Annotated in this window: 53 protein-coding genes and 1 tRNA gene (2 of these 54 running past the window's edge); 19 read left to right on the top strand and 35 right to left on the bottom strand. The window is 69.1% G+C overall.

Annotated features, from left to right (window positions below; translation table 11 throughout):
- The 3 genes from IEY33_RS12395 to IEY33_RS12385 form a co-directional block, all read right to left on the bottom strand.
- Positions 1 to 1,495, bottom strand: partial view of a xanthine dehydrogenase family protein molybdopterin-binding subunit gene (locus IEY33_RS12395; RefSeq protein WP_188963585.1) — the 5' portion only. The gene continues 917 nt to the left of window position 1, outside the view; the window shows 1,495 of its 2,412 coding nt (coding positions 1–1,495); it begins with the start codon at positions 1,493 to 1,495; the stop codon falls past the left edge of the window.
- 190 nt (positions 1,496 to 1,685) lie between these two features.
- A complete protein-coding gene (locus IEY33_RS12390; RefSeq protein WP_306415614.1) occupies positions 1,686 to 2,201 on the bottom strand; it encodes a (2Fe-2S)-binding protein in 516 nt (171 codons plus the stop codon).
- A 58-nt stretch (positions 2,202 to 2,259) separates the two neighbouring features.
- A complete protein-coding gene (locus IEY33_RS12385; protein ID WP_188963584.1) occupies positions 2,260 to 2,709 on the bottom strand; it encodes an SRPBCC family protein in 450 nt (149 codons plus the stop codon).
- Between the two features lie 270 nt (positions 2,710 to 2,979).
- Here IEY33_RS12385 and IEY33_RS12380 point away from each other — a divergent pair, with 270 nt between their 5' ends.
- Positions 2,980 to 3,294, top strand: a complete 315-nt coding sequence (locus tag IEY33_RS12380) for a hypothetical protein (protein ID WP_188963583.1) — start codon at positions 2,980 to 2,982, stop codon at positions 3,292 to 3,294.
- Positions 3,291 to 4,136: a metallophosphoesterase gene (locus IEY33_RS12375; RefSeq protein ID WP_229670985.1), complete on the top strand. Its 846-nt coding sequence runs from the start codon at positions 3,291 to 3,293 to the stop codon at positions 4,134 to 4,136. The genes IEY33_RS12380 and IEY33_RS12375 overlap by 4 nt, the downstream gene beginning before the upstream one ends.
- Positions 4,137 to 4,152: 16 nt before the next feature.
- Here the strand turns inward: IEY33_RS12375 and IEY33_RS12370 are convergent, their stop codons facing one another.
- From IEY33_RS12370 to IEY33_RS12360, 3 genes are all read right to left on the bottom strand, one after another.
- Complete coding sequence (locus IEY33_RS12370) at positions 4,153 to 4,635, bottom strand: nuclear transport factor 2 family protein (RefSeq protein ID WP_188963582.1); 483 nt, start codon at positions 4,633 to 4,635, stop codon at positions 4,153 to 4,155.
- Positions 4,636 to 4,701: 66 nt separating this feature from the next.
- Positions 4,702 to 4,908, bottom strand: coding sequence for a DUF2256 domain-containing protein (locus IEY33_RS12365; RefSeq protein ID WP_188963581.1), 207 nt, complete (start codon positions 4,906 to 4,908; stop codon positions 4,702 to 4,704).
- A 356-nt stretch (positions 4,909 to 5,264) separates the two neighbouring features.
- Positions 5,265 to 6,608: a Vgb family protein gene (locus tag IEY33_RS12360; RefSeq protein ID WP_188963580.1), complete on the bottom strand. Its 1,344-nt coding sequence runs from the start codon at positions 6,606 to 6,608 to the stop codon at positions 5,265 to 5,267.
- A gap of 146 nt (positions 6,609 to 6,754) precedes the next feature.
- On the opposite strand from IEY33_RS12360, the gene IEY33_RS12355 reads away from it, so the two are divergent.
- Both IEY33_RS12355 and IEY33_RS12350 read left to right on the top strand, forming a co-directional pair.
- Positions 6,755 to 6,831 (top strand) — tRNA-Met (locus IEY33_RS12355).
- A 105-nt stretch (positions 6,832 to 6,936) separates the two neighbouring features.
- A complete protein-coding gene (locus IEY33_RS12350) occupies positions 6,937 to 7,308 on the top strand; it encodes a hypothetical protein (protein WP_188963579.1) in 372 nt (123 codons plus the stop codon).
- A gap of 27 nt (positions 7,309 to 7,335) precedes the next feature.
- Here IEY33_RS12350 and IEY33_RS12345 read toward each other — a convergent pair whose 3' ends face one another.
- Positions 7,336 to 7,701 (bottom strand): hypothetical protein, encoded by a 366-nt coding sequence (locus IEY33_RS12345; RefSeq protein ID WP_188963578.1) that lies wholly within the window; start codon positions 7,699 to 7,701, stop codon positions 7,336 to 7,338.
- A 190-nt stretch (positions 7,702 to 7,891) separates the two neighbouring features.
- Here IEY33_RS12345 and IEY33_RS12340 point away from each other — a divergent pair, with 190 nt between their 5' ends.
- The gene (locus IEY33_RS12340) at positions 7,892 to 10,702 is read left to right on the top strand and encodes a M16 family metallopeptidase (protein WP_229670984.1); all 2,811 of its coding nucleotides are present in this window, start codon (positions 7,892 to 7,894) and stop codon (positions 10,700 to 10,702) included.
- Positions 10,703 to 10,873: 171 nt separating this feature from the next.
- Here IEY33_RS12340 and IEY33_RS12335 read toward each other — a convergent pair whose 3' ends face one another.
- Complete coding sequence (locus tag IEY33_RS12335) at positions 10,874 to 11,329, bottom strand: tellurite resistance TerB family protein (RefSeq protein ID WP_188963577.1); 456 nt, start codon at positions 11,327 to 11,329, stop codon at positions 10,874 to 10,876.
- Between the two features lie 175 nt (positions 11,330 to 11,504).
- Between IEY33_RS12335 and IEY33_RS12330 the strand changes: the two genes are divergently transcribed.
- Positions 11,505 to 12,608 (top strand): S1C family serine protease, encoded by a 1,104-nt coding sequence (locus IEY33_RS12330; protein ID WP_188963576.1) that lies wholly within the window; start codon positions 11,505 to 11,507, stop codon positions 12,606 to 12,608.
- A gap of 123 nt (positions 12,609 to 12,731) precedes the next feature.
- Here the strand turns inward: IEY33_RS12330 and IEY33_RS12325 are convergent, their stop codons facing one another.
- Positions 12,732 to 13,475 (bottom strand): chlorite dismutase family protein, encoded by a 744-nt coding sequence (locus tag IEY33_RS12325; protein ID WP_188963647.1) that lies wholly within the window; start codon positions 13,473 to 13,475, stop codon positions 12,732 to 12,734.
- A gap of 155 nt (positions 13,476 to 13,630) precedes the next feature.
- A complete protein-coding gene (locus IEY33_RS12320; RefSeq protein WP_188963575.1) occupies positions 13,631 to 14,647 on the bottom strand; it encodes an aldo/keto reductase in 1,017 nt (338 codons plus the stop codon).
- Between the two features lie 92 nt (positions 14,648 to 14,739).
- Between IEY33_RS12320 and IEY33_RS12315 the strand changes: the two genes are divergently transcribed.
- A complete protein-coding gene (locus IEY33_RS12315; RefSeq protein WP_188963574.1) occupies positions 14,740 to 15,129 on the top strand; it encodes a VOC family protein in 390 nt (129 codons plus the stop codon).
- Positions 15,130 to 15,382: 253 nt separating this feature from the next.
- On the opposite strand, the gene IEY33_RS12310 is transcribed toward IEY33_RS12315, so the two are convergent.
- The 17 genes from IEY33_RS12310 to IEY33_RS12225 form a co-directional block, all read right to left on the bottom strand.
- Positions 15,383 to 16,528: an AI-2E family transporter gene (locus IEY33_RS12310; protein ID WP_188963573.1), complete on the bottom strand. Its 1,146-nt coding sequence runs from the start codon at positions 16,526 to 16,528 to the stop codon at positions 15,383 to 15,385.
- 170 nt (positions 16,529 to 16,698) lie between these two features.
- A complete protein-coding gene (locus IEY33_RS12305) occupies positions 16,699 to 17,814 on the bottom strand; it encodes a RodZ domain-containing protein (RefSeq protein WP_188963572.1) in 1,116 nt (371 codons plus the stop codon).
- A 185-nt stretch (positions 17,815 to 17,999) separates the two neighbouring features.
- Positions 18,000 to 18,911: an ABC transporter permease gene (locus IEY33_RS12300; RefSeq protein ID WP_188963571.1), complete on the bottom strand. Its 912-nt coding sequence runs from the start codon at positions 18,909 to 18,911 to the stop codon at positions 18,000 to 18,002.
- A gap of 1 nt (position 18,912) precedes the next feature.
- Entirely contained in the window at positions 18,913 to 20,895 is a 1,983-nt protein-coding gene (locus IEY33_RS12295) for an ABC transporter permease (RefSeq protein WP_229670983.1), read from the bottom strand.
- A 157-nt stretch (positions 20,896 to 21,052) separates the two neighbouring features.
- The gene (gene carA / locus IEY33_RS12290; protein ID WP_188963570.1) at positions 21,053 to 22,237 is read right to left on the bottom strand and encodes a glutamine-hydrolyzing carbamoyl-phosphate synthase small subunit; all 1,185 of its coding nucleotides are present in this window, start codon (positions 22,235 to 22,237) and stop codon (positions 21,053 to 21,055) included.
- A 115-nt stretch (positions 22,238 to 22,352) separates the two neighbouring features.
- Positions 22,353 to 24,020, bottom strand: coding sequence for a hypothetical protein (locus IEY33_RS12285; protein ID WP_229670982.1), 1,668 nt, complete (start codon positions 24,018 to 24,020; stop codon positions 22,353 to 22,355).
- 146 nt (positions 24,021 to 24,166) lie between these two features.
- Positions 24,167 to 24,694 (bottom strand): N-acetyltransferase, encoded by a 528-nt coding sequence (locus tag IEY33_RS12280; protein ID WP_188963569.1) that lies wholly within the window; start codon positions 24,692 to 24,694, stop codon positions 24,167 to 24,169.
- A gap of 100 nt (positions 24,695 to 24,794) precedes the next feature.
- On the bottom strand, positions 24,795 to 25,247 hold the full coding sequence (locus tag IEY33_RS12275; RefSeq protein ID WP_188963568.1) for a GNAT family N-acetyltransferase: 453 nt from the start codon (positions 25,245 to 25,247) through the stop codon (positions 24,795 to 24,797).
- Positions 25,248 to 25,331: 84 nt separating this feature from the next.
- Positions 25,332 to 26,246 (bottom strand): GNAT family N-acetyltransferase, encoded by a 915-nt coding sequence (locus tag IEY33_RS19330; RefSeq protein ID WP_229670981.1) that lies wholly within the window; start codon positions 26,244 to 26,246, stop codon positions 25,332 to 25,334.
- The gene (gene argH / locus IEY33_RS12260) at positions 26,243 to 27,652 is read right to left on the bottom strand and encodes an argininosuccinate lyase (RefSeq protein WP_188963567.1); all 1,410 of its coding nucleotides are present in this window, start codon (positions 27,650 to 27,652) and stop codon (positions 26,243 to 26,245) included. Before argH ends, IEY33_RS19330 begins: the two co-directional genes overlap by 4 nt.
- 54 nt (positions 27,653 to 27,706) lie before the next feature.
- Entirely contained in the window at positions 27,707 to 28,108 is a 402-nt protein-coding gene (locus tag IEY33_RS12255; RefSeq protein ID WP_188963566.1) for a hypothetical protein, read from the bottom strand.
- Positions 28,105 to 28,572, bottom strand: coding sequence for a GNAT family N-acetyltransferase (locus tag IEY33_RS12250; RefSeq protein WP_229670980.1), 468 nt, complete (start codon positions 28,570 to 28,572; stop codon positions 28,105 to 28,107). The genes IEY33_RS12255 and IEY33_RS12250 overlap by 4 nt, the downstream gene beginning before the upstream one ends.
- Complete coding sequence (locus tag IEY33_RS12245; protein ID WP_188963565.1) at positions 28,569 to 29,036, bottom strand: GNAT family N-acetyltransferase; 468 nt, start codon at positions 29,034 to 29,036, stop codon at positions 28,569 to 28,571. The genes IEY33_RS12250 and IEY33_RS12245 overlap by 4 nt, the downstream gene beginning before the upstream one ends.
- Positions 29,033 to 29,473, bottom strand: coding sequence for a DinB family protein (locus tag IEY33_RS12240; protein ID WP_188963564.1), 441 nt, complete (start codon positions 29,471 to 29,473; stop codon positions 29,033 to 29,035). Before IEY33_RS12240 ends, IEY33_RS12245 begins: the two co-directional genes overlap by 4 nt.
- A 1-nt stretch (position 29,474) precedes the next feature.
- The gene (locus IEY33_RS12235) at positions 29,475 to 30,731 is read right to left on the bottom strand and encodes an argininosuccinate synthase (RefSeq protein ID WP_188963563.1); all 1,257 of its coding nucleotides are present in this window, start codon (positions 30,729 to 30,731) and stop codon (positions 29,475 to 29,477) included.
- Between the two features lie 254 nt (positions 30,732 to 30,985).
- Positions 30,986 to 32,104 carry a pyridoxal phosphate-dependent aminotransferase gene (locus IEY33_RS12230; protein ID WP_188963562.1) on the bottom strand — a complete coding sequence of 373 codons (1,119 nt, stop codon included), beginning with the start codon at positions 32,102 to 32,104 and terminating at the stop codon, positions 30,986 to 30,988.
- Positions 32,105 to 32,246: 142 nt separating this feature from the next.
- Positions 32,247 to 32,717, bottom strand: coding sequence for a hypothetical protein (locus tag IEY33_RS12225; RefSeq protein ID WP_188963561.1), 471 nt, complete (start codon positions 32,715 to 32,717; stop codon positions 32,247 to 32,249).
- A 585-nt stretch (positions 32,718 to 33,302) separates the two neighbouring features.
- Here IEY33_RS12225 and carB point away from each other — a divergent pair.
- The gene (gene carB / locus IEY33_RS12220; RefSeq protein WP_188963560.1) at positions 33,303 to 36,377 is read left to right on the top strand and encodes a carbamoyl-phosphate synthase large subunit; all 3,075 of its coding nucleotides are present in this window, start codon (positions 33,303 to 33,305) and stop codon (positions 36,375 to 36,377) included.
- A gap of 3 nt (positions 36,378 to 36,380) precedes the next feature.
- On the opposite strand, the gene IEY33_RS12215 is transcribed toward carB, so the two are convergent.
- Complete coding sequence (locus IEY33_RS12215) at positions 36,381 to 37,565, bottom strand: phospholipase D-like domain-containing protein (protein ID WP_188963559.1); 1,185 nt, start codon at positions 37,563 to 37,565, stop codon at positions 36,381 to 36,383.
- An 87-nt stretch (positions 37,566 to 37,652) separates the two neighbouring features.
- Here IEY33_RS12215 and IEY33_RS12210 point away from each other — a divergent pair, with 87 nt between their 5' ends.
- On the top strand, positions 37,653 to 39,257 hold the full coding sequence (locus IEY33_RS12210; RefSeq protein WP_188963558.1) for an Eco57I restriction-modification methylase domain-containing protein: 1,605 nt from the start codon (positions 37,653 to 37,655) through the stop codon (positions 39,255 to 39,257).
- 220 nt (positions 39,258 to 39,477) lie between these two features.
- Positions 39,478 to 39,873 (top strand): excalibur calcium-binding domain-containing protein, encoded by a 396-nt coding sequence (locus IEY33_RS12205; protein ID WP_188963557.1) that lies wholly within the window; start codon positions 39,478 to 39,480, stop codon positions 39,871 to 39,873.
- Between the two features lie 124 nt (positions 39,874 to 39,997).
- Here the strand turns inward: IEY33_RS12205 and pgi are convergent, their stop codons facing one another.
- Positions 39,998 to 41,638: a glucose-6-phosphate isomerase gene (gene pgi, locus IEY33_RS12200; RefSeq protein WP_188963556.1), complete on the bottom strand. Its 1,641-nt coding sequence runs from the start codon at positions 41,636 to 41,638 to the stop codon at positions 39,998 to 40,000.
- Positions 41,639 to 41,989: 351 nt separating this feature from the next.
- Between pgi and IEY33_RS12195 the strand changes: the two genes are divergently transcribed.
- Both IEY33_RS12195 and IEY33_RS12190 read left to right on the top strand, forming a co-directional pair.
- Positions 41,990 to 43,006, top strand: a complete 1,017-nt coding sequence (locus tag IEY33_RS12195) for an alpha/beta fold hydrolase (protein ID WP_229670979.1) — start codon at positions 41,990 to 41,992, stop codon at positions 43,004 to 43,006.
- A gap of 236 nt (positions 43,007 to 43,242) precedes the next feature.
- The gene (locus tag IEY33_RS12190; RefSeq protein ID WP_188963555.1) at positions 43,243 to 43,920 is read left to right on the top strand and encodes an SDR family oxidoreductase; all 678 of its coding nucleotides are present in this window, start codon (positions 43,243 to 43,245) and stop codon (positions 43,918 to 43,920) included.
- Between the two features lie 358 nt (positions 43,921 to 44,278).
- Here the strand turns inward: IEY33_RS12190 and IEY33_RS12185 are convergent, their stop codons facing one another.
- Complete coding sequence (locus tag IEY33_RS12185) at positions 44,279 to 45,331, bottom strand: TolC family protein (protein ID WP_188963554.1); 1,053 nt, start codon at positions 45,329 to 45,331, stop codon at positions 44,279 to 44,281.
- An 89-nt stretch (positions 45,332 to 45,420) separates the two neighbouring features.
- The gene (locus tag IEY33_RS12180; RefSeq protein WP_188963553.1) at positions 45,421 to 47,007 is read right to left on the bottom strand and encodes a TolC family protein; all 1,587 of its coding nucleotides are present in this window, start codon (positions 47,005 to 47,007) and stop codon (positions 45,421 to 45,423) included.
- Positions 47,008 to 47,121: 114 nt separating this feature from the next.
- Here IEY33_RS12180 and IEY33_RS12175 point away from each other — a divergent pair, with 114 nt between their 5' ends.
- The gene (locus IEY33_RS12175; protein WP_188963552.1) at positions 47,122 to 47,808 is read left to right on the top strand and encodes a response regulator transcription factor; all 687 of its coding nucleotides are present in this window, start codon (positions 47,122 to 47,124) and stop codon (positions 47,806 to 47,808) included.
- Positions 47,805 to 49,151, top strand: a complete 1,347-nt coding sequence (locus tag IEY33_RS12170) for a sensor histidine kinase (RefSeq protein ID WP_229670978.1) — start codon at positions 47,805 to 47,807, stop codon at positions 49,149 to 49,151. Before IEY33_RS12175 ends, IEY33_RS12170 begins: the two co-directional genes overlap by 4 nt.
- A gap of 24 nt (positions 49,152 to 49,175) precedes the next feature.
- Here the strand turns inward: IEY33_RS12170 and IEY33_RS12165 are convergent, their stop codons facing one another.
- Positions 49,176 to 50,054, bottom strand: a complete 879-nt coding sequence (locus tag IEY33_RS12165) for a hypothetical protein (protein WP_188963551.1) — start codon at positions 50,052 to 50,054, stop codon at positions 49,176 to 49,178.
- A 135-nt stretch (positions 50,055 to 50,189) separates the two neighbouring features.
- Between IEY33_RS12165 and IEY33_RS12160 the strand changes: the two genes are divergently transcribed.
- Positions 50,190 to 50,612, top strand: coding sequence for a methylglyoxal synthase (locus IEY33_RS12160; protein ID WP_188963550.1), 423 nt, complete (start codon positions 50,190 to 50,192; stop codon positions 50,610 to 50,612).
- Positions 50,613 to 50,643: 31 nt separating this feature from the next.
- Positions 50,644 to 51,261, top strand: a complete 618-nt coding sequence (locus tag IEY33_RS12155; protein ID WP_188963549.1) for a cyclodeaminase/cyclohydrolase family protein — start codon at positions 50,644 to 50,646, stop codon at positions 51,259 to 51,261.
- Positions 51,262 to 51,363: 102 nt separating this feature from the next.
- Here IEY33_RS12155 and IEY33_RS12150 read toward each other — a convergent pair whose 3' ends face one another.
- Complete coding sequence (locus IEY33_RS12150) at positions 51,364 to 51,570, bottom strand: hypothetical protein (protein ID WP_188963548.1); 207 nt, start codon at positions 51,568 to 51,570, stop codon at positions 51,364 to 51,366.
- 105 nt (positions 51,571 to 51,675) lie between these two features.
- Between IEY33_RS12150 and IEY33_RS12145 the strand changes: the two genes are divergently transcribed.
- A complete protein-coding gene (locus IEY33_RS12145) occupies positions 51,676 to 52,332 on the top strand; it encodes a phosphatase PAP2 family protein (protein WP_229670977.1) in 657 nt (218 codons plus the stop codon).
- A 110-nt stretch (positions 52,333 to 52,442) separates the two neighbouring features.
- Here IEY33_RS12145 and IEY33_RS12140 read toward each other — a convergent pair whose 3' ends face one another.
- Positions 52,443 to 53,219, bottom strand: a complete 777-nt coding sequence (locus IEY33_RS12140) for a M48 family metallopeptidase (RefSeq protein WP_229670976.1) — start codon at positions 53,217 to 53,219, stop codon at positions 52,443 to 52,445.
- Positions 53,220 to 53,329: 110 nt separating this feature from the next.
- Entirely contained in the window at positions 53,330 to 54,184 is an 855-nt protein-coding gene (gene ypfJ, locus IEY33_RS12135; protein ID WP_188963547.1) for a KPN_02809 family neutral zinc metallopeptidase, read from the bottom strand.
- Positions 54,185 to 54,368: 184 nt separating this feature from the next.
- On the opposite strand from ypfJ, the gene IEY33_RS12130 reads away from it, so the two are divergent.
- Together IEY33_RS12130 and IEY33_RS12125 are read left to right on the top strand one after the other, a co-directional pair.
- On the top strand, positions 54,369 to 55,037 hold the full coding sequence (locus tag IEY33_RS12130) for a flavin reductase family protein (protein ID WP_188963546.1): 669 nt from the start codon (positions 54,369 to 54,371) through the stop codon (positions 55,035 to 55,037).
- Between the two features lie 89 nt (positions 55,038 to 55,126).
- Positions 55,127 to 55,704, top strand: partial view of an MMPL family transporter gene (locus tag IEY33_RS12125; RefSeq protein WP_188963545.1) — the start only. It continues 1,636 nt past the right edge of the window; the window shows 578 of its 2,214 coding nt (coding positions 1–578); the start codon lies at positions 55,127 to 55,129; its stop codon lies off the right edge, out of view.

Raw genomic sequence — 55,704 nt, 5'->3', positions numbered from 1 at the left:
CGCGCACCACGCTGCTCTCCCACTGTCCGGCCTGCGCGCCGAGCTGGCCGACGAGGGCGCTGGGCGCGAGTCCGCACGCCTCGACGTAGGTGGAGAAGCCGATCCCGATGTACTTCCTGCCGCTGGCGCGCCCTTCGGCCTGCTCCTTGAGGAGGTCCTGGTAGCCGACCATGCCGAGGGCCTTGTCGAGCGCGGGCTCGTAGTTGCCGCTGTCGTACACGAGCGCGACGGGCGTCTGGTACGGGAAGTCCTGCGGCTGGATGAAGTTCCTGCGGCGCACCTCGCTGGGGTCGAGGCCCAGTTCGTTGGCGGCCTTGCTGACGATGCGTTCCAGCAGGTACGTCGCCTCGGGGCGGCCCGCGCCACGGTACGCGTCGACGGGCACGGTGTTCGTGAAGATGCCGGTGACGTGCGCGTGAATGGCGGGGAACTTGTACACGCCGTTCAGGAGGGTGCCGTACAGGTAGGTGGGCACGGCGGGCGCGAAGGTGGTGAGGTACGCGCCGAGGTTGGCGAGCGTCCTGACGCGCAGCGCGAGGAAGCTCCCGTCGTTCTTCAGGGCGATCTCGGCTTCGGATTCGTGGTCGCGGCCCTGCGCGTCCGTCACGAAGGCCTCGCTGCGGCGCGCGGCCCACTTGATGGGACGACGGAGTTTCTTGGCGGCGAACAGCACGATGACTTCCTCGGCGTACTGGAAGATCTTGCTGCCGAACCCGCCGCCCACGTCCGGCGAGATCACGCGCAGCTTCTGTTCGGGAATGCCGAGCACGAAGGCAGCGAGCAGCAGGCGGTGGATGTGGGGGTTCTGGGAGGTGGTGTGCAGGGTGTACTCGTCGCTGGCGGCGCGGTACTCGGCGAGACTGGCGCGCGGTTCGATGGCGTTCGGGACGAGGCGGTGGTTGCGGAGCTTGAGCTTCACGACCCGGTCGGCCTGCGCGAATCCGGCCTCGGTGGCGGCGGCGTCCCCGATCTCCCACTGGAAGGCGACGTTGCCGGGCGCTTCGTCGTGCACGAGGGGCGCGCCGTCCGCGAGCGCCTGACTGCCGAGCGACACAGCCGCCAGCGGGTCGAGGTCCACGTCGATGAGGGCCACGGCGTCCTCGGCGATGGCGCGGGTGTCCGCGATGACCACGGCCACGATGTCGCCCACGTAGTTCACCTCGCCGCGCGCGATGGCAGCGTGGTGCGGCACGACCAGGCCGGGGAGCAGCCAGCCGGTGGGGATGCTGCCGACGTCCTTCATGTCCTCACCGGTCAGGACGGCGTGCACGCCGGGCAGCGCCAGGGCGGCCGACGCGTCGATGTTCCCGATCTTCGCGTGCGCGTAGGGGCTGCGCAGCATGGCGGCGTGCAGCTGCCCGTGCACGTTGATGTCGTCGGTGTAGCTGCCGGTCCCGGTGATGAAGCGGGGGTCCTCGACGCGCTTGATGGCCTTTCCCATGTACTTCTGGGGGCCGGTGGGGGCGTGGTAGTTGGAGTCGGGAAGCTTGGTCATGGGTGCTCCTCTGTGGGCCTGTGGGGGTCCCTGCCCGGTCGGTGGACCGGCGTGGGCGGCTGACCGGTGAACTGCGGTGGGCGCTCCTCGCGGCGTGCGGCGCGGCTCTGGCCCCACCGGTGGGCGTCACGTGCGCGCGTTGACTGCCCTGACGGGGCCGGTGGGGCGGGCGCGTCCGTCGTCGGCCGTGTCAGTCGTCGGCTGCGGCGGGCGCCTGCGTGCCGGACATGGCGTTCGCGGCGTGCTGCACGGCCCGCACGATGTTGTGGTACCCGGTGCAGCGGCAGAAGTTCCCTTCCAGCGCGTGCCGGATCTCGTGCTCGGTGGGGTTGGGGGTGTGCTTCAGCAGCTCATGACTGCTCATGATCATGCCGGGCGTGCAGAACCCGCACTGCAGGCCGTGCTCCTCCCAGAACCCGGTCTGGATGGCGTGCAGGTCGCCGACCTTCCCGATGCCTTCGATGGTGGTGACCTGCCGGCCCTGGGCCTGCACGGCGAACACGGTGCAGCTCTTGACGGCGTTCCCGTCGAGGTGCACGGTACACGCGCCGCACTGGCTGGTGTCGCAGCCGACGTGCGTGCCGGTGAGTTCCAGCTCGTCGCGCAGGAAGTGCACGAGCAGGGTGCGCGGTTCGATGCTGGCGGTGCGTGCCTCGCCGTTCACGTGAATGGTGACGTCCATCTTCTTGGGTGTTGGTGCGCTCATGCCTGACCTCCGGGGAGTTCGGTGACGTGCGAAATCGGGCGGGCCGGACCGGGAAGCGTCAGGCCGTGGCGGGCTTCAGCGCTTCCTGCTCCAGGTTCGTGAAGAACACGTCCGCCTGCTGTTTGCTGATCCCGCCGATGAGGCGTCCGGCGAGGCTGGCGATCATGCCCATCAGTTTCGGTTCGCCCGCCCAGTCCACGCGGGTCGTGTCGCCCTGATCCACGAGCGTGAGGGTGCCGGTGGCGTTCACCATGCCGGTCGGGGCTTTCGCCTCGATGCTGAGCGTCATGCGTTCGGGCGGCACCTGGTCGCTGATCTTGACCTTGGCCTTGAATTTGCCCTTGACGGGGCCGACGGCGACGTTCAGCACGGCGGTGTAGCTGTCCGGGCCGTCGGGCGTCATCTCCTGCACGCCGGGAACGCAGCGGGCCAGCACGGCAGGGTCCTGGAGGAGCGCCCAGACGCGTTCTCTGGGGGCCTGTATGACATTGCTTCCGTCTACCTGCAAGGTGAACCTCCATGAGGGGTGGGGACAGCAGACGGCCGGCGGAATGCCGGGCGGACCTGCGTGCCCCGTTGACCAGTTGAGATACGCCAAGCGTAACACGCGCACGGTTGGAGGGAGGTTGGAACGGGAGCGGGGCGCACACTTGCCTTTCATGCGTGCTGGCGGGCAAACGCGGCCACCTTCAGGGGCGTGTGGAAGCGGCGTTCCAGGCGCTGCCCGCGTCCCGCCCCCGGGAATCCCTGACCGGGCAAACGCTCTAGACTGTATGGCATGACTCCTCAGGCCGACCCCGACCAGGCCACCCTGCTGCTCACCATCGACGTGCTGGACGACACGACCGGCATGGCCGAGGTCGAGGACGACCAGGGCCGCAACTTCGAACTTCCCGCCGCGTGGCTGCCGGACGCCGCCGAGGGCCGCGCGTACCGGGCGCTGCCCACGCCGGGCGGCGTGACCTTCGTGCCGCTCGCGGGCGGCGCGCGTGAACTGCGGGAACGCAGCAAGCAGACGCTGCTGGAATTCTCCGACGAGCACGACGAGGACGCACCCTCCCCCACCCCACCGCCGCGCCGGAGCGAGGCGTGAGCGCACCTCAGGGGGACGTGACCGCGCCCCGGCAGGTGATCGCGGTCCCGGACCTGCACGGCCGTTCCGACCTGCTGCGCGCCGCCATCGAGGCCTTCCCGGAAGCGCACTTCCTGAGCCTGGGCGACGCCATCGACCGCGGCCCGCACAGCCTGGACACCATCTCGGTGCTGCTGGAACTGCGCGCCGAGGGGCGCGCGACGCTGCTGATGGGCAACCACGAACGCATGGCCTGGGAGGGCCTGAAGTGGTACCGGCAGCACCAGGGCACGCACGACCTCGGCGACTACCGCCGCGCGATGGAGGGCCTCGCGTGGTGGATGAAGAACGGCGGGGAGTCCGTGCGGCGAGAGCTGGGCGGCCTGACGCTGGAACGCTACCCGAAACTGCTCGCCGAGTACCTCGACGCGCTGGAGCGCGTGGTGTACGTCACGGAGGACGGCGGAATCCACTCGCAGCTGCCCGCCGCGCCGAGCGTGCTGGTGGCGCACGCGAGCCCGCCCGTGAAGCACCGCGACCACCCGAACCCCGAGTCGGCCGCGCTGTGGCTGCGGCCCTTCGAGGGGCCGTTCGCGCTGCCGCAGGGCGTGGTGTACAGCGTGCACGGGCACACGCCCGTCCGGATGCCGCTGCGGCTGGGGCGGCACGTGTACCTCGACCTGGGCGCGTACGAGACGGGCCTGCTGGCGCTGCTGCCGCTGACGGTGCAGACGCTGTCGCCGGTCACGGTGCTCGCCGGGCGCGGCGATCCCGCCCGCACCAACAAGTACCCGATGCTGGGCGAGCCGGTCTCCGCGCACGCCCTGAACGTGCGCCTGGACGGCTCCACCCGCCGCATGTGACGCGGGGCGCCCGCGGTCAGCGTTTCGCCATGCTGGCCGCGAGTCCCTCCTGCGCGGTGCGGGACACGCGTGCGTGCAGCATCGGCGTCCACCCGAGCAGCAGGCCCGGCAGCCCCAGCGCCTGACGTGACCACGCCCAGAAGTCGAAGGTGTCCTCGTGCCGCACGATCAGGCCGTCACGGACCGTCATGCGCGCCTGCACGACATTCCGGACGGTGCGGCCCGTCGCGCTGAATGGGTACACGGCGATCCATTCGGTGCGCGCCACGTCGGCGGCGTCGCCGGGCCGGGCGGGCTGCGGGGTGGTCGTCACCTGCATGTTCTGCTGCCGTCCGAGCAGCATGCGCCACATGGCGGTCGTCTGCTCGGCGTTCAGGGTGCCGAACACGGCGTCCGTGAACGTCGCGTGCGGGTGGTACAGGCGCACCATACCTTCCGGGTCGCGGTGCGAGAAGGCGGCATAGAAGTCGGCGGCCACTTCGGCGGGGGTGCGGGTCATGCCTTCACTGTACGTGTCCTGCCGCGAGCGGGAACGAGGTACATGCCCCGCCCGCTGGGGGGGGGTTCAGCGGGGCGGGGCGTCCCGGTCCGGGCGCGTCCGGGCGGCGGCACGGCAGCGGTCCGAGCAGTACAGCACCTGCGGCCAGTCGCGCGCCCACTTGCGCCGCCACGAGAAGGGCCGCCCGCACACGGGGCACACCTTGCTGTCCCGCTCGGACGGTGGCCGCCCACCCCCGAAGGTCTTCCCGGCCCCGCCGCCCTTCCCGGCCATCAGGGCCGCCCGGCCCGGCCGACCGGCGCCGCGTGACGGGAGAGAAACTCGTTCATGCGGGTCAGCATCGCGCGTGACCGTGCCCGCGACCGTAAGGGAAGGCGCACACTCACCCGGCAGGCCTTCATGAAGGGTGCCGGTTCCCGGCATACGCGCGGCCGCCCGGCTGTCAGAGTGTCACAGCCGCCTCTCGCCCACGCCTTCACGAAACGCCCATGTGGGCAGCCTTCCGGTCCATCTGCAGGGCCGTCACCGGCGCCCCGACCCTCAGGTAGAGGGACACGCGCACCTGAGGGTGCCGCACACGAAAGCGGGCCGACTCCCGAAGGAACCGGCCCGCCACGCACCACCCGCACTCACTGCTGCCCAACCATCTGCCCGGCGCTCTCGTACCACAGGCGGCCCGCGCCGTCCACGCCCAGCGCCCGCGGGCCGTCCGTGCTGCCGCCCAGCAGCGGCACCGTCACCGCGTCCGCCTGCCCCGCCGCGAAGCGGTACAGGACGTGCCGCGCCGCGTCCGCCACCCACACCGTCCCGTCCGGCGCGGCCACCATCTCGCCCGGCACCGCGCCGGTCGGCAGCGTCACGACGATCACCTGACGGGTCTGCAGATCCATGCGGCTCACGGTCTGCGTCCAGGCGTCCGCGTACCACACGCTGCCGCCCACCTGCACCGAAGCGCGCGGGAGGGACTTGCCGCTCGCACCGACCGGCATCACCGCGCTGCCGCCCGTCGCCGGGTCGTACCGCACCACGGCCGGATTCGCGTAGAACTGGCTGTAGTACAGCGCACCGTCCTGCCCGACGTGCAGGTTCTCGGCGTTCTCGGCCACGTCGTGCGTCGTGACGGCGCCCGTCCGGGGGTCGAACTCGCCCAGGCGGTCACGCTTGTACTGCACGAACCACAGGCGTCCGTCCGCCGTGCGCGTCAGGTTGTTCAGGGTGTCCTGCACGGCGCCCACCGCGAAACGCTCCAGCTTCCCGGCCGCGTTCAGGTGCGCGATCACGCTGCCCTGCGCGCCGTCGCTGCGGACCGTCATCCAGGGCGTGCCGTCCGCGCCGCACAGCTGCGACGTGACGCCCTCCGTCTCCGCCAGTCCCAGCGGCAGGGCCGTCACGGTGCCCGTCGCGGGATTCAGGCGCAGCAGGCGCGAACGCTGCTCCAGCGGCGCGTTCACCGGCGCGCTCAGCAGCACGTCCCCGCCGCACGCGGCCGTCGCGCCCACCTGCGCCGCGCCGCCCGCCGCGGGCAGCGTCACCGCGCTCGCCCGCAGCAGCGGCAGACGCACCTGCTGTACCTGACCGCCCACCCGCACGCTCAGCACCGCGTCCCCCTGCACCGCGCCGCTCGCCTGCACGTTCACGCCCATCGTCACGCCGTCCGGCCCGCTCGTCGGGGCCTGCAGCGTCAGCGTCACGCCCGCCGGGACGGAATCCACGCTCACGCTCAGCGACTGCGCCGAGATGGACGCCCCGCCCAGCAGGCTCACGCGCAGGCTCGCCGACCCGTTCCCCGCGCTGCCCAGCACCGCCGCCGTGACGCCCACCCCGAGCGGCGCGGACGCCACCGGCGCCGGAGCCGCCACGGCCGCCACAGGCGCAGGAACAGGCGCACCCGTGCCGACGGACGGAGTGCTGGTGCTGCCACAGGCACTCATCAGGGCCGCCAGCAGGGTCAGGAAAGGAAGGGCGCGGTTCATGCCAGCAGTACACTCCAGCGCCCACCACGCCAACCTGACACACGTTCGACATTAAGGTGAGATGCACGCCCGCCCCCCACTTGAACTCGGACGCACGGAACGCTAAGCTGCTTTGGCTCAGGTGAACCCTCACCTCACCCCTTCATGGCGATGTAGCTCAGCTGGTTAGAGCGAACGACTCATAATCGTTAGGTCCCCGGTTCAAGTCCGGGCATCGCCACCAAGACACCCCCGCCCCGCGCGGGGGTTTTCTGTTCCCCTGGCCGGGCATGAGGGGCAGCGCAAGGCGGGCGTGCCGGGGCGGGCGCGGGGCACCGTACAGTGGGGCATGGCCTTTCAAGCGAGTCTTTCCGCCGCCGCCGCGGGTCCCGTCGTGCATGTCGAGCAGCAGGGGGAACGGACGCTGGTCGCCGTGCTGGACGGCGGGCAGGAGCAGCGGGCGTCGTTCACGACGGGACGCTGGCAGGGCGCGCCGACGCTGTACGGTGCGGCGGACGGGGCGCTGCTGGAGGTGCAGGGGGAAGACAGGGTCTTCTACCGGGTGGGGCGGGGCGGGCTGATGGCCCTGGCGGGCGAGCAGGACGTGTCGGGGCTCGCGGTGATCGCGTGGCGGGACGTGCCGGACGGCGCGGCGGGCAGCGTGTCACCCATGCAGCCCATGTCTCCCATGAAGCCGATGAAGCCCCTCAAGCCCATGTGACGGGTGGCGGGGTGGCCGTTCAGGCGGTCATCTGCGCTTGCCGATCCGGCCGACGATGCTGGACACGCCGCGCTTGCCGAGTTCCTTGGCGACGTCCGTGATCATGCCGCTGCGGTCGCTGGCGACGATGCGTTTCGCTTCGCCGATCAGGTCCTGCAGGAAGTCCTGCCGGTCGATGACGGCGGGCGTGAGGGCGCGGATGTTTTCCAGCAGGGCGCGTTGCTGCGCGGCGCGCGCCTCGGGCGGGTAGTACCCGAAGACGGGGTGCTGTTCGATGGTGAGCCGGATGGCTTCGATGAGGGCCGTTTCCGGGTAGAGGCGTTCGTGGGCGGCCGCCGCGCCGGGGGTGGTGTCCTTGGCGGCTGGGCCTGCGGGGCGGTCGTCCTGGGTCATGGCTGCACGTTAGCTCATCGGGTGGCGGGCAGGGTGGGCGGCGCTTCATGCGGCACTGATGCGGCCCGCGTGCAGGCCGGGCGGGTGGTGGGCGGCGGCCGCTGCACTCGCGCGGCCGCGGGCGGCCTATGCTGTGCTGGCGTGCGCCGGGCGCGGCCGTGAAGCGCCTGCACGGACAGGAGGTCACCGAATGACGCTGATGAGAAGGGCACCGCTGAACCGCCGTGCCGTGATGCTGGGGTTGTCGTTGCTGCTCGGGTCGGGCGGGGGGAGTGCCGCGTTCGGCGCTGCGGTGCAGGCGGGCCAGGGACAGGCGGGCACAGTGCAGGCGGGCGTGGCGCCGCTGCCGGTGCTGGTGACGAGTGCGGGCGTGCGGCAGACGGTGCTGGGGAACGGCCTGACGGTGCTGACGAAGGAGGTGCACGGCGCGCCCGTGGTGAGTGTGCAAGTGTTCTACAGGATCGGGTCGCGCAACGAGGCGCCCGGCGTGAACGGCATCGCGCACCAGCTGGAGCACATGCTGTTCAAGGGCACGGCGTCGCGGCCCGTGCAGTTCGGGCGGCTGCTGGGCGCGCTCGGCGCGGACTTCAACGCCTTCACCGCGTACGATCAGACGGCGTACCACGAGACGGTGGAGCGCGAGAAGGCGGGCGCGGCCCTGGCGCTCGAAGCAGACCGGATGGTGAATGCCGTGATCGACCCGGAGCGCCTCGCGGGCGAGCGGCGCGTGGTGCTGTCCGAGATCGAGGGTGACGAGAACGACCCGCAGTACCGCCTGAGCCGGGCGGTGCAGGCGGCCGCGTTCCCCGGCTCGCCGTACGGGCTGACGGTGGGCGGCACGCGCCGCGACATCGAGGGGTTCACGGCGGACCGGGTGCGGGCGTACTACCGGAAGTACTACGCGCCGGAGTACGCGACGCTGGTGATCGTGGGGGACTTCCAGACGGACGCGATGCTCGCGCAGGTCCGGCAGCTGTTCGGGACGCTGGGCCGCCCCGGCACGAAGCCCGTCACGGTGTCCGCGCCGCTCGCCGCGCCGGACGCGGGCGGGAAGGGCGAGGGCACGCTCGGCCGGGGCGGCCACGCCACACCCATCACGCTGCGCGAACCGGGCGCCACGCCCCTCCTGAGCGCCGTGTACCCGCTGCCGGACGTGAACAGCCCCGACGTGCCCGCCCTGCGCGTGCTGGACTACGTGCTGCTGTCCGGGCGCACCAGTCGCCTGTACCGGGCGCTGTTCGAGTCGGGTCTCGCCGCGGACGGCGGGACGAGCCCCAACACCTTCCTGCGCGGCGGGTGGTACGACTTCAACTTCACGCCTGCGCCCGGAAAGACCGTGCAGGACGTGGACCGCGCCCTGCTGGCCGCCCTGCGGGACGTGCGCGAACGCCCCGTCAGTGCCGCCGAGGTGCGCGAGGCCATCACGCAGATTCGCGCGGGCGAGGTGCTCGGCAGCGTGTCGGTGGACGCGCAGGCCACGTCCCTCGGGATGGACGCCACCACCGCGGGCGACTACCGGTACACGGACCGGTTCCTGGCGGCCGTGGCGCGCGTCACGCCTGCCGACGTGCAGCGCGTCGCGCGCACGTACCTGCAGGACGCGAGCCGCACCGCCGGGTTCTTCGAACCTACCGCCGCACAGGAAGCTCAGGGCAGCGCCGCGACCGGCGCCACGCAGGAGAGCTTCAACGCGGGCCCGCCTGTCGATCCGGCCGAAGTGGCCCGCTACCTGCCGCCCAGCCCGCCCGCCGGGAGCCGGGCCGTCACGCTGCCGGACACGTACCGCCTGCCGAACGGCCTGACGGTGCTGCTGCTGCGCGACACCGGCACGCCCACCGTCAGCCTGAGCGCAGACGTGCGCGCCGGACGCGAGTACGACACGGACGCCACCGCCGGACTCGCGGATCTCGTCGCCGGGAACCTGCTGTCCGGCACCGCCACCCGGGACGAGGCCACCCTCGCGCACCTGCTCGACGGGGTGGGCGCGCAGCTTTCCCCCAGCGCCAGCCGGTTCGGGGTGCAGATCGGCGGGGCGAGCCTCAGCGCGGACCTCGGCACGCTCCTCGAAGGGCTGTCCGACATCCTGCAGCACGCCACCTTCCCCGCCGAGCAGTTCCGGCTCAGCCGGGCGCGCGCCGTGCAGGGCGTCCGGCAGGCGGACGACGACCCCGGCAGCGTCGCGCAGCGCACCTTCCGCAAGACCGTGTACCCCGCCGGGAACCCCTGGCAGGTGTTCAGCACGCAGCCCACCCTGAGCGCCCTGACGCAGCCGGACCTGACGGCCTTCTACCGCGCGCACTACCGGCCCGACACCACGGTCGTCACGCTCGTCGGGAACTTCGACCCCGCGCAGGTCAGGACGCTCATCCGGCAGAAGTTCGGCAGCTGGAACGCGACCGGCACGGCCCCCACCGTCACGTACCCCACCGTCCCCGCGCCGCAGGGCGTCGTGCGCGCGCACCCCACCCTGAACGGCAAGACGCAGGCCGTCACGTACCTCGGGTACCAGAGCATCGACCGGCGCGACCCGCGCTACTACGCGTCCCTGGTCCTCAATCAGGTGCTGGGCGGCGACACGCTCTCCAGCCGCCTCGGCACCGAACTGCGCGACAAGCAGGGCCTCACGTACGGCGTCAGCTCCGGCTTCAGCGCAGGCCGCGTGCCCGGCCCCTTCGTCGTCACGCTGCAGACCAACCCGGCCGACACCGACCGGGCCGTGCAGGCCGCCCTGAACCTCATCCGCAGCGTCGCCCGGGACGGCCTGACCGAGACGGAGGTCGCCACGGCCCGCAACACCCTCAGCAGCAGCTTCACCGTCGGCCTCTCCAGCCCCGCCGCGCTCGCCGGCACCTTCACCGGCTTCGCCGCCCTCGGCCTGCCGCTCGACGAACTGCAGGCGTACCGGCAGCGCGTCGCGGCCGTCACGCTGCAGGACGTGAACGCCGCCGCCCGCACCCTCCTCGACCCGGACCACATCGTGATCGTCACCGCAGGCCCCTGACCGGCGACGCCCGCCAGACGAACAAAATACAGGCGAGCACGGCAGGGATGACGGCGCGGCCCCACACCGGGAACCGCGCCGTCATCCCTGCGCTTCAGGCGCGCCGTTCAGCCGAACCCTGCCGCCGACCGGTGACGCTCCCTCACGAGGCGGGCGTCACCGGAACGCTGTTCAGACGCCGAACTCGGCGGGGTCGAGGCTCACGCTGAGCGCGACGGCCCGCACGGCCGCCCGTTCCGACTCGTCGAAATTCCCGTCCGCGCCGCCGATGATCATGCCGAGCTGAATCACGGCTCGCGCCTGGTCCGGCTTGTTGCGCAGCTTCCCGATCGCCTGCTGCGCCTCGATCCGCCCGAAATCGAAGTCCGCGATCAGCTTGTCGGCGTACTTGTCGAAGCGCGCCTTCAGGTCCGCGGCCGGGAACACCTTCATGGTGTCGTTCGTGCTGATGAACCCGGCCATCTTGCGCTTCTCGTCGGGGCTGATGCTGCCGTCCGCCGCGGCGATCAGCGCACACATCGCCATGCTCGCGTCTGCGAAGTCGGCGCTCTTGAACTTCGACACCTGCACGGAGAGGTCGCTGCTCAGGTTCTTCAGGCCGCTCTTGAGCTGATCGAGGAATCCCATGTCCGCAGTATAAGCAGCGCCGCCGTCAGGTTCGTCTCATCTGTCCGCCACGTGCCCGCCCTCGCCCAGCATTGCCGGACGGACGCGCCCCCTGGAACCTCGTGCCTGCCGGGCCGGAATTACTGTTCATTCCCGCACCGTCCCCCCCGGCCCGACCCGCTACAGTGCACGCACCATGCCGTCCCGACTGCGTTTCTCACCGTGGCCCGTCGTCCTGCTGATCGGGGCGCTCACGGCGTACCTGTCTCCGCAGGCGGACTGGAACCGGGGGGGGCCGTTCACGCCCGTCCCGCAGGCGCACTCCGCCCTGCCGGACGCGGCGGTCGTGCCGGTCCCCACGGCGCTCACGCCTGAGGCGCGGGCGCTGTTCGAGAAGGTGCGGCCCGCCAGCGTGCAGATCGAGCAGCTCGGGCAGGACGGGTCGGGCGGGCTCGGCAGCGGGTTCTTCATCAGCGCGGACGGGCTGCTGCTCACCGCGTACCACGTCGTGGACGGCGCGCGCGTCATTCGCGTGCGGACCGTCAGCAATCAGGCGTTCCCGGCGCGCGTGGTCGGCTTCGACAACGCCGCCGACGTCGCCCTCCTCAAGATCGACACGCGGGGCCGCGTTCCGTACCTGCCGCTCGCGCAGGTCACGCCGCGCGTGGGCGAGCGCGTCCTCGCGGTCGGGAACTCGCGCGGCGACTTCCTGCAGCCGAGGCGCGGGCGGCTCCTCGCCCTGAACGCCGAGGCGGGCCGCGCGGACTTCCCGGAAGGCACCCTCGAAATGAGTGCCCCGCTCGCGCCGGGCGACAGTGGCGGCCCGATCCTCAACCCGGACGGGGAGGCCATCGGGGTCGTCAGTTACGTGCGCGTCGACACGCAGGGGCAGACGCTCAGCTCGTACGCCGTGCCCGTCACGCGGAACGAGACGCTCATCACAGAACTGCGCGGCGGCCTGAAACGCGACGTGCCCGCCGTCGGCCTGTACTTCGACACGGCGCACGACGGGATCAGCAGCCCGCCCGGCGGCGTGATCGGTGACGTCGTGCGCGGCAGTCCCGCCGAGAAGGCCGGACTGGTCGGCCTGACCCGCGACCAGAACGACGCCGTGCGCGGCTTCGGGGACATCATCGTGTCGGTGGACGGCGTGCGCGTCCGCAGTGCCGACGACGCCATCTTCGAGATCCGCCGCCGCAAGATCGGCGAGACGGTCACGCTGCTCGTGAACCGGCGCGGCGTGCAGCGCGAAGTCAGGCTGCCCCTGGTGGCCAAGGGCAGCCTGAACTTCGGTCAGTGATCGCGGTCAGTGATCGTTCGTCCGGTTTCCGGAACGCGCACCTGAATCCGCACGCCTGACCCGGATTCGGCCCGCATGTCCTGCGGGCGCAGGGCGGAACACGCACCGCCCCGCGCCGGCCGCTCAGGCGAGGTCGTCCAGGATGCCGGGCACGTCCTTCTTGATGCAGGTGAACATCGGGGTGTCCGTCAGGGTGTACAGGCTCGCCTCGGTGTAGCGCAGGCGTCCCACGAGGTCCACGAACTCCTGCGGGTACTCGCTGTCGAAGGCCACGATGAACTCCTGGTCGTCGATGCCGTAGCTGTAACTGGTGTTCAGGCGGATGCCCTTGAAGGGACCGGACGCGTAGATGTGTTCGTCCATCATGCCCTGGCGGGAGTGGGGGGACAGGTCATACCACGCGCGCGTCTTCACGAAGGGGTACACGAACAGGTAACTGCCCTGGCCGGGCAGGAGTTCCAGGCCGTGCCCGGACCCCTCGATGCGGTTCACGTACTGGCTGCGTTTCTGCATCGAGATGAAGTTGTGCGGCTGCGTGAGGTACCCGCCCATGCGGGTGCGGTTGATGCGCGCCTGCGCCTCCTGAAAGTCCCGCAGGTCGAAGGCCATGCGCCACAGCATGAAGTCCGCCTCGGAGCGCGTGCCGACCGTGCTGTACGTCCGCAGGATCAGGCCCTTCGCGGGGGGCGCATCCGTCCAGCCCTCGATGGCGGCCTGCAGTTCGGCCTTCAGTTCGGCCTGCTCTGCGGCCGGAAGGCGACGGAACTGCGGGTCGAGCTTGTAGAAGGCGTAGTTCAGGTACTGGCGCTGCGAGCGGTCCGGTTCCTTCTGCGTGACCTGCCCGCTCGGGTCGAGGTCCACCATCATCTTCGGGCGCTGAGGGCGGGGCGGGGCGGCGGGCGCCTCCGGGGTCTGGCCCGGCACCTGGGCAGGATTGGCGGCGCCGGTCGCCTGGGCCGGCATACTGACGGTGATGCTCCGCTCGGCCGCGCCTTCCGGGGAAGGGTTGTTCTCCGGCGCGCTCACCGCACGACCTCCCCGATCAGGTTGGTGGTCAGACCGAAATTGTCGGCGTAGAGCGACTGGATCTGGCCGTACTCGTCTTCGGTCAGCGGGGCGACGCTGTCCAGGCTGGTATACAGGTTCAGGCCCGCCTCGTCGTAGATGTTGGGGATGACGCTGGCCATCGCCGGGCTGTGCAGCGCGAACTGCAGGGCCAGTTGCGCGATGTGGCGGCCCTGAAGGAACGGCTGCAGCAGCTCGACCTTCTTCAGGCCGTCCTCCATCCACGCTTTGCGTTTCTCGTTGGTGGTCATGCGCCAGTTGCGGTGATCGCCCGGCTCGAAGGTGGTGTTCAGGTCCATGTACCCCTCCAGCAGCCCGGACGCGTGCGGCACGCGCGCGAGGACGCCCACGCCGACCTCCTCGGCCACCGGCAGGATCGGCTCTCCCAGCAGCTGCTCCAGCAGGTTGTAGATGATCTGCGTCGGAGCGCGGCGCTCCTTCACACTGGCGATCCCCTCCTCGATCTGGCGCTCGTTCAGGGCCGGCCCGAGGGCGGTGCCGTAGGCGCGAATCAGGCCCTCGGACTTGAGCGCTTCCAGCTCGGCAAACAGCTCATCGTTGCGGATGGCGTCCAGGCGCGGGTTGTGCAGCTGGTAGTAGTCGATGCGGTCCGTGCCGAGCCGCCGCAGCGATCCCTCCAGCGCCTTGCGGAGGTACGCGGGGCTCCAGTCGTGCGGGCGTTCCTGCTGGCCGGGCCGTTCGGGGTTGTTGTAGATGTCGTACCCGAACTTCGTGGCGACCACGATCCGGTCACGCACGTCGCCGAGCGCCTCGCGCTGCATCTCCTCGGCCCGGCCGGACGCGTACGTGTCGCCGTTGTCGAACAGCGTCACGCCCTGCTCAAAAGCCTGACGCAGCAGCCGTTTGCCCATCGCCTCATCCTTGACGCCCCACCAGGTGGTGCCCACGGTCCAGACGCCGAAGCCCACCGCTGAGACGGTCAGGTCGGTTCCGAGGAGTTTGCGGTATTCCATGCGGCCATCATGTCACGCGGCAGGCGAGACATTTGGACCCTCTGCCCCCGTCCCTCAGGCGCGCCGCGCGCGGGACGCGCTACCCTCCTCCCATGCTGAAACACGTCTCCTTCCTCACGCGCGACGCCGACGCCACCATCGCCTTCTACACCGGCCTGGGCGCGGTGGTCAGCCGGGACCTCGTGACTGCCGAGGGCTTCCGGCGACTGGTGCTGAGTTTTCCGGGCGGCGGCAAACTGCAGTTCATTCAGGCCGAGGGCGAAATGCCCGCGCCCCAGGACAGCTGGATGGAACACGTCGCGCTGCACCTGCCGGACCTGACGGCCAGCCTGGGTCATCTGAACGCCCAGGGCGTCACCTTCTCGCGCGAACTGACGCTCAGCCCCGGCGGAAACCCCATGGCCTTCGTGCTCGACCCGGACGGACGGCAGGTGGAACTGCTGCAGGCCGCCCGGGAGGACAACAGCGCCAAGCCCGACTGATACGGTTTTGAGCTGAACTTGTAGAGTTCAGCCGAGCGAAGCGAGCGCCAAAAAGTACGGTTTTGAGGAGATGGAAGCGGGCAAGCGTCCTGCAGGGCGCTGTTTTGCCCAAGAAGGGATGCCTTCGCTGTTTCCGGCATCCCTGGAATCGGATCAAAACCGCATGACGCGGCGTCTCCCTGGGCAGTCCACAGGAACGTAGGCGTGACCTCCCGGCCACGCCCACTTCACGCCCACGGACGGACGCGGCCCGTTACGGCCCGTCGCGGTACACGCGGCTCGGGTAGTAGTACTCCTGCAGCAGCAGTTTCACGAGCGCCGTGAGCGGCACGGCCACCAGCGCCCCCACGATGCCGAACAGGGCGAGGCCCGACAGGATCGCCAGCACGACCGTGACGGGGTGCAGGTCCGTGGTCTTGCCGAGCACGATGGGCGACAGCAGGTGCCCCTCGATCTGGTTGGCGGCCACGAAGATCACGACCACCAGAATGAGTTTCAGCACGACGGCGCTCGTGGTGGCGGCCAGCAGCAGCGCCGGAATGATGCTGATCACGACGCCCAGGTACGGCACGATGTTGAACAGCGCCGCCAGGAACCCGATGGCGGGCGCGCTGGGAATGCCCGCCAGCGTCAGGCCGATCCCGATGAACACGCCCACGAAGGTCGCGATGAGCAGCTGACCTTTCAGGTACCCGCCGACGGCGGTACTGACGCTGGTGCTCAGGTCCAGCACGAAGGGCTGCCACGTGCGCGGGAAGATGCGCAGCAGCGTCAGGCCGATCTTCTCGTAGTCGAGCATCATGTAGATCGCCAGGATGAATGTCGCGAAGCCCTCCGCGACGCCGCTCGCCACGCCGAAGATGCCGCCCAGCAGGCTGCTCTGGTACTTCTGCAGGTACGGCAGCAGGTACTTCTGGAGGGTCTGCGCGCTGTTCTCCGTGAGGGCCTGCACCTGCCGGTCGATGCCCTGCAGGAACGTGTAGCGCTGCGCGAGCCCGTCGAACCACGCCAGGACGTTGCGGGACAGTTCCGGGAGTTTCTGCACGAGGTCGTAGAACTGCGTGACGATCGTGACGAGCAGCGTGGAGGCCAGCACCAGCAGGCCCAGAATCACGACGACCACCAGCAGCACGCCCACGAACCTCGGGACGCGGCGCGCCACCAGCCAGTTCAGCAGGGGGTGCGCGAGGTACGCGACGATGTACGCCACGAGGGCCAGCACGAACACGTGCGACACCATGCCGAAGAAGCGGTACGCGAGAAAGATGAGCAGCAGGAACACCGGGACGCGCACGTAGGGGTTGCGCCACACGGCCTGGAAGGCGTTGTCGGGCGTGGGCCTGAAGGTCTGCTGAGCGGACGGGTCCGGGTTGGGGGTGTCGGGTGAGTGCGGCAACATGAGAGCCTCCGGGGCCACGCTACCATGCGTCCGTGAGGCCCGCTGGGAGGTCAAAGGAAGGGTGAACGCGCGGCGAGGCGGGACCCCGGACACCCGTCCGGAGCCCCGCCTCATGAGGAGCGTGGGAAGCCCGCGTGGGGGCCAGCATCGATGCCTGCCCGGCATCCGGGTCAGAAGGTGCGGGTGACGACCTGTCCGATCCCGCCGAGCTTCTGCGGCTGGCCGCTGCCGACGGTGGCGGTCACGAGGCCCGCGGAACCGGTGCGGACGCGGATGCCGCTGGGGAAGTCGCGGGTGGTGCCCGCAGTGGGGATGCCTTCGTACAGCACCTGTCCGCCCGCGCTGGTGACGCGGGTCCAGGACGCGCCGGTCCAGCTGAGGCGCACGCCGCCCACCGGAGGAGTACCGGTCGCCGGGGTGGTTGCGGGGGCGGTGGTTGCAGAGGGGGTGGTGGTGGGGACGGGCGGGGTGGGGGCGGCCTGCGTGCCGCCTGAGCTGGCGGTGGCCGGGGTGGCGGGCGCCGCCTGAGTTGCCTGGGTGGCGACCTGCGCGGCCTGCTGGGCAGCCGCCTGCGCCTTGCGGGCCGTCTCGGCGGCCTTCGCGGCAGCGGCCTGCGCGGCGAGCTGGGCGGCCGTCATGGGCGTCAGGCTGATGTTCAGGTTGCGGTCCGACTGCAGGTCCACCGGCTGCTGGTACGTCTGACGCCCGCCGTACTCGACGCGCAGCGTGCCCTGGGCGCGCGCGTCGAGCGGGAAGGCGCGCAGCGGCGTGAGGCCCAGGTAGTGGTTGTCGAGGTACACGCGCGCCCCGGCAGGCGTGCTGCTCAGGCTCAGGCGCACCTGCTTCGCGCTGGGCGTGACGGCCGCGCTGTCCGTGGCGGTGGCGGCGACGGTGCTGCGCGACTGGTACGCGCTGTACCCCAGGTACCCGGCCAGGGCGAGCAGCAGCACGCCGCCCACCAGACCGCCGATCAGCCCGGCGGGGTTCCCGCGTGCCCGGCGGCCGCCCTGCGGGCGGGTCGCCGTCTGCCGCAGGGTGTTGACCTGTTCGGGCGGCTGCGGGGACAGCCGGTCGAAGTCCCGCAGCAGGGGCGCGGCGTCCAGCTGAAGTTCGCGGGCGTAGCGCTGCACGTACGCGCGGCTGAAGGTGCGTTCCGGGAGGCCGGAGAGGTCCTCGGCCTCCAGGGCGCGCAGGTAGTCGCCGCGGATCTTGGTGCGCTGCGCCAGATCCTGAATGCCGAGGCCCTGCGCCTCGCGTGCGGCCTTGAGTTCATTCCCGAAGCTCATCAGACTGTTCTCCCTGGTGGCAGACGCCAGCGTCGGCTGGGCCCGGTGAGTGTCGCTTGGGTCGGAGGACCAGCACAGGTCGGAGCCTGAACGGGACCTGTGGACGGCAGGCCCCCGGGCGGTTCGGACGTCAGTCTAGAGCATCGCTCCGGCCGTGACCACGGCCCCGGAGGGCGGGCCGGGCGTCAGCCGTCGTAGGGTTTCCCGGCGGCGCGCGGCGCGGCCCCGCTGCCGGTGAAGATCAGGGCGATGATCGTCACGAGGTACGGCAGCACCTGCAGCAGACTGCTGGGCAGCAGGCCGTTGCCGTCCAGCTGGATGGAGAGGGCCTGCAGCAGTCCGAACAGCAGGGTCGCGCCGAGCACGCCGAGCGGCTTCCACTGCCCGAAGATCAGTGCGGCCAGCGCGATGAAGCCCAGGCCCGCCGAGATGTTGCGCACGTAGCTGTCGAGGTTCCCGATGCTCAGGAACACGCCCGCCGTGCCGCCCAGAACGCCGGACAGCACCACGGCGCTGTAGCGGACGCGGCGCACGTTGACGCCCATGCTGGCGGCCGCGCCGGGGTGCTCGCCGGTGGCGCGCAGGCGCAGGCCGTACGGGGTGCGGTACATGACGTACCACGTCACGGCGACCGCCAGGAACGCCACGTACACGGGCGGGCTGAACTTCAGGTCCCCGAAGCCCCACAGCGGCAGGCTGTGCTTGACGGGCGGGCTGTCGGAGCTGGTGCCGTACAGCGCGGTGAGGACCACGGCGGGCACGCCCGACGCGAGCAGGTTGATGGCGGTGCCGCTGATCACCTGATCGGCGCGGTACTTGATGCTGAGGACCGCGTGCACCCAGGCGATGGCGCCCGCCACGATCATCCCGGCGAGCCAGCCGACCCAGGGGGCGAGCGCGCCGAGCGACGGGTCGAGTTTCTGCGTGACGATGGCGCCCGTGAGCGCCCCGAAGATGATGAGGCCCTCCAGCGCGATGTTCACGACGCCGCTGCGTTCGGAGAACAGGCCGCCGAGCGCCGTGAGGAGCAGCGGGACGGTGCTGCGGATGAAGGTCGCCAGGAAGGCGGCGCTCAGGAATTGCAGGAAGAAGTCCATGTCAGTTGCCTCCCTGGCCGGGCTTGCGGTCCACGTGCTCGCCCACGTCGGGCAGCACCGCGGCGGCCGTGCCGGGCTCGACCTTGACGGCGACCTTGTCGACGTTGACGCCCGCGTCCACCGCGCGGACGAGCGACGGGGGCGGCGGGTCCGTGACGCGTTTGCTGAGGAAGCCGCCCGCCGCGATGAACAGCACGATGAGGGCCTTGAGGACCGTGACGAGGTCCTTGTTGACGCCTTCGAGCTTCTGGCTGACGACGACGCCGCCCGTGTCGAAGGTGCCGAACAGCACGCTGGACAGCACCACGCCGACCGGGGTGGACTGCCCGACGAGGGCGACCGTGATGCCGTCGAAGCCGACGTTCACGGGAAGGTTCTGCTTGAGGCGGTACTCGTCGAGCGCGCCGCCCATCACGTAGTGCGTGGACGCGAGGCCCGCGAAGGCGCCCGCGAGCGTCATGGCGAGGATGGTGTTGCGGGCCACGCTGATCCCGCCGTACTCGGCGGCGCGCGGCGCGAGGCCCACGGCACGCAGCGCGTAGCCGGTCGCGGTGCGCCACATCAGGACGCTGAACACCACGGCGGCCGCGAGCGCGATGAGCAGCGAGGCGTTCAGGCGGTTGTTGACGAGGTCGAAGCCGACGTTCAGCGGCACGCCGACCCGCCACGTGACCGCGCCGAGCAGCACGGCGGCCAGCACGGCGAGCGGGACGCGCCAGCGGTTGCGCAGCCCGTAGAACACGCCGAGGAACGCGGCGAGCGCGAAGACCGGGCCGAGCGTCAGGTGGCCGGGACCGGCCTGCGTCAGGCCGAGCAGCGCCGGGATGGACGGCAGTTGCGCGCCCGGCTGCAGCAGTTCGCTGCTGGGGTTCGAGCCGTCCGCCTTGAAGGGGATGGTCACGTCACGCCCGAAGAACTTGTAGGTGTTGCTGCCCAGCAGGAACACGAAGATGCCGCTGGCGATGTAGTTCAGCATGATGGTGTTGATGACTTCGCTCGACCCGAAGCGGGCCTTGAGCAGGCCGGGGATCGCGCCCCACACGGCGCCGCCCGCCGCGGCCGCGAGGACGCACGCCACGATCAGGAGCGGGCCGGGCAGCGGCGCGTACACGCCCACCAGCGTCGCCAGGATGGCGCCCATGGTGAGCTGCCCGGACGCGCCGATGTTGAAGAGGCCCGCCCGGAACGCGAACGCGACGGACAGGCCCGTGAAGATGAGCGGCGTGGCGAGCTTCAGGCTGTCCACCGCGCCCGACAGGCTGCTGAGCGGCGCGAACAGCGAACTGAACACGAACCACACCACGTCCGCCTTGCCCATGAGGGTGCTCATGACGTTCAGCTTGACGCTCGGGTCGGCGGGAACGCGCTGCACGACGAGCACCACCACGGCGCCCACCAGGATGGACAGCGCGAGCGCCACGACCGGCACGAGCAGGCCACGCAGGCGGTTCAGGCGGTCCCACCACGGCCGGAACTGACTGAGGCCCGCGAAGGTGCTCACGAGGCCCGCGAACAGCATGAGGACCAGCCCGAGGTTCGCGCCGCCGCTCGTGAAGGGAATCCGGCGCGGCTTGACGCCCTGCGCGAGGAGGGCGTTCGTGGCGCCCGTCAGCGCTCCGCCCCACAGGGCGATGCCTGCCACCGCCGAGATCAGCGTGACGGCGCCCGCCACCCACAGCCAGCCCTGACGGCGCACGGCGGCGAAGACCACGAGCAGCAGCGAGACGAGCCCCACCCAGCCTGCCGTGAGAGAGGCCGTCACGACCGGCAGGCTCTGCGGCGGGAAGCCCGTGTAGTCCATGACGCCCGCCGGGAAGCGTTGCAGGGTCGCCGCCGCGTTGAAGTTGCGGGTGAAGGTCCCGTACGGGAACAGGAACAGCCCCAGCACCGCCACGACCGCGAACGCCAGACTCAGGCGGGCCGCGATGGGTGAGGGCCGGGGCGCCGCTTCCGGAGCGGCGGGAGGGGAAGACGTTGCAGTCACCCGCACATTGTAAGCACTGCGCGTGGCCCCGGAAACAGGCGCGCGGCAGGCCGGGAGGACGGGCGGCACGCGGCCCCCCTCCCCTCCCCCGTCACCGCTTCACGCCGTGGCGCGTGGCGGTTCCTGCACTCCGAGTTCCGGTCGCCGGAAGTCGTGCCTACACGCCGTACTTGCCGCTGGAGGCCTTCTGGACGGGCGTGCCGGTCGGGCCGTCGAAGGCGTCGATCTCCTCGATGAAGCGGTCGAAGAGGTAACGGCTGTCGTGCGGGCCGGGCGACGCTTCGGGGTGGTACTGCACGCTGAACACCGGGAAGCGCGTGTGCGCCATGCCTTCCAGCGAGCCGTCGTTGAGGTTCACGTGCGTCGCCACGAACTGCCCGTCCGGGACAGTCGCAAGGTCCACGGCGTACCCGTGGTTCTGCGCGGTGATCTCGACGTTGCCGGTCAGGAGGTTCTTGACGGGCTGGTTGCCGCCACGGTGACCGAACTTCATCTTGTACGTCTGCCCGCCCGCCGCGAGGCCCAGGATCTGGTGCCCGAGGCAGATGCCGAAGGTGGGGAGCAGGCCCATCAGTTCCCACGCGGTGCGGTGCGCGTACTGCGGGGCGCTGGGGTCGCCGGGGCCGTTCGACAGGAACAGGCCGTGCGGCTGCAGCGCCATCACCTGGGCGGGCGTGGTGTGGGCAGGCACCACGATCGGTTCGATGCCGACCTCGGAGAGGCGCTCGATGATGGTGTGCTTGATGCCGAAGTCCATCAGGACGACGCGTTTCCCGCCGCGCAGGGTCGGGAAGGCGTACGGGAGGGGCGTCGTCACCTCGGGCGTCATGTCGCGCCCGTCGATGTCGTCGTGCGCGACGGCGCGGGCCACCAGGGCGCGTTCCTCCTCGGCGGAGAACTCGCCGTACGGGTCCTCGGGGTGCGTGAAGCTGCGGTGCGCGACGACGCCCTTGACGACGCCGCCCTCCCGCAGTCGGCGCACCAGGGCGCGCGTATCGATGCCCTGGATGCTCACGATGCCGTGGTCCTGCATGAAGCTCTCCAGCGACTGCTGCGCGCGGAAGTTGGAGTACCCGTCGCTGAATTCCCGGCCGATGAAGCCGCGCACGTACGGTTTGTTGCTCTCCATGTCGTAGATGGCGACGCCGTAGTTGCCGATGTGCGGGTACGTCATGCACACGATCTGCCCGTTGTAGCTGGGGTCGGTCATGATTTCCTGGTAGCCGGTCATGCTGGTGTTGAACACCACTTCTCCGACGGTCTCGCCCCGGTGGCCGAAGGCGTAGCCGCGGTACACGGTGCCGTCTTCGAGGGCGAGGATGGCGCGTTCTTTCTTGATCATCGTGTGCTCCATTCGCGGCTCACGGGCCGCGTTTGATGGGATGTGGGCCGGTCGGTCCCCGCAGGAGTGTACCTGTCCGGGCGGCGGGGTGCGTGCAGGCGTCTGGACGCCCGCGTCACTTCCACGCGTAGCGGAGGGTGGACCGACTCAGGATGACCCCATCCGAGAAGGTACTTTGTGACGTCATGCCGCCGTAGCGGTTGACGAGGTCCGCCAGGACGCGCGCGGCGGGCACGAGCTCGTCGGTGGTGAGGGTGCCGGAGACGCTCGAGGTGCGCAGCAGGGCGAGAAGCTGCGCGGGCTGCACGGGGTCGCCCGCGCGGGCGTACGTCCAGCCGGGCACGCCGCTCGTGACGAGGTTCGCGGCGCGGAAGTCGGCGTCGTCCGCCAGGGTGCCTTCGCGCGCGCCGTCCAGGGCCGCCGCGAGGGCCGCCTCGCTGCTGGCCGTGACGAGGTAGTCGCCCTGGAAGGCGTACACGAGGCGCGCGTCCCGCAGCTTGCGGAGCTGCGTGCCGAACAAGTCCTGCAGTTCCCCGGCGCGGCTGTCGCGGCGCGGGTCACGGCCCTTGCCCGGCGTGCCGGTGCCCGTTCCGGTCGTCAGGGCACGGTCCACGAGGCCCTGCAGCTGGTCCGCCACGCCCTGCAGCGCGGCGTTGTACGAGGCGGCGTACAGCGGCAGTTCGCGTTCCGCGAGCGCGCGGTCCGTGACGCGGCGGTACGTGACGGCCAGCGCGGCCCGGCCGGACAGGGCGGCCTGGGTGCTGCCTGCCAGCGTCACCTGCGCGCACTCGTCGCCCAGGTACGCTTCCTGCCGTTCGAGGTGATCGGCGATCTGACTGTCGGTCAGGAAGCCGGACGGGTCGAGCAGGTCCACGCGCGTCAGCCAGCGGGCGAGGTAGCGGCTGCTGCCGGGCGCGCACGCGGCCGCCGTGACGGACTCGGCACTGGCGGGCACGACGCCCTGCACCGCGAAGTCCGTGGTGTGCGTCAGCAGGCCGTACAGCGGCACGTCCTTCCCGGCGGCGTTGGGGACGCTGGCTGCCGCGCCCTGCAGGCCGTCCTCGGTGGTGTGGAATCCGGCCGCGTACTGCCCGAGCGTGTCGAGGGCGTCCACCAGCGGCGACAGCAGGCGCGGGACGAGCATCCGGCCCAGCTGGGCGCGCGCGACCTTCGCGGCGGCCGAGAAGTTCAGGAACACCCCGAGTTCCTGCGGGCCGACGGCGCCCGTGGCGCGCGTGTACGCCGGGGACGCGTTCAGGCGCGGCGCGTTCCGGCCGCTCAGGCGACCCAGGTAGCCCATCAGGAGGGTCTTGTCGCTGGCGGCGTACAGCAGTCCGCCGGACATCCCGACTAACATGGAGCCGCTGCGTGTGAAGGTGTACCGTCCGACCGCGGCGCCCCGGCGGCGCGGGAGCGTGTCCTTCAGGAAGGAGGCGACGTCCGGCGTGACGCGTGTCACGGCGAGCAGGGCGGGGGTGTACCCGCCACGGTCCGTGCCGACCGAGTACAGCCCGGCGCTCGCTTCCCTGCCGAGCGTGCCGTCCAGCAGGGAGGGGAGCAGCGTCGTGACGGCGTTCAGGTCCGGCACGTCGTCCCCCGCGAGCCGTGCCGCGCTCTGCAGGAGGCCCGTCAGGCGCCCGAAGGTGGGGGACGCGCCGTGCGTTTCGAGCGTCACGAGCGCCCCGGCGGGCAGGTCGGCGGCGAGCGGCGCGCCGGACGCGCCGGCAGCGGCGACGCCGGACAGCAGGGCGGTGAGGGTCAGGGTGCGGCGCGTGCGGTTCATGAGACCCAGCATACCCACGCGGCCGTGCGGCCCGGCCCTCACCCGTCCCGCCGAGCCGCGAGTCTGAACGGGGTTCACCGTACGTCCCGGTCCATGGGTCACCGTCAGTCCCGGTACATGGTTCACCGTAAGTCCCGGTACATGGGTCACCGTAAGTCCCGGTACATGGCGATCTCGTTGCAGTTCTCGAAGAACGCGCACCGCTGGCACTCGCTCCACACCTTCGGGTGCAGGTTCGTCTTCTCGATGCGGTGAAAGCCGCACTTCTCGAAGAAAGTCTGCTGGTACGTCCACGCGAACAGCGCGGGCAGGTCGATGTCGCGCGCCTCCTGCTCGCACGCGGCCACCAGCAGCTTGCCCAGCCCCCGCCCCTGGAAGGCCGGGTGGATCGCCAGCCCCCGGATCTCGGCGAGGTCCGGAGCCAGCATGTGCAGGCCGCACACGCCCGCCAGACCGCCCGGCCGCTCCGCGTGCTCACCCGCGATCACCAGATGGAAATCGCGGATGGTTTCGGACAGCAGTGCCCGGCTCCGCACCAGCATCTGCCCGCGTGCCGCCCAGTATCCGATCAGCTCGTGAATGGCTTCCAGGTCAGACAGCCGGGCCTTGCGGACCGTGATCTGCGCGTCCGGATGAAGGTCAGGGATGATGATGGATTCAAGTGACAGGGTCATACGTGGTACTCCAGTTCAGGGAATGACGGCCCGGCCAGCCGCCACGAGAGACATGCGCGGCCGGACACGGGAGGAAACAGGCCCCCTCGGGGCGGGCGCGTCAGCTCAGGCTGCGCATCCAGGTGGTGCCGCCGGGCCGGTTCGCGCTCTGACGGTAGTGCGTGACCTGCGGCGCGTCGGGAATGTCCGACATCACGATGGCGAGCGGAATCTGCGTGAACCCGAACGTCTCCCAGTCGCCGCCCGTGCTGAACATGTACAGCGCCTTGTCGCCCCGCAGTTGCGCGTGCGTCACGGCACTCATCACGAGGGCGCGCCCCAGGCCCTGACCGCGCGCGCTGGGCGTGACGGCCGCGCCGCGCAGCAGCGACACGCCGTCCCCGTGCTCCAGCCCGATCGCGCCGACCGGTTCCCCGTCGCGCTCCATCAGCCAGTACGTCGTGCCGAGCACCATCACGCCGTCCGTGTCGAGGCCCGCGTCCTGCATGACCTTCAGCACGGCACGGTAGTCGGCGGGGGTGGCGGCGCGGATCTTGGTGTGTTCGTCGGTCATGGTGGTTCCTCCTGAAAGAAGTCGAAGCTGAGGTCAGTTTGCATCTTTTGGTCCGGGGCGTGCAGGACAACGCCCGCGTGCGGTTCAGCCGGACAGGTCCAGCTTCCACGCCGTCTCCTGCCGCAGCCACCCGCGGCACTCGCCGCTCCTCACCTGCGGCGTGCCGGGCAGCGCCGCCGCGACCTCCGCGACCGGCACCTCCCGGAACCCCAGCCGCGCCCAGTACGGCCCGGCGTGACTGGAGAACAGGTACACGGCCCGGTCTCCCCTGCCGCGCGCCGCGTCCAGTGCCGCCCGCGCGAGCCGCGCACCGATGCCCTGCCCCTGCCGGTCCGGGCACACGCTGGCGGAACGCAGCAGGCTGGCCCCCTCCCCGTGCTCCAGCCCGACGCAACCGAGCGCCTCACCGTCCTGCACCGCGAGCCAGTACGAGCAGCCGTCCAGCGTCGCCGTGATGCGGGCCGCGTCGCTGCTCAGCCCGGCCTGCAGGATCAGGGCGTGAATGGCCTGAAGGTCGGCAGGCACGGCCGCACGAAGCTGCACTTCCCGCGCCGCCGCCTTCAGGAAGTACCGGACACCCGCGCCCGCCGCGAGGTCCGTGTTCCAGCGCGGAATGACGTGCAGGTGCACGTGCGGAATGTGCGCCCCGCCCGCCGGGAACACGTTCCAGCCCACCGTGTACCCGTCCGGCTGCACCGTGCGGTCCAGGTGGGCGCGCACCTCGGCCAGCAGGGCGTGCGTGGCGACCACCTCGGCGGGCGTCAGGTCGAACACCGTCTCCCTGACCGCCCGCGTGACGATGTACCCGGCACTCCGCAGCCCGTCCGAGTGGCGCGCGTCCTGCACGTACACGCACAGGTCGTTCTGCAGCACCACGTCCGCGTCCGTGAAACCGGCACGGGTGGAGAGGGGGTTCCGGTCCGGGTTCGCCCGGAAGAACGCCCACTCCCGCTGCCGTTCGCCCAGCAGCGTCCCGTCCAGCTTCACCGTGACCTTCACTCCGCCAGCCCCGCCTTCGCCGCGTCGATGGCTTCCCGCACGCGTTCCGGCGCGGTCCCGCCGTAACTCTGCCGTCCGGCCACGCTGGCCTCGACGGTCAGGGCGGCGGCCACCCCGGCGCTCAGCAGGGGGTGCGCGTCCCGCATCTCCTGATCGGTCAGTTCCCACAGCTGGCGGCCACTGCGGCTCGCGGTGCCGACGAGGCCGCCCACCACCTCGTGCGCCTCCCGGAACGGCACGCCCGAGCGCGCCAGGTGATCGGCGAGGTCGGTGGCGGTGCTGTACCCGCGCCCCGCCGCGCGCAGCGTCGTCTCGGCGTGCCACACGCTCCTGGGGAGCATCTCGGCGTACAGGCGCAGCACCACGCTGCAGGTGTCGAAGCTGTCGAAGACGCCTTCCTTGTCCTCCTGCAGGTCCTTGTTGTACGCGAGCGGCGTGCCCTTCACGACCGTCAGGAGGCCCATCAGGTTCCCGAACACGCGCCCCGCCTTGCCGCGGGCGAGTTCCGACACGTCCGGGTTCTTCTTCTGCGGCATGATGCTGCTGCCCGTCGTGTGACTGTCCGGCAGCGTCAGGAAGCCGAACTCGAAGGTGGAGTACAGCACCGTCTCTTCCGACAGGCGCGACAGGTGCGCCATCAGGATGCTGCACGCGCTCAGGAACTCCAGCGCGAAATCCCGGCTGCCCACCCCGTCCAGACTGTTCGCGGTGGGGCGCGCGAAGCCCAGCGCGGCCGCCACGGCGTGCCGGTCGATGGGCCACGGCGTGCCCGCCAGCGCCGAACTGCCGAGCGGCGACTCGTCCATGCGCTCGGCCGCGTCACGGAAGCGGCCCTCGTCGCGCTCCAGCATGGCCGCGTACGCCATGAACCAGTGCGACAGCAGGATCGGCTGCGCCACCTGCAGGTGCGTGTACCCCGGCAGGATCACCGGCTGACCGTCCGCGCCGCCCAGGTGCTTCTCGGCTTCCGACACCATCACGCGCCGCAGCTCGCGGGTCAGCTGCGCCAGCGTGAGGGCGGCCTCCTTCGTGAACAGCCGGAAGTCGACGGCCACCTGGTCGTTCCGGCTGCGGGCCGTGTGCAGCTTGCCCGCCACCGGCCCGATCCGGTCCCGCAGCGCCGCCTCGACGTTCATGTGCACGTCCTCACGGTCGAGCCGCCACTCGAAGTTCCCGGCCCGGATGTCCGCCAGGATGACGTGCAGCCCATCCACGATCTGCGTCACTTCCTCGGGCGTCAGGATGGCGGAGGCGCCCAGCATCTCCACGTGCGCGAGACTCCCCCGGATGTCCTGCTCCGCGAGCCGCTGATCGAAGCCCACCGACGCGTTGAACTGCTCCACCAGCGGCGCGGTGCTCTCCGCGAACCGCCCGCCCCAGAGTTTCTTGTCCTGAATGTTGGTCACAGCATCTCCTGAATCACGGGGTGGCCCCAAGTCGCGAACGGACGGAAGGCACGGTCAACCCCCCAGCACGTGAAAGAAGGTGGAAAAGAGGTAGTAGAGGAACACGCCCACCGGAATGAAGGCGAACACCGCCAGGGTCTGGGTGAACGACGTCGTCGCCTGAATGTTCCGCTCCGCCTCCAGGCAGAACTGCCTCGACGCGTCCAGCCCCAGCTGACGCACGTCCTGCACCAGGACGGCCACCTGACTGCACCCTTCGAAGGTGGCGTAACTGCTGTCCGGCGTCTGATCGGTGATCTGCGCGGCGGGGACCCGGGTGACGAACAACGCCGCGAATCCCGCCACGCCGTGAGGGCGCACCGTGGCGCCGCCGGCCGTCCGGACGGCCATCGGCGCGCACGCGGCCAGCGAGACGGTCAGGAGAAGCGCACACAGCGGCAGGACGTTCCGGTTCATGACGGGCCTCCAGTCCCCTTGACCAGCACCACCGGCGCGGGGCTGTCCGGGTGCGCGTAGGCGTAACGGTCGTCGCTGACCACGTACCCGAGGTGCTCGTAGAACGGCACGACACCCAGGTTGTACTGGCTGACGGCCAGCAGCACCCGGCCGAACCCGCCCGCCCGGGCGCGCTCCTCGACGGCGCGCACGAGGGCCGCGCCGATCCCCTGACCGCGCACCTGCGGCACGGTCGCCAGCTTGTTGAGCGTCAGGGTGCGGAATCCGTCCGGGCGGTACCCGACGCAGCCGACCACCTGCCCCCCCTGCACGGCCAGGAACCCGCCGCCCGTCCCGAGGCTCCACGCCACGTCCGCGACCGTGGAGCGGCTCCAGCTGCTGCGCGGGTCCATCCCGGCCGCCATCATGACGGCGTGCACGGCGGGCGCGTCGGCCGCCGTGGCAGGCTGCAGGGTGACGGTCACGCGCGCTCCAGCACGACGCGCATCTCGTTGGTGGGCGTGAACCCCAGCCGCTCGTATACGGGCCGCCCGAACTCGGACGCGTGGAGGCTCATGATGCGGATGCCGCGCCGCTGCGTCTCCGCCATCGCCAGCTGCGTCAGGGACCGCGCCAGCCCACGCCCACGGTGCGCGGGCTGCGTGTACACGTTCAGCAGGTAACTGCGGAGCGGCTGCGGGTCCACGAAGTGCGGCGGCCAGTCGAGGATCATCAGGCCCGCGCCCGCCACCACCACGCCCTCCGACTCGACCAGCCAGCCCAGGTACGTCCCAGCCGTCAGGTGCCGCTCCACCCACGGCGTGAAGTTCGCGGCCGCCTCGCTGTACTCGGTGCCCATATCAGCGAACATCGCCTCCCGCTGCCCCGCGATCAGTGCCGCGTCGGCCACCACCGCGGCACGCACCGTGTAGCCGGCCGGGAGGGTCATGCTCCGGTCCTCTGCCAGATCTGCGCGAGGTGGTGGAGTTGGTGGTGCACGTAGTCGGTCGCGACGAAGTCCAGGGTCACGCGCTCGCTGCCGCCGATGCTGAGGGTGTGGGCGCGTTGCGTGTCGTTCAGGCCCGCGATGACGTGCGCGAGCTGCGTCTGGTACGCGGTCCAGAGGGTCACGAGGTCCGTCCAGGGGCGGTCCTGCCAGCCGCCCGCCGCGACCCAGGCGTTCTGGTCGTAGCCGGGCAGCGACAGGCCGTCTTCTGCCCCGGCCCGCACGAAGCGGGCGTGGTTGTTCACGCCGCTGTCGATCAGGTGCCCGAGGACCTGTTTGGCGCTCCAGGTGTCCGGGGCGGGCGTGTAGGCGGCCCGGTCCTCGCTGATGGTGTGCAGGCGCGGGAGGGCCTGCGTCACCACGTCCGTCAGGGCGTTCAACTCAGGCCTCTTGCTCTTGGACTTGCTTGCCCGCCTTGGCCTGCACGCGGGCCTGGACGCGCATGCGCAGGGCGTTGAGTTTGATGAAGGCGCCCGCGTCGTGCTGGTTGTAGTCGCCGCCCGCCTCGAAGCTGACGAGGTCCTTGTCGTACAGGCTGGCGGGGGCCTTGCGGCCGACGACGGTGGCGTTGCCGCGGTACAGCTTGATGCGGGCCGTGCCGGTCACGCTGGCCGCGACGTGGTCGAAGTACACCTGCAGCGCCTCGCGTTCGGGCGCGAACCAGAAGCCGTTGTACACGAGTTCGGCGTACTTGGGGGCGAGCTGGTCGCGCTGGTGCAGGACCTCGCGGTCGAGCGTGAGGCTCTCGACGGCGCGGCGGGCGTGGTACAGGAGGGTGCCGCCGGGCGTTTCGTACACGCCGCGTGATTTCATGCCGACGAAGCGGTTCTCGACGAGGTCGAGGCGGCCCACGCCGTGCCGTCCGGCGAGCGCGTTGGCTTTCGCCAGCAGGCTGGCGGGGCTCAGCTGTTCGCCGTCTATGGCGACGGGGTTCCCGGCCTCGAATTCGATCTCGACGTACTCGGCGTCGGCGGGCGCGTCGGCGGGGTCCACGGTGAGCTTGAACATGTGCGCGGGCGGTTCGGCCCACGGGTCTTCGAGGATGCCGCCCTCGTAGCTGATGTGCAGCATGTTCGCGTCGGTGCTCCAGGGGTCCTTCTTGGTGGTGGGGACGGGAATGCCGTGCTCGCGGGCGAACGCTTCGAGGTCCGCGCGGCCCTGGAAGGTCCAGTCGCGCCAGGGGGCGACGGTGACGATGTCGGGGTTGAGGGCGTAGGCGGTCATCTCGAAGCGGACCTGGTCGTTGCCTTTGCCGGTCGCGCCGTGCGACACGGCGACCGCGCCTTCCTTCGCGGCGATCTCGACCATCTTCTTGGCGATGAGGGGCCGGGCGATGCTGGTGCCGAGCAGGTAGTAGCCCTCGTACAGGGCCGAGGAGCGGAACATGGGGAACACGTAGTCGCGCACGAACTCTTCCTTGAGGTCGAGGGCGTAGGCGGCGACGGCGCCGGTGTTGAGGGCCTTGACGCGGGCTTCCTCGACCTCGTCGCCCTGGCCGAGGTCGGCGGTGAAGCAGACCACGTCGTAGTTCTTCTCGGTCTGCAGCCATTTGAGGATGATGCTGGTGTCGAGGCCGCCGCTGTACGCGAGCACGATCTTGTCTTTGCGGGCGGTCTGGTCGGTGGTGGGTTGGGTCATGGGGGTATTCTCTCCTGTCTTCGGGTGCGGTGTGTCTGCCCCTGTGCGGGCGGTGCGGGTGGGGCGTGCGTGGGCCGGGTGTGGGGCGGCAGCACGAGCCCCTCCGGGCGTGTCGGCGCGGCCTCTGTTCCCGTGGCGGGAGGAGGCGGGCGTCAGCGTCGGAGGGGCAGGGCGGTCATTCTTTGAATGAATATACGCCCGTACCGCATAGCTATGCAAGCCGGGATCACGTTCCGGTCACGCCCCTCCAGACCTCAGGCACCCAGGTACGCCTCCAGCCGCTCCAGGGCCCGCAGGATCTCCTCCTGCGGCTTGCAGAACGCCAGCCGCACCAGCCCCTCCGGCGCCGCCCCCTGCGCGTAGAACGCGTCCCCCGGAATGACGGCCACGCCGCCCTCCTCCACCAGCCGCCGTGCGTCCACTCCCGGCGCGAGCGCCGTCAGGAAATACGTGCCGCCCGGCACCTGCACCTCCAGCCCCAGGGCCCGCAGCCCACTCGCGAGGAGCCGCATGCGCGCCCCGTACGCCGCGCGCAGCTCCCCGTAGAAGTCCCGCGCCCGCGCCACCGGCAGGGCCGCCGCGACCGCCGCCTGCAGCGGTGCGGGCGCGCAGAACGTCGCCCACTGATGCAGGCCCGACACGCCCGGCGACACGCCCACCGGCGACACCACCCACCCGACCCGCCACCCGGTCGCCTCCAGGCGCTTCCCGGCACTGCCGACCGTGAACGTCCGCTCCGGCGCCAGCGTCCGCAGCGGCGTGGGCGGCCCCGCGAAGTACAGCTCGTCGTACACCTCGTCCGCCACGATCCACAGGTCGTGCGTGCGCGCCACGTCCACCAGCCGCGCGAGTTCCTGCGGCGTGAACACGTGCCCGGTCGGGTTGTGCGGGTTGTTGACGAGCAGCGCCCGCGTGCGCGGCGTGACCAGCCGCTCCAGCGCGTCCAGGTCCGGACTCCACCCGTCCCGCGTGAGCGTCATGGGGACGGGCACGGGCCGCGCGCCGCTCAGCTGCGCCTGCGGGCGGTAGACGTCGAACACCGGCTCGAACATCAGCACCTCGTCGCCCGGCCCGTACAGCGCGTCCGCGAGGGCATGCAGCGCCTCGGTCGCGCCGCACGTCACGCTCACCTGCTCCGACCGCACGCCCAGGTCCGCCGCGAGCGCCTCGCGCAGGGCAGGCAGGCCCGCCGGGGCCGTGTACTGGTCCGTGACGCCCGCCCCCGCCCGCAGCGCGTCCAGCAGGAAGTCCGGCGGCGCCCCGGCCGGAAAGCCCTGCCCGAGATTCACGGCGCCGTGCTGCACGGCGAGGCGACTCATGACCGAGAAGATGCTCTCGGCCGCCAGGGCAGAACGCGCGTGCAGGGTCGGCATGCGCCCACTGTGGCCCCGCACGCCCCAGACGGCAAGCGGGCCGTCTGGACAAATCTGGATACCGCCGCGCGCCGAGCACAACAGAACACCCCGGCGCGCTGGCCGGGGTGCTGTGCTCTGGGGGGAGCCTCTGAACGGGAGATCAGTTCAGGCGGTAGTTCACGCCGATGCGGGCGCCGTAGCCGAAGCCGATGCCGGTGTTGCTGTTGGCGACCGTGATGCTGGGGCCGGCGCTCAGCTCACCGAAGACGCTGAGGGGGGTGGAGACGTTGTACTTCAGGCCGCCCAGGACGTGCGGGTAGATGCTGACGCCGGTGACGCTGCCGAGTGCGACGCCCGCGTCCAGACCGAAGCCGTAGTAGGGGTTCAGGCCGCCGAAGCCCTGGTTGCTGACGTCGTTCAGGTAGTCCACGCCGCCGCCGAGGGTCAGGCCACTGGAGCTGAGGCCCACGAAGGACAGGTTCAGGCCGTAACGGACCGCCGAGGTGGAGGTCAGGTCGCTCTGGTAGTGGATGGTCGCGCCGGAGCCGATGGAGCCGCCGATGTAGTTCGCGGCGGAAGCGGTCGAGGCGAGGGCAGCGAGGGCGGTCAGGGTGAGCAGCGTCTTCTTCATGAGACGAGTATAGGTGCGGCAAGCTGACGAGGCCCTTAGAAATTCTGAATCGGAACTTACAGGGCAATTCATGCACCGTACTAAAAACACAGAGAATCGCCCTTCAGCACAGCATTTTCAGTGCAGCGCGCGGGCATCAGACGCGGTCCGCCCTTGCTTTTTTCACCCCCCCAGCCCGGTGAGGCGGCGGGGGGAGAACTTCACCGTCTCAGCCGCAGCTCACGAACCGTGCCGACATGAGAGCCGCGCACGGCACCGGCAGACAGGCCCGGCCGCAGCTCCCGGATGTGCCTCCTGCAGATGCGTCGAGGCCGGTCTGCACAGAGAACGCACAGAGAACGCCGGGCTGAGTTCCGCGAATTCGACGGTACGCCGTCGTCCGGGGCGGCGATCCGGCAGCGGCCGCTCAGGTCCTTCGAGAGGCCGAAGCCGGGGGCCTGCACTTCCCAGACGATGGTGCAGGGTGGGAGCACCTGGAGCGCCAGCAGGCCGCGCTCCGCCAGGACGCCTGCCCCGGCCCGCCTGCATAACCATACAGGCCCCTCACCCCTCCCCTGCCTTTCCGTGCCATACTGACTCTCTGGAATGCCCAAGCGCACTGATCTCCAGACCATCCTGATCCTCGGCAGCGGCCCCATCCAGATTGGGCAGGCGGCCGAGTTCGATTACAGCGGAACACAAGCTCTCAAGGCCCTCAAGGGCGAGGGGTACCGCGTGGTGCTGGTCAACAGCAACCCGGCGACCATCATGACGGACCCCGACCTCGCGGACGCCACGTACCTGGAGCCGCTCACGACGGAATTCGTGGAGCGCGTCATCGCGCTCGAGAAGCCCGACGCGCTCCTCCCGACGCTGGGCGGGCAGACGGCCCTGAACCTCGCGATGGACCTGCACGAGCAGGGCGTGCTGGAGAAGTACGGCGTGGAACTGATCGGCGCGGGCGTCGAAGCCATCAAGAAGGGCGAGGACCGCGAGCTGTTCCAGGCGGCCATGGCGAAGATCGGCGTGGAGACGGCGCGCGGCCGGATGGTGCACAGCATGGATGAGGCCGTGGAGTACCAGAAGGAGATCGGGCTGCCCATCGTGATCCGGCCCAGCTTCACGCTCGGCGGGACGGGCGGCGGCATCGCGCACACGTACGAGGAGTTCCTCGACATCACCGAGGGCGGCCTGCGCGACAGCCCCGTGACCAGCGTGCTGCTGGAGGAAAGCATCCTGGGCTGGAAGGAGTACGAGCTGGAAGTGATGCGTGACACGGCCGACACGGTCATCATCATCACCAGCATCGAGAACTTCGACCCGATGGGCGTGCACACCGGCGACAGCATCACCGTCGCGCCCGCCCAGACGCTCAGCGACGTGGAGTACCAGCGTCTGCGCGACCAGAGCTTAGCCATCATCCGCGAGATCGGCGTGGCGACGGGCGGCAGCAACATCCAGTTCGCGGTCAACCCCGACAACGGGCGCGTCATCGTGATCGAGATGAACCCGCGCGTGAGCCGCTCCAGCGCGCTGGCCAGCAAGGCGACCGGGTTCCCCATCGCGAAGATCGCGGCACTCCTGGCCGTCGGGTACCACCTCGACGAACTGCCGAACGACATCACGCGCGTCACGCCCGCCAGTTTCGAGCCGAGCATCGACTACGTCGTCACCAAGATCCCGCGCTTCGCGTTCGAGAAGTTCCCCGGCACCTCTGACCACCTGGGCACGCAGATGCGCAGCGTGGGCGAGGTGATGGCCGTGGGCCGCACCTTCAAGGAAAGCCTGCAGAAGGCACTGCGCAGCACCGAGAGCGACACGCGCGGCCTGTACGCCCAGATGAGCGTGGACGACCTGCGCGCCCTGCTGTACCCCAACCCGCGCCGCCTGGAGGCACTCATCGAACTGCTGCGGCGCGGCGAGACCAGGGAGCAGCTCTTCGAGGCCACCAGGATCGACCCGTGGTTCCTGGGGCAGCTGCACGAGATCGTCGCGGCCGAAAGCGAGATCCTGGACCTCGGCCCGATCCGCGAGTGGAAGTACGAGTACTGGCGCGAAGTGAAACGCCTTGGCTTCAGCGACGCCCGCATCGGCGAGATCGTCGGCCTGAGCGAACTGGACGTGCGCGCCATCCGCAAGGCCGCCCGCGCCACGCCCGTCTACAAGACCGTGGACACGTGCGCCGCCGAGTTCGAGGCGCACACCCCGTACCACTACAGCACCTACGAGTGGGAAGACGAGGTGACCGCCACCGACAAGCCCAAGGTCGTGATCCTGGGCAGCGGCCCCAACCGCATCGGGCAGGGCGTGGAGTTCGACTACGCCACCGTGCACGCCGTCTGGGCGCTGCAGGACCTCGGGTACGAGACCATCATGGTGAACAGCAACCCCGAGACGGTCAGCACCGACTACGACACCGCCGACCGCCTGTACTTCGAGCCGCTCACCTTCGAGGACGTCATGAACATCGTCGAGCATGAGAAGCCCATCGGCGTGATCGTGCAGCTCGGCGGGCAGACGCCCCTGAAACTGGCCGCGAGGCTGGAAGCGGCAGGCGCGCCCATCATCGGGACGAGCCCGGCCACCATCGACGAGGCCGAGGACCGCGCCAGCTTCAACGCGCTGTGCGAACGCCTCGGCATCCCGCAGCCCCGGGGCCTCGTCGCGCAGAACGCGGGCGAAGCGCAGGAACTGGCCGCCCGCCTCGGCTTCCCGCTCATGGCCCGCCCCAGCTACGTCCTCGGCGGCCGCGCCATGCGCACCGTCCGCAGCGCCGAGGAACTCCAGACGTACCTCGACGAGGTGTACGCCGCCGTCGAAGGGCAACCCAGCATCCTCCTCGACCAGTACCTGGAAGGCGCACTGGAACTCGACGTGGACACGCTCTGCGACGGCCACACCGCCGTCGTCGCGGGCATCATGGAGCACATCGAGGCCGCCGGAGTCCACTCGGGCGACAGCGCCTGCATCATCCCGCCCGTCAGCCTGAGCAGTGAGCTGACCGCCACCATCAAGGCCACCACCGAACGCCTCGCGCTGGAACTCGGCGTGAAGGGCCTGATGAACGTCCAGTGGGCCATCAAGGACGGCACGCCGTACATCCTGGAAGCCAACCCGCGCGCCAGCCGCACCGTGCCCTACGTCAGCAAGGCCGTCGGGCACCCGCTCGCCAAGTACGCCGCCCGCATCGCCGTCGGGCAGACGCTGGAACAGATCGGGTTCACCGAGACGCCCACCCCCGCCATGTACAGCGTCAAGGAAGTGCACCTGCCATTCCTGAAGTTCCGGGGCGTGCTGCCCATCCTGGGGCCGGAGATGAAGAGCACCGGCGAGAGCATGGGCATCGACGCCGACCCCTACCTCGCGTACTACCGCGCTGAACTGGGGGCCAAGAGCAACCTGCCCCTCGAGGGTGTGGCGCTGCTGCTCGGCGAGGGCCTCGACGACGTGGCCGCCGACCTCACCCGCGCCGGACTGACCGTCACCCGCACGCAGGACGGCGACACCCTCCCCGACCTGCTGATCGACGTGACCGGCAGCCAGCTGCTCCGCACGGCGCTGGAACGCGGCGTGCCGATTGTGAGCACCAAGGAAGGGGCCGAGTGGACCGCCAAGGCAATTGCTGCAGCACAGGGTAAAGAGTTGCCAGTCAAGAGCTTGCAGGGTTGGTTAAAACAGTAACAACTAAGGCAATGATATAGGTATTGAAGATGGGGATTTATCAACCCTGATGATATACTCGCCGCTTGCATTCAGTTCAATCGAGACGTATCCACCTTTATAATTTGAAGACGTAAGAATTGGCAACAGTCGCCTCCAATGTAAAACACTTGCAATATTCGCTTGTGAGGCAATACGACTGGTAGAATGCGAGATCTCAATCTGAAATATACCATAGTAAATGCCATCGAAATATACATAAGCGTCCAAACTTGCAATTTCTTTATGGGTCATTACAAGAGATGTTACAGGTGCCGAAGTCCAGACGAGGCTTGAAAAAAATATTCCCCTAAAATACGTTTGGGAAGTAATGTTGTTTTGAGCCTTTGACAGTCTAAGATTACCTGTAGGGTTTGATCCAGGATTCACTTGTTGCGAATCAGTTGTATTCAGTTTTTTCACCCATCTTCTGATCACCGTTGATGGACTCAAAGGCAATGATGGCTTCCCATTGATTGATGGGCGGAGTTTTTTAATTTTCTTAATAGACTTTACTGCCTTACGTACTCTCTGAACAGGAGCTAGTGGCAATATACTGCGTCCAAATACTGATGGCTTCAACCCAGATCTTCCAACACTCACGCCACCTATTGGCGGTCTTTTCTCGGACTTTACTTTATATATCGGATTAGAGTAAATTGCGCTTTTATTGCCATTATCAATTTTGAATAAACAACTAGTATCGGACATAATAGTAGCTATGTAACCATCTATTTCAGAACTCATAAATGCGAAATCTACATCGTGCGCTTCTAATATTACATTAGATTCGTAGTTATAACTAAGTCCGCCGAACGTAAGATTGCTTGAGCCAATCATTATCGACGAAGTATTTGATTCAAACCTGTAAACTTTTGGATGAAATGTCCCACGGGATTTATTGTGATATATATAGCATTCTTCAAAGAGCTGAATAGCCATATCAATTCCCTCAATGGTCGCACCCCCTTCATCGATCCCAAGTATTATCCTACTAGCTATTTTCTTCGTCTTTAGATCTTTTAACTCGCTTTCAATAAGTTTTAAACCACTAGCCTTCGCCCATGCGACGATAAAAGTGAGTGATGTTATATTTGGATCGAGAAGAGCTTTTTTTAAATGATCCAATGCGGTTTGACTGCTTTTGAGTGGCTGACTAATAATTTTCATCTTGCACTCCTTCTAATCTTTTAAACAAAATTATGCAGACTAGGATTCAAGTTGTCAAAAAGCTTCAGTGCAGATATAATCATTTCAGTGAAAACTTCAGATACTCTTACGACAGATAAGCTGCGCGGCGGTTTTTATTCGCCAAGTAAATTAGTCGATCTTGCAATCTCACGTGCTATATCACTGAAATCACACATATCAAATTTAAAAGTACTAGAACCTTCTTGTGGAGACGGTGCTTTCATAACCGGTTTCAGTCGCAGCACCATTTCGAACGAAGTCGATTTTACTGGCATTGAAATATTAAAAGAGGAGGCACTAAAATCGAGTGCTAAATTGATACGTTTCCAAATTCAGGGCAATATTATTAACAAGTCATACTTTGATGCCCATACCGATATCGGAGGATATGATATCGTAGTAGGTAATCCACCTTATGTCAGATATCAATTTACATCAGAAGCAGACAAGAAGAGTATTGACAAAATATCGCTTGAAAACAATATTGATATAAAGAGAGTGGCTAATATTTGGGTGCCAATTGTTATTTCATCGATATCTAAATTAAAGAACGGTGGTACTTTTGCCTTTATCATTCCTGACGAATCTTTAGCTGGGGTGGCCGCAAAACAATTTAGAAAATGGCTTTTAAGTAATTGCTCTGAACTTACAATCGACGTGTTTCCACCAAAAATATTTGAAGGTGTTTTACAAGAAACGCTCATAATAAGCGGCAGGAGGGCTAGCGGGAATAATGTTGTCCGTTTTATACAGCATTATCCAGATCGTAATCAAGAAGAATGGTTACACACAATAGTCAATAACGACACATGGTATAGATATCTTTTAAATTCTAAACAACTTTCGGTTTATGAGGATATTCAGAGCAGGACTGACTTGGTCAATAAATTTGTAAAGTTTGATGTCTCGATTGTGACGGGAGCGAACGATTACTTTTGTATAGATCATTCAACAATGCAAGCTTTCGAACTAGAACCATGGGCAGAGCCTTTATTAGCAAGGTCGAGGCAATCTAGAGGCGCAGTCTACACACGTCTTGATCATAGAAAGTCTATATCAATGGATGAAAAATCTTATATACTCAATTTTTCACCGGAAAAACCTGACCCTTTAGATTATGAAAAGCCGTCTGAATATATTAAAATTGGGGAAGAAGTAAACCTTGACAAAAGATACAAATGCACAGTGAGAAAGCCTTGGTATCGGATACCAAATATGGTTGGCGGCAAGATTCTTCTTTCCAAGCGTTCTCATTACTCCCCGAGGGTAATATATAACCAACATGATGCGTTAACAACTGACACTATATATAGAGGAAGGCTTATCAAAAATCCTTCCATAAACGAAACAGACTTCATTTGTGCCTTTCATAACTCTTTAACGTTGCTATCCGCAGAAATTGAAGGGCGCAGTTTTGGCGGCGGGGTCCTTGAGATGGTGCCATCAGAGGTATCGCGCATGCGCATCATTATTCCAACCGGCATAGGAAGCAATATAGATACATTAGATGATATATTCCGGGAAGGAAAAGATGATACAAGTTTTGGCGAGGCGGTCGAATTCACAAACAAAATTTTATTAAAAGGGAGCCAAATCATACCGCAAAGAGACATGGATGTTCTGAATGACTCGCTAAACAAAATGCGTGATCGTAGATTATCCAGGAATTAGCATCCTATTTTTAAGCCTTTGCGTTTAATCACGATACTTCTTCTTTTGGCTTTCGCCCTCAAAACGTACAGAAGGGGTGTTACTATCTGAATTTTCACCTGAGCTTCTGCTTGGGCGGGTCGGGGTGGCGGTGACGGTCGTCCCCCCTGGCGTGTGCGTGTGCTGCGTCTCCCCTGCTGGCAGTCAGGTGCGGGTCAGGCACGGCGTGTCTGCTGAACGCATGAAGAACATGATGCGAATCCTGGCCCTGAGTGTGGCGTGCCTGACCACGGCGCAGGCGGCGACGGCCGTCACGACGGGCAGCGTGAACCTGCGCCGTTCGCCGGGCGTGTCGGGCCGCGTGCTGAGCGTCGTGCCGAAGGGCACGCTGCTGATCGTGGCGTGCCGGGGGCAGTGGTGCCGGACGACGGTGGGCGGGCGGGGCGGGTACGTGTCGCGTGCCCTGACGCGGCCCGTGAGTGCCAGTGCGCCGCTGGCGGGCCGGGGCGTGGTGTACTTCCGGTCGTGCGCGGCGGTGCGGGCGGCGGGGCGTGCGCCGCTGCGTCTGGGCGTGCTGGGGTACCGGACGACGCTGGACCGGAACCACAACGGGCTGGCGTGCGAGCGCGGCGAGTGAACGAAGGAACGTGAAGCGGGCCGCCCCTGGTGTGGGCGGCCCGCTCTCGGTTCAGGTGGTCGGCGTCAGGTCATGCCGGTTTGCTCCGCTCGCCAGGACGCCTTGAGTTCTGTGCGGTATCAGTTCAGTTGCGGCCCCGGCCTGCGCGGTAGCGGCGGATGAGGGCGTTGGTGCTGCTGTCGTGCGTCAGGTCCGGCGCGGCGTCCGCCTGCAGTTCCGGCACGATGCGGCTCGCCAGGACCTTGCCCAGCTCCACGCCCCACTGGTCGAAGCTGTTGATGTTCCACACGGCGCCCTGCACGAAGACCTTGTGCTCGTACAGGGCGATCATGGCGCCCAGCACGCGCGGCGTGAGCGTGTCCGCGAGGAGCGTGTTGGTGGGGCGGTTCCCGTCGAACACGCGGTGCGGGGCGAGGTCGGCGGGCACGCCCTCGGCGAGCACCTGGTCGAGCGTCTTGCCGAACGCGAGCGCTTCGGTCTGCGCGAACACGTTCGCCATCAGCAGGTCGTGGTGCTCGCCGAGCAGGTTGAGGGTGTTCACGAAGCCGATGAAGTCGCACGGGATGAGTTTCGTGCCCTGGTGGATCAGCTGGTAGAAGGCGTGCTGGCCGTTCGTGCCCGGCTGGCCCCAGATGACGGGTCCCGTCTGGTACGTGACGGTGTGGCCGTCCAGCGTGACGTGCTTGCCGTTGCTTTCCATGTCGAGCTGCTGCAGGTACGCGCTGAACTGCGAGAGGTAATGGTCGTACGGGAGGACGGCGAGCGTCTGCGCGTCGTAGAAGTCGTCGTACCACAGTCCGATCAGGGCGAGCAGGGCGGGCATGTTGGCGTGCAGGGGCGCGGTGCGGAAGTGCTCGTCCATGTCGTGGAAGCCCGCGAGGAGTTCCTCGTACTGACCCGGCCCGATGGCGAGCATGAGGCTCAGGCCGATGGCGCTGTCCATGCTGTACCGTCCGCCGACCCAGTCCCAGAAGCCGAACATGTTGCGGGTGTCGATCCCGAACTTCTGGACGGCGGTGGCGTTGGTGGACACGGCCACGAAGTGCCGGGCGATGGCGACGTCGTCGTGCAGCGCAGCGAGCGTCCATGCGCGGGCGCTCCCGGCGTTCGCCATGGTTTCCTGCGTGGTGAAGGTCTTGGAACTCACGATGAACAGCGTCTCTTCGGGGTTCAGGTCGCGGACGGCTTCCACGAATTCCGTCCCGTCGACGTTCGACACGAAGCGCAGCGTGAGGCCGCGGTCCGCGTAGAATTCCAGCGCGCGGTACGCCATGACGGGCCCCAGGTCGGAGCCGCCGATGCCGATGTTGACGATGTTCGTGATGGGTTTGCCGGTGTGGCCGAGCCACGTGCGGTCCCGCACCTGCCGCGCGAAGTCCGCCATGCGGTCCAGCACCTCGTGCACGTCCGGGACGACGTTGCGGCCGTCCACCATGACGGTCGCGCTGCGCGGAGCGCGCAGGGCGGTGTGCAGCACGGCGCGGTCCTCGGTGACGTTGATCTTCTCGCCCGCGAACATCGCGTCGCGCTTCTGTTCGACGCCCGCCTCCTGCGCGAGCTGCACGAGGAGCTTCAGGGTGTCGTCCGTGACGCGGTTCTTGGAGTAGTCGAGGTACAGGCCCGCGGCTTCGAGCGTGAGGCGCTCGCCGCGCGTGGCGTCCTGCGCGAACAGCTCACCGAGGGTGGTGTCGTGCGTCTGCTGGTGGTGCGCCTGGAGGGCCTTCCAGGCGGGGAGGTCGGTGAGGCTGGGTCGCTGCTCGGTCATGGGTCACGTCCTTGCGGGTGAGGGGGCGGGTGGGCCGCCCGGTCGAGGTGCGGGTGTGGCGGGCCGTCGTTCGCCGCCCAGTGTACCGCCGCGTTCCGCGCTGAGCGGGAGTCGCGCCGCGTTTCGGGCGGGTGTGCGGGCGGGGCGGCCTTGAGCGGACCGTCATGGTTCCTTCGGGCGGCATGGGGCAACCCTTGAGGAGACGCACAGGGGCCGCTGAACCTTCCTTGAAGCTCCGCAGCGGGCGCGCCGGGGGCGGGTACAGTGCCCCTTGCATACCCAGCGCCCCTGCGAACAGCACCTCACGGGCCGCTCTCATCCCCCCTTTCCTTTCTGCCCAGGAGGCACAGCATGCGTCACTTCAACCGTTCGCTCCTCACGTTCGCCCTCACCGTCCTGCCCGTCAGCGCGGCGTCCGCTCAGAACGCCATTCCCGCCCAGCCCGTCCAGGGTCAGACCATGCAGGGCCAGCAGATGCCGGGCCAGGCCATGCAGACGCAGGCGATGCCCGGCATGCCCATGACGCCCGTCCGGATGGGCAGCGCCCTCATGAACGGCAGGATCCCCGCGAGCGGCATGGTGGACGTGACGGGCGCCCGGGTGTTCTTCAAGGCCGAAGGCAGGGGCCGACCCATGCTGCTCATTCACGGCTACCCGCTGTCCGGCGAGCTGTTCAAGAACAACCGTGCGGCCCTCGTCGCCGCCGGGTACCAGGTCATCACGGTGGACCTGCCCGGCTTCGGCAGGAGCACCCTGCAGGGCAACGAGGCCAGCATCGAGTTCTATGCGCGCAGCATCCTGGGCACCATGGACGCCCTCGGCCTGAAGAGCGCCGTGGTGGGCGGCATGAGCATGGGCGGCATGACGCTCCTGCAGATGTACCGCATGAGCCCCGAGCGCTTCACGGGCCTCGTGTTCATCGACACGACCGCCGACCCGGCCGGGACTGCCGAGGCCGCCAGCTGGCGCGGCAACGCCCAGCAGGCGCAGCAGATGGGCGTCGCGAGCCTCGTGCCCGGCATCCTGCCCCGCATGCTGACCGGCGAGAGCCGCATGAAGATGCCGAACCAGGTGCAGTTCCTGAGCGGCCTCGTGAAGCAGGCCAGCCTGAACGGCACGGTCGCGGGCGGCAACGCGCTCGCCACACGCCCCGACGCGAACCCCGTCCTGGCGACCATCAAGGTCCCGACCCTGCTGGTGTTCGGCCTGGAGGACAACCTCACGCCCACCGAGCTCGCCATGAAGATGCACAACGGCATCGCGGGCAGCAAGCTGGTCCTCATTCCGGGCGCCGGGCACGCCGCGACCTTCGAGAAGGCGAACGCCACGAACGCCGCCATCCTCAGCTGGGCGAAAACCCTGAAGTGACGCGAAGGCCGGTCAGGTCGATGTCCTGACCGGCGGGAGCCGGAGCGGACGGGTGACGCGCGGCTCGTCACCCCGGGCAGAAACGAGCAGGCGAGGGGCGGCCCCGGCGCTGGACGGGCCGCCCCTCGCCCGTTGTTCCTGCACTCCCTCCGCCCGTGCAGGCTGGGGGCGGCGCACCAACGCTCCCTGAACTTTTCCATCACGCCGCCCTGCCGCATTCCGGGTACGCTGAACGCATGGCGAACTTGAGCGGAACCACCATCATGCTGACCGGAGCGGGCGGGGCGCTGGCCACCGCCGTCGCGCAGGAACTCGTGGACGCAGGCGCGGAACTCATTCTGGTCGGGCGCGGCGAGAGCCTCAAACGTGCCGAGGACCGCGTCCCGGCCACCGAGGTGCTGGACCTCGACCTGTCCGACCCCGCCAGCATCGAGGAGCTGCGCAGGCACAAGGTGGACGCGCTGGTGCACACGGTCGGCGCGTACGGCATGCAGGACGCCCATAAGGCCACGCCCGACGACCTGAACGGCATGATGACCGCCAACATGACGACCCTCTTCCACGCGGTGCAGGGCGTGCTGCCGCACATGCTCAAGCAGAAGGAAGGCATGATCGTGGGCGTCAGTGCCGCGCAGGCGGCCCGCATGAGCGGCAAGGGCGCCGCGCTGTACACGGCCAGCAAGGCGGCCGTCGCGGCATACGTGCTGAGCCTGCACGACGAACTGAAAGGCAAGGGCGTCCGGGGGTGCGTGGTGTACCCGATGGGCGCCATCGACACGCCCACCAACCGGGAGGCGGGCATGACGTGGGAGGCGACCATCGACCCGCGCGGCATGGCGCAGAGCATCGCGCACGCCCTGACGCGCCCCCCACGCGCGCACCTCACGGAACTGAAGATCTACCCGGACGTGTGATACGGTTTTGAGCTGAACTTGTAGAGTTCAGCCGAGCGGAACGCGAAGCCGCCGCCCGACCGCGAGCACCAACAAGTCCGGTGTTGAGGAGGTGGAAGCGGGCAAGCGTCCTGCAGGGCGCTGTTTTGCCCAAGAAGCGGGCAGGCGTCCTGTAGAGCGTCCGTTCTGCCCAAGAAGGGATGTCGGTGCTGTTCCCGGCATCCCTGGAATCGGATCAACACCGTATGATCTCCGGTCCGTCGGGCCTGAACCACCTGCCGGGCTGACCGGACGGAACCCGTGTGACGCCCCCCGGGCGCAGCAGGACAGGAGGCGCCCCCGGAAGTCACGCTCCGGGGGCGCCTCCTCTGTTCGGGCGTTACCTGGCGAGGCCGGTGGCGTCCTGGCCGCTGGCGGTGCTGAGCGCTGCGAGCGACTGCCAGAGCGCCACGAGCGCCTGCGCGCGGGCGTACTGCGCTTTCTTGAGGGTCAGCTGGCTCTGCAGCAGCGCGACGGCGCTGATCGTGCCGCTCTGGAGGCGCACGGCGTCCTGCTTGTAGCTGGTCTGGGCGTTCGCTTCGGCCTGCAGGGCCGTCTGGTAGCTGGCCTGCGCGGCCTCGGCGCTGCTCTGCGCGGTGGCGAGCGTCGTCAGGTACGTCTTCTGGTCGGTGGCGAGGGTGCTCTGCGCGCTCGCGAGGGTGGTGCGCGCCTGGTCGAGCGTGACGCGGGCCGTGAATTCGTTGTCGGCGAGTTTGACGTTCAGGGTGGCCGTCTCGACCGCCTGTCGGTCCTTCAGCAGGGCGGCGTACGTGCTGCTGAGGGTGGTGTTGGCGCGCACGGCGGGCGGCGTGGCGGGCGCGGCGGCCGTGTACGTGCCGGGCCTGCCGATCACGTTCGCGAGCTTCTGGCTGTTCACGAGGAGTTGCGCCTGGGCGTCCTGCAGGGCCTGGCGGCTGCTGTTCAGGGTGTTCTGGGCGTTCTGCACGTCGAGGGCGGTGCCGTTTCTGGTGCTGAGTTTCACCTGAGCGACCTGCAGGTTCTTGGTGTCCACCTGAATCTGGAGCTGCTGGAGGGTGATCTGTTCCTGCGTCTGGTAGAGGGCGGTGTAGGCGGTGACGGCGTTCTGGGTGGCGGTCAGGCGGGCCTGCGTGAGCTGCGCCTGCGCGAGGGTGCTGTCCTGCTGCGCGGAGAGCAGCGCGCCCGCGAGGGTGGAGGGGTCGGCCTGCACGGCCCTGAGGGTGCTGGCGGCGGACGTGACGCCCGCCTGCGCGTCACGGACGGTGGACCCGGCGGTCAGGGCGGAGGCGACGGCGGCGGGCAGCGTGATGCTGGTGGCGGCCTGGGCGTGCGCGGTCGTCACGGCGAGAAAGGCGGTCAGAAGGACGGTGGGGGCGGTCAGGTGCGGGCGGGTGTGGGCGGGTCGCGGGTTCATGGGGCCTCCGGGGCGGGCGCGGCGGTGCTGGGCGGGTCAGCGTGCCGGGTGGTCGGGGTGGGGTGGTCGGGCGGTGGCGGGCGTGTGGGTCAGGGCGCTCCCGTCAGGCCGGTCAGGGCGGCGAGCTGCGCGGCGCTCGTCAGGGCCGTGATCTGCGCGGTGTTCAGGTCGCGTTTCGCCTGCGCGAGCGCGATCCGGGCGTTCAGGAGGTCCGTCTCGGTGGAGAGGCCCACCGCGAGGCGCGCCTGCACGGTGTCCAGGGCGGTGGTGTACGCCGTGACGCTCGTCTGCCGGGCAGAGATCGCCTGCGCGGCGACCTGCGCGGCGTCGTACGCGTCCTGCACGTTCTGGCTGACGGTGGCCGTCTGCACCTGCACGGCCGCCTGCGCCTGCTGCAGCTGCAGCTGCGCGACCTTCAGGGTGCCGTCGGCAGCCGGGTCGAGCACGTTGAAGTTCGCGCTCAGGCCCAGCGCCAGGGACGACGCCGCGCCGCTGCTCCCGAAGCCCTGCGTGTAGCTGGCGCTGGCGACGCCCGACTGCAGGTTCAGGCTGCCGCTCAGGCCGGTGCGGGCGCTGCTGGTGCCGGGGCCGTACTGGGCGCTGAGCGTCGCGTCCGGCAGGCGGCGGGCACGCTGGGCGGTCGTGACGCTCGCCTGCGCGTCCGTGACGGCCTTCTGCGCGCTGGCGAGCGCGGGACTGAAAGCCTGCGCGGCCACCTGCGCGGCCTGCACGGTCGGGAGGGCCGTCAGGGCGAGCATGCCGCCCAGGTCGGTGCTGAAGGTGGCCGCGCTCAGGTCGCGGCCCGTCAGGGTACCGAGCGCCTGCCGGGCGGACCCCAGTTCGTTCCGGGCGCTCTGCAGGGCCGTCTGCGCGGTCTGCACGGCGGCCTGCGCGGTCTGGACGCTCTGCACGGTGGCGTTGTTGTTCGCCTGGAAGGCCGTCACCTGCGCGAGTTGCCGCTCGGTGAGCGTGAGGTTCGCGCCCGCGATCTCCAGGTTCAGCTGCGCGGTCACAGCCCGCCCGTACGCCTGCTCGGCGCTGCTCCTGAGGGCGGCGGTGGCCTGCGCGAACGTGACCTGCGCGACGCTGTACGCGCGGGCGGCCGTCTGGGCGTTCAGGTTCGCGGTCGCCCACGGCAGGACGGGCAGACTGGCGGTCGCGGTGACGCTGGCGGACGTGGAGGTGCTGGCGCCGGCGGTGTCGGTGCTGCCGGTCGCGGTGGTGTTCAGGCTGCCGCTCACGCCGGCCGTGAAGCCGGTGCTGGCCTGCGCGGCCTGCGCCTGGGCCTGCGCGGCCGCGAGCGTCAGCTGCAGTTGCCGGTAGCTGGCACTGGCCGTCACGCCGTTCAGGGCGTCCTGCAGGGTGAAGGGAGCGGGGGTGGTGTCGGTGGACGCGGGGACAGGTGTGGCTGGGGTGGGCGGGGCCGCCGGGGTGGCAGGCGTGGCGGGGGCCGCCTCTGCCGGAGTGGGGGTGGTGGGCGCGGGAGTGGCCGGAGGGGTCGTGGCCGGGGTCGCCGGGGCCGGGGCGGTTGTGGCGGGGGACGGAGCGGCAGGGGTCGGAGCGGTGGCCGGGCTGGTGGGCGCGGCCGTCTGCGCCAGGGCCGGACTCAGCCCCGCCCCGAACAGCAGGGCAGGCAGCAGGGCCAGCAGCGGAAGTCGGGGCGGCAGGCGGGTCATACCTGGCATCCTCCCAGCAGGGCACGAAGGCTTGGTGGAGTCCGTGTGAAGATTCAGCGAAGAGACGCGCGGAATCTGAGACAAACCTTCTCCGATCCGGCCTACCATACCCTCATGAGCGCACTCGTCCTGGTCGTCGAAGATGAACCGCAGATCGCGGCGGTGCTGGAAGCCTACCTCAAGCAGGAAGGACACCGCGTCGAGAAGGCCGCCGACGGCAAGGCCGCCCTCAGCCTGTACCGCGCCGCCCGGCCCGACCTGCTGCTGCTGGACCTGATGCTCCCCGGCCTGAGCGGCATGGACGTCCTGAAGGCCGTGCGGGCCGACGGTCAGACGCCCGTGATCCTCGTCACGGCCCGCGCCGAGGAGACGGACCAGGTGCTCGGCCTGGAGTTCGGCGCGGACGACTACGTCGTGAAGCCCTTCCGGCCGCGCGAGGTGATGGCGCGCGTCAAGGCCGTGCTGCGCCGCACGTCCGCCCGCACGGACGGAGGCGCGCCGCAGGTGTACCGCATCGCGGACCTGGAGATCGACACGGGCGCGGTCCTCGCGCGCCTGGACGGTCACGTGCTGTCCCTGACGCCCGCCGAGTTCCGGCTGCTGGCGTGCATGGCGGCCACGCCGGGCCGCGCCTTCACGCGCGCCGAACTGCTCGCCGCCGCCCTCCCGGAATCCGAGGCGCTGGAACGCGTGGTGGACGCACACCTCGCCAGCGCCCGCCGCAAGCTGGAGGCGGCCGGAGGCACGGGCCTGCTGCAGACGGTGCGCGGCGTCGGGTACCGCCTGTCGGAGAGCGGTTGAGCCTCCCGCCACGCGTCCGGCCGCCGGAAGCGCCCCCCGGGACGGGCCGCTTCCAGCTGCTCGCACGCCTGCAGTCCGCGTCGTGGAGCGTGCTCGGCACGCTGCTGGTCGGCATGCTGCTGGCGGTCGCGGTCACGGGCGTCAGCATGCTGTTCTTCTCGAACCTCGTGGTGCAGCGCCAGATCAACCGCCTGCCGCCCGAACTGCGCGAACAGTTCCGTGACCGGAGCAGCGCCCCGCCCGTACCCGCCCCGGCAGGCACGGCGGCCACACCGTGCTTCGCGCCGTGCACGCCCCTCCTGCCGCTCGGGCCGCTCACCACCTCGACCTTCACGCACCCCACCCTGATCGGGCCGGTCCTGACCGTGGACCAGATCCGCCGCATGAAGTTCTCTCCCGCCAGCCGCGCCCGCAACTTCCTGCGCGACGTGGGCGAGAGCCTGCGCGGCGCGAGCCTCGTGTCGGCCCTGTTCGGCATGCTGCTCGCCGCGCTCCTCGCGCGCCGCATCGCGCGGCCCATCAGCGCCGTGTCGGAGGCGGCCATGCACGTCGCGGCGGGTGACCTGAGCGCCCGCGCGCGCCTGCTGCCCGGCGACCGCGAGACGACCGAACTCGCCCGGAACTTCAACGTGATGGCGCAGGGCCTGGAGGTGCTCGAACAGGAGCGGCGCGACACGGTCGCGTCCATCGCGCACGAGCTCCGCACGCCGCTCACCGTGATGCAGGCCCGGCTGGACGCCATCGAGGACGGCATCTACCCGCTCGATCAGGAGCAGGTGCTGCAGCTGTCCGCACAGACGCAGCTGCTCACGCGCCTCGTGGCGGACCTGCGGACCCTGTCGCTCGCGGACGCGGGCCGCCTGACCGTGCAGCCCCGGCAGGTGCAGACGCTCTCCATGCTGCGCGCCGTCGCGGACGACATCCAGGCGGCCCGCGCCGACCGCGCCATCCACGTGGAGGTGCTGGGCGAGGAGACGCCCCTGCGGGCCGACCCGGACCGGCTGCGGCAGGTGTTCGTGAACCTCACCGAGAACGCCTTCAAGCACGCGCGCAGCCGCGTGCACCTCACGGTGCAGGCCCCGCACGCCAGCCGTGGCCTGTGCGTGCACGTGGACGACGACGGTCCCGGCATTCCCGAGGTGGAACGCGAACGCGTCTTCGAGAACTTCGTGCGGCTCGAAACGTCCCGCTCGCGCGACAGTGGCGGCACCGGTCTGGGCCTCGCGGTGGTGCGCGCCCTGATGCTCGCGCATGGCGGCGAGGTGGCGCTGGAAGCGTCCCCGCTGGGCGGCACGCGCGCCACGCTGCGCTTCCCTCTCGCGACCGGCGTCGCCAACGACTGATCCCGGTCCGGGCGTTTCCTCAGGTCAGCGGCGCGTGGCGTACGTGTAGCCGGTCAGCGTCTCCTGCTGCACGGTCTTCCCCGCCCAGCTGACGGTGACGCTCGCCCCGGCGGGCTGGCCCTCGCGGGCGACGCGCACCGTGTACGTGTACCCGTTGTTCCGGAACACGAACGCCTCCTGCGTCTGCGTCAGGAGGCGCGTGCCGCCCGTCACGGTCAGGCTGGGCGTGCTGCTGCGCTGCGCGCCGTCCGGGTGGGTGGGCGTGCCGGGCGCGGCGAAGTCGAAGGTCTGGTACGTGAGCGTCCCGCCGGGCGCCTGCGTGATCAGGACGCTGCGCCGCGCGTCGAAGCCGAGCAGGCGCGTGTTCAGGGTCCAGCGGCACTCGCCGCTCCCCTCGCTGCTGGTGACGCCGGTGATGGCGGGGGTGAGCGCCTGCTCCGGGCGGTCCAGCATGCCGGTGTTGAAGCTGTGGACGTTGTTCGGTGCGGAGCCGGTCCCGGCGGGCGTGAGCGGGTAGTAGATCTGGCCCGCGCCGGGGTCGGCCGCACCGACGCGGTACGACTTCCAGACGTACTCGCCGGGTCTGGTCTTGCTGTACGTGGTGAGGCGACTCAGGCCGCGCGCGTCCGGCCAGCCGAGGACGGCGACGCTGCGCGCGTCGGTACGGTCGCACACGAACCACGCGGGCGTGCCGTTCAGGACCGTGACGACGCGGCTGTGCGGCAGCACCTGCACCGCGCGGCCACCAGACACCGCAGGGGCGGCGGACGACGCGGTCATGGTCTGCGCGGTCATGCCCTGGGCGCCCGCCAGGGGACCGGTCAGCAGGGCGATCAGTGCCCAGGAGAGACGCGGACGGCGCGCGCCCCGTTCGGCACGCACGGCAGGTCGGGTGAAGTTCATGCCCTCAGGATTCCCGCACGGCGTGACAGGCGGCTGAACGGCTCCCGACAATTCCTTGGGACTTCACGGCGCGCACACCGGCGGCTGTCTGACGCGCCTTCCGACCGTGCGGGGCACGTGTGCCACAATCGGCGCATGACCGACGCCCATCCGTCCACGCGCACCCGGCAGGTGGCGCTCATCGCGCACGACAAGAAGAAGCTCGAACTGGCGCTGTTCGCCCTGTCGCACCGGGACGTGCTGCGGCAGTTTCATCTGGTCGCGACGGGCACGACGGGCGGCATCCTGCAGAAGCAGACGGGGCTGAACGTGGAGCGCGTCCTGAGCGGCCCGATGGGCGGCGACCAGCAGATCGGGGCGAGGATCGCGACCGAGCAGGTGCTGGCCGTGTTCTTCTTCCGCGACCCGCTCACCGCGCAGCCGCACGAGCCGGACGTGAGCGCCCTCGTGCGCCTGTGCGACGTGCACGACATCGCGCTCGCCACCAACCCCGCGAGCGCCGAGGCGCTGATGCTGTGGCTGCGCGAGCAGGTGCAGCAGGAGGAACGCCAGGAATGACCACCTGCCGTGAACTTCGGAGGGCGGCCCGGTGAGCCTGTGGGACCTGACGGCCGCCGACCTGCTCGACCGGACGGCGTCGGGCGACCCCACGCCGGGCGGCGGGTCGGTCGCGGCCGTGACGGGCGCGCTGGGGCTGGGGCTGGTGTGCATGGCGCTGGAGGTCACGGCGCGCCGCCGCACCGCCACGCCGGACGTGCACGCCCTGCTGGCGCGGGCGCGCGCGCAGCTGGACGCGCTGCGCGGGCATCCGGACGCGGACGTGACGGCCTTCGGGGGCTTCATGGCGGCCCTCGCCCTCCCCAGAGGCACGGACGCCGAGCAGGCCGCGCGGCAGGCGGCACTGGCGCAGGCCGCGCAGGCCGCCACGCGCGCCCCCCTGCACGCCGCCCGTGACCTGCTGGCCGCCCTGCAGCTCGCGCAGGAGGCGGCGGTGGCCGCGCACCGCGGCATCGTGTCGGACGTGGGGGCGGGCGCGGCCCTGCTCGGCGCGGCCCTGCAGGCGACGCTGCTGAACGTGGACATCAACCTCGGCAGCCTCCCGGACGACCTGCGGGACGCGGCGCGGCACGAACGCGAAACGCTGGCCCGGGCGGGCGACGAGACGGCGCGGCAGGTGGCGCGCATGGTGCAGGACCGCCTCGCCTGAATAAGGGAAGGGCGCGCCGTGGAATGATTCCATGGCGCGCCCCCTCTGCTGCCTGCGGCCCGGTGCGTGCCGTTCAGTGAACGGCAACCACTGGAAGCCCTATTACTCCTGTTCGGGGTGCGGGCGTTCCTCGCCGGTGAGGTTGCCGTTGCCGCCCGCGTCGTCGGCGGTGCCGTAGTCGGGGTTGCCGGGCGAGTCCTGCACCACGCCACGGTCTTGGTTGGGGGTCTTGGTGGCGCTGTCGGCGTCGGTGCCGCGGGCGTGCCCGCTGCCGTCGCCGATCACTTCGTCTGAGGTGTGTCCGGTCATGCGAGCAGTCCATCACGGGGGAGGGTGGGGGTGTTGAGGGCAACCTAAAGAACCCTTGCGCTGCTGTCATCTGGCCGCTCCCCCCGGCCCCCTACACTGGTTCTCATGATCTCCTGGATTCGTCTGCACTGGCGCCCACTGCTGGCCCTGGCCCTGCTGATCGTGCTGCCGCTCGCGCTGCTCGGCAAGATCGCGGACGACATCCATGAGAAGCAGCCGTTCGCGTGGGAGTCGCCCCTCATGGTGGGGCTGCGCGCGCACGCGCCCGCGTGGTTCGCGGGGCTGGCGAAGGCGTTCAGCACCATCGGGAGTGCACGTGTGATGCTGCCCTTCTGCGCGGTGCTGACAGTGTGGCTGTGGACGCGGGCGCACAGCGTCGCGCGGTACTTCCTGCTGTCGGTGGGCGGCGCGGTGCTGCTGAACGTGGTGCTGAAACTCGCGTTCGGGCGGGCGCGGCCGCAGGTGATCCCGTGGCTGTGGCAGGAGGGCGACACGTCCTTCCCGAGCGGGCACAGCAGCATGGCGGCGGCCCTGGCGGTCACGGTCACGGCGCTCGTGTGGCGCACCCCGTACCGCTGGCCGGTCGCGGTGTTCGGGGTGCTGTACACGGTGATCATGGGCGTGTCGCGCGTGTACCTGGGCGTGCACTACCCGACGGACGTGCTGGGCGGGTGGGCGCTCGGCGTGGCGTGGTCGGGCGGCGTGGCGATGCTGCTGTGGCGTCGCCTGCGGGAGGCCCAGACGGCCCGCACCGCGTCCTGAACGCCCAGACCTGAACGCCCAGACCTGAACGTTCGGGCCTGAACGTGCAGGACGACCACCGCAGGAAAACGCGAGCGGCCCGCACCTATACGGTGTGGGCCGCTGCCCGGTCAGGCGGTGTGGGGGTCGGCGGTGGGGGCGGGGTCGTCGGGGGCGGGGTCGTCCCAGAGCGTGAGGGTCTCGCCGTGTTCGCGCAGCCAGCGTTTCGGTTCGGCATAGTCCGGCATCAGGCGCGCGAGGGTCGCCCAGTAACGCGGCGAATGGTCCATCTGCGCGAGGTGCGCGACCTCGTGCGCGGCGACGTAGTGCGCGACGCGGGACGGCGCGAACATCAGGCGCCAGTGCAGGCGGATGTCGCCGCGCGAGGTGCAGCTGCCCCAGCGGCTCCCGGCCCGCGTGAGCCGGACCGCGCCGAGCGGCGTGACGCGGCGCTGCGGCGCGACGTCACGCAGGTGCCGGTCGAGGGTGTGGACGAGCGGCGTGAAGTGCGCGAGGGCCGCCTGCCGGTACCACGCCTCGATCTGCGCGGTGAGGTGCTGCGGGTGGACGTGCAGGTCCGTGCCTTCGCGGCGGGCGGCGCGCGTGCCGGGCGTGAGGCGCAGCGTGAGGGTGCCGTCCAGCAGCGGGAGGGACTGGCCGTCCGTGAGGGGCGTGCGGACGCGCTGGCGGGCGAACGTGGCGAGGTGGCCGAGCAGCCAGTCCTGCCGCTGCGTCAGGAAGGCCGTCAGGCGGGCGGCGCTCACGCCGGTCGGGGCGTACAGGACGGCGCCGCCCGGCCCGACCTTCAGGGCGACGGTGCGGCGGCGCGGGCTGCGGCGCACCTCGACGACCGCGTCCCCGACCTTCAGGTGGGCCGGGGACGCGGGGGTGGTGAGGCGGCGGGTCACGTTCCGATCATGGCAGTGGCGCGGCGCGGCAACTGTGGCGGGGTGGGCTGGACAGGGGGCGGCAGGCGGGCGTGCCGCTCAGGCAGGGACGGCCGGGGCCGGGGTCCGGGTCAGATGGCGCCGTTGAAGGTGTCGCACTGGGCGGGGTCGCCGCCCTGGAAGCCCTTCATGAACCAGCTGACGCGCTGCTGCGACGTGCCGTGCGTGAAGGAGTCCGGCACGACGTAGCCGCGGGACTGTTTCTGCAGGGCGTCGTCACCGATGGCGGTGGCGGTGTTGATGGCGCTCTGCACGTCCTGCTGCGTGAGGTTCGTCTGCGTGCTGGAGCGTTTGCCCCACACGCCCGCGAAGCAGTCGGCCTGCAGTTCCAGCGCCACGGAGTACTTGTTCGCCTGCGCTTCGCTGCGGGCGCTGCGCTGGGCGCGGTCGACCTTGTCGGAGATGCCGAGGAGGTTCTGCACGTGATGCCCGACCTCGTGCGCGATCACGTACGCGTCCGCGAAGTCGCCGCCGCCGCCCAGCTGGGCCTGCATCTGCGCGAAGAAGTCCGTGTCGAGGTACACCTTGGTGTCGCTGGGGCAGTAGAAGGGACCGACGGCGCTGTCCGCCTGACCGCAGGCGCTGTCGGTCGCGCCGGAGAACAGCACGAGGCGCGGCGCCTGGTACGTGCGGCCGTTCTTCTGGAAGATGTCGCCCCACACCTGTTCGGTGCTGCCGAGGATCTTGCTGACGAACTGCGTGTCCTGCGCCTGCGACTGCGTGCCCGCACTGCCCTGCGACTGGCTGGGCCGCGACTGCGTCTGGCTGCCGCCCGTGATGGAACTGGTGTCGATGCCGAAGAACCAGCCGAGCAGCGCGATGATGATGGCCGCGCCGCCGCCGATGGCGACCCCGCCGCCGCGCCCTCCCCCGCTGCCGCGACGGTCCTCTACGTTGTTGCTGCTGGGTAGGTTCTGCCAATCCATGTCTGCCTCCGGGAGTTGCGGTGCCGCGCGCCGTACCGAGCCGCTGGCGTGCGTTCTGGTGATCTGAGTGCATTGTAGTGAGTGGTTCATGACAGGCGTCCATCTCTCAAGGAGCGGTCAGCTTCGCGCCTTGAGCGGCCCTTCACGGCACGGTTCCCGGCAGGGGCATCCGGTAGCCTGGGTCATGCATTACGACCTCGCTGCCCTCTCGCCCGCCGACGGGTACAAACTGCTGACTGCCGTGATCGTGCCGCGCCCCATCGCGTGGGTCAGCACCCTGAACCTCGACGGGAGCGGCGTGAATCTCGCGCCGTACAGTTTCTTCAACATGATGGGCAGCGATCCGGCCGTGGTGGCGTTCTCGCCCGGCGACCGGCCGGACGGCACGCCGAAGGACACGGCCCGCAACATCGCCGGGCCGGACGGTGCGGGCGGCGGGGAATTCGTGATCAACCTGGTGAGCGAGGCGCTGAGTGAGGCCATGAACCTCTCCGCGACGGACTTCCCGCCCGGCGTGGACGAGGCGGGCGTGGCGGGCCTGCAGCTCACGCCGGGCACGCTGGTGCGCGTGCCGCGCGTCACGGCGAGCCCCGTGAGCCTGGAGTGCCGGGAGGTGCAGACCGTCCGCATCGGCCGGAACCGCGTGGTGCTGGGCGAGGTGCTGGGCGTGCACGTCCGGGACGACGCGATGCTGGACCCCGAGCGGCTGTACGTGGACACGGCGGCCCTGCAGCTGGTGGGCCGCATGGGTGGGCGCGGCGGGTACACGCGCACCGCCGACACCTTCGAGCTGGCGCGCGTCCCGTACCAGACGTGGCTGGCGCGGCAGGAGACCGGTTCCGGCGACACCTGATAGGGTTTTGATCCGGAACCCGGCCTCCTGCCGTCCGGCCGGGGCGGGTCGGCGCAGTTGGCGGGGCGGCTTTCTGTTCTACTACGCGGGTGCGCCCTCTCGCTTCCGTCGTGACCCGTCGTCCCTGGCTGGTGCTGCTGGTGTGGGCACTCGCCGTGCTCGCCTGCATTCCGTTCGCGTCGCGGGCACCTGCCCGCCTGAGTGCCGATCCGGGCAGCCTCACGGATTCCGAGAGTGCGCGCGTCACGGCCCTCCTGAAGGACCGGTTCGGGGAGCGGGACACGAACACCGTGCTGCTGCTGGTGCGCAGCGACCGCCCCGAGAACGACCCGCGCTTCCGGGCGGACTACGCGCGGTTCGTGGCGGGGCTGGAGGGCGTGCCGGGCGTGACGCGCGTCACGCGGTACGACGCGATCCGCGCGTATCACGTGACCAGCGACGACGGGCGCGAGACGCTGTCGCTCGCGCAGATTCCGTTGCGGGAGGGCGCGTCCGAGGCGCTGCGGTCCCTGCGGAATTACGTGGCGCGGGAGCATCCGGCGGGCTTCACGGTGCACGTGACGGGCGGGCAGGCCATCGCGGACGATTTCACGGGGTACGCGGAGTCCGACACCAAACGCAGCGAACTGACGGCCCTGCCGCTGACGGGCGTGGTGCTGCTGGTGGT

It is taken from the genome of Deinococcus aquiradiocola, assembly GCF_014646915.1.
Taxonomy (GTDB): Bacteria; Deinococcota; Deinococci; order Deinococcales; family Deinococcaceae; genus Deinococcus; species Deinococcus aquiradiocola.
This window is presented reverse-complemented; position numbering and strand designations above follow the sequence as displayed.

Coding starts and splice junctions, on each gene's coding strand:
- IEY33_RS12180 (WP_188963553.1), bottom strand. CDS start 47,007: ATGACCCGCCTGCCGCCCCGACTTCCGCTGCTGGCCCTGCTGCCTGCC.
- IEY33_RS12330 (WP_188963576.1), top strand. CDS start 11,505: ATGCCGTCCCGACTGCGTTTCTCACCGTGGCCCGTCGTCCTGCTGATC.
- IEY33_RS12275 (WP_188963568.1), bottom strand. CDS start 25,247: ATGACCGACGAACACACCAAGATCCGCGCCGCCACCCCCGCCGACTAC.
- IEY33_RS12320 (WP_188963575.1), bottom strand. CDS start 14,647: ATGGAATACCGCAAACTCCTCGGAACCGACCTGACCGTCTCAGCGGTG.
- IEY33_RS12285 (WP_229670982.1), bottom strand. CDS start 24,020: ATGAACCGCACGCGCCGCACCCTGACCCTCACCGCCCTGCTGTCCGGC.
- IEY33_RS12190 (WP_188963555.1), top strand. CDS start 43,243: ATGGCGAACTTGAGCGGAACCACCATCATGCTGACCGGAGCGGGCGGG.
- carB (WP_188963560.1), top strand. CDS start 33,303: ATGCCCAAGCGCACTGATCTCCAGACCATCCTGATCCTCGGCAGCGGC.
- IEY33_RS12215 (WP_188963559.1), bottom strand. CDS start 37,565: ATGAAAATTATTAGTCAGCCACTCAAAAGCAGTCAAACCGCATTGGAT.
- IEY33_RS12345 (WP_188963578.1), bottom strand. CDS start 7,701: ATGACCCAGGACGACCGCCCCGCAGGCCCAGCCGCCAAGGACACCACC.
- IEY33_RS12335 (WP_188963577.1), bottom strand. CDS start 11,329: ATGGGATTCCTCGATCAGCTCAAGAGCGGCCTGAAGAACCTGAGCAGC.
- pgi (WP_188963556.1), bottom strand. CDS start 41,638: ATGACCGAGCAGCGACCCAGCCTCACCGACCTCCCCGCCTGGAAGGCC.
- IEY33_RS12310 (WP_188963573.1), bottom strand. CDS start 16,528: ATGTTGCCGCACTCACCCGACACCCCCAACCCGGACCCGTCCGCTCAG.
- IEY33_RS12280 (WP_188963569.1), bottom strand. CDS start 24,694: ATGACCCTGTCACTTGAATCCATCATCATCCCTGACCTTCATCCGGAC.
- IEY33_RS12390 (WP_306415614.1), bottom strand. CDS start 2,201: ATGAGCGCACCAACACCCAAGAAGATGGACGTCACCATTCACGTGAAC.
- IEY33_RS12175 (WP_188963552.1), top strand. CDS start 47,122: ATGAGCGCACTCGTCCTGGTCGTCGAAGATGAACCGCAGATCGCGGCG.
- IEY33_RS12360 (WP_188963580.1), bottom strand. CDS start 6,608: ATGAACCGCGCCCTTCCTTTCCTGACCCTGCTGGCGGCCCTGATGAGT.
- IEY33_RS12230 (WP_188963562.1), bottom strand. CDS start 32,104: ATGCCGACCCTGCACGCGCGTTCTGCCCTGGCGGCCGAGAGCATCTTC.
- IEY33_RS12370 (WP_188963582.1), bottom strand. CDS start 4,635: ATGACCCGCACCCCCGCCGAAGTGGCCGCCGACTTCTATGCCGCCTTC.
- ypfJ (WP_188963547.1), bottom strand. CDS start 54,184: ATGGATTGGCAGAACCTACCCAGCAGCAACAACGTAGAGGACCGTCGC.
- IEY33_RS12350 (WP_188963579.1), top strand. CDS start 6,937: ATGGCCTTTCAAGCGAGTCTTTCCGCCGCCGCCGCGGGTCCCGTCGTG.
- IEY33_RS12165 (WP_188963551.1), bottom strand. CDS start 50,054: ATGAACTTCACCCGACCTGCCGTGCGTGCCGAACGGGGCGCGCGCCGT.
- IEY33_RS12380 (WP_188963583.1), top strand. CDS start 2,980: ATGACTCCTCAGGCCGACCCCGACCAGGCCACCCTGCTGCTCACCATC.
- IEY33_RS12340 (WP_229670984.1), top strand. CDS start 7,892: ATGACGCTGATGAGAAGGGCACCGCTGAACCGCCGTGCCGTGATGCTG.
- IEY33_RS12300 (WP_188963571.1), bottom strand. CDS start 18,911: ATGGACTTCTTCCTGCAATTCCTGAGCGCCGCCTTCCTGGCGACCTTC.
- IEY33_RS12145 (WP_229670977.1), top strand. CDS start 51,676: ATGATCTCCTGGATTCGTCTGCACTGGCGCCCACTGCTGGCCCTGGCC.
- IEY33_RS12305 (WP_188963572.1), bottom strand. CDS start 17,814: ATGAGCTTCGGGAATGAACTCAAGGCCGCACGCGAGGCGCAGGGCCTC.
- IEY33_RS12130 (WP_188963546.1), top strand. CDS start 54,369: ATGCATTACGACCTCGCTGCCCTCTCGCCCGCCGACGGGTACAAACTG.
- IEY33_RS12235 (WP_188963563.1), bottom strand. CDS start 30,731: ATGACCCAACCCACCACCGACCAGACCGCCCGCAAAGACAAGATCGTG.
- IEY33_RS12205 (WP_188963557.1), top strand. CDS start 39,478: ATGAAGAACATGATGCGAATCCTGGCCCTGAGTGTGGCGTGCCTGACC.
- IEY33_RS12245 (WP_188963565.1), bottom strand. CDS start 29,036: ATGACCCTCCCGGCCGGCTACACGGTGCGTGCCGCGGTGGTGGCCGAC.
- IEY33_RS12160 (WP_188963550.1), top strand. CDS start 50,190: ATGACCGACGCCCATCCGTCCACGCGCACCCGGCAGGTGGCGCTCATC.
- IEY33_RS12255 (WP_188963566.1), bottom strand. CDS start 28,108: ATGAACCGGAACGTCCTGCCGCTGTGTGCGCTTCTCCTGACCGTCTCG.
- IEY33_RS12315 (WP_188963574.1), top strand. CDS start 14,740: ATGCTGAAACACGTCTCCTTCCTCACGCGCGACGCCGACGCCACCATC.
- IEY33_RS12225 (WP_188963561.1), bottom strand. CDS start 32,717: ATGAAGAAGACGCTGCTCACCCTGACCGCCCTCGCTGCCCTCGCCTCG.
- IEY33_RS12150 (WP_188963548.1), bottom strand. CDS start 51,570: ATGACCGGACACACCTCAGACGAAGTGATCGGCGACGGCAGCGGGCAC.
- IEY33_RS12365 (WP_188963581.1), bottom strand. CDS start 4,908: ATGGCCGGGAAGGGCGGCGGGGCCGGGAAGACCTTCGGGGGTGGGCGG.
- IEY33_RS12195 (WP_229670979.1), top strand. CDS start 41,990: ATGCGTCACTTCAACCGTTCGCTCCTCACGTTCGCCCTCACCGTCCTG.
- carA (WP_188963570.1), bottom strand. CDS start 22,237: ATGATCAAGAAAGAACGCGCCATCCTCGCCCTCGAAGACGGCACCGTG.
- IEY33_RS12185 (WP_188963554.1), bottom strand. CDS start 45,331: ATGAACCCGCGACCCGCCCACACCCGCCCGCACCTGACCGCCCCCACC.
- IEY33_RS12325 (WP_188963647.1), bottom strand. CDS start 13,475: ATGATGGTGGACCTCGACCCGAGCGGGCAGGTCACGCAGAAGGAACCG.